We start from the raw sequence: 42,537 nt of genomic DNA, 5'->3' as shown, positions 1-42,537 counted from the left end.
GTACAGCAACATCGGAACAACCGCGCAAATCCTAAGCATGGGCGCACATAAAAATTGCACTGTCGTAAACCAAACAAACTACGACCCAAATATGACATATCCGAGGAACTAAACGCATGATTACTTATCTCAAAAAATCTGATGCGCGACCTCCGGCCGAAACCGCTAACGTCCGCGACACAGTGGCAATCATGCTCGCAAATATTGAACGCGGTGGTGAAGATGCGGCGCGTGATTACGCGGCAAAACTCGACCGGTGGGATGGCGCGATTGTTGTTACTGATGCAGATCGCGCAAAGGCAATCGCTTCGGTCCCTCAAGCGCTAAAAGCAGATATACAATTTGCCCATAACAACATTCGTCGGTTTGCCGAGGCGCAAAAAGCAACCATGGGCGAATGTGAAGTCGAACTGACGCCTGGACATTTTGCAGGGCAAAAACAGATCCCGGTTTCCGCGGCTGGATGTTATGTGCCCGGCGGGCGTTATAGCCATATCGCGAGCGCATTGATGACGATCACAACTGCGAAAGTTGCGGGTGTGCAGCATATTACAGCGGTTTCACCACCACGCCCAGGCGAGGGAATTCCAGCAGCGATTGTCTATGCGATGGATCTTTGCGGTGCCGATACAATTCTCAACTTAGGTGGGGTTCAGGGTGTCGCAGCCATGGCAAATGGTTTGTTTGGAACGCCCAAAGCAGATATTTTGGTTGGCCCGGGCAATAGTTATGTGGCTGAAGCCAAAAGAATGCTGTTCGGTGAAGTGGGGATTGATATGTTTGCGGGCCCAACGGACTCGTTAGTGATAGCCGATGACACCGCAGATCCGGAATTGGTTGCTTGGGATCTCGTTGGTCAGGCAGAGCATGGACCAGATAGCCCCGTATGGCTAATCGCGACGTCACGACCCTTGGCTGAAACCGTGATGGCGCGCGCGCCGCAGTTGATCGAAACACTGCCTGAACCCAATGCCGCAGCTGCACGCGTATCTTGGGCTGAGCGCGCAGAGGTCATTCTGTGCGACACGCGTGAAGAAATGGCGACGGTTTCTGACGAATATGCGCCTGAACATCTTCATGTTCAGGCTGCTGACCTTGAGTGGTGGTTGGGTCGGCTTAGTGCTTATGGCTCGCTTTTTCTGGGCGAAGAAACAACAGTTCCTTTCGGGGATAAAGCGTCTGGCCCAAACCATGTTCTGCCTACCTCAGCTGCTGCGCGGTACACGGGCGGACTTTCGGTTCATAAATTCACAAAAACGGTCACTTGGCAGAGATGCGATCAAAATGCCTCAAAGGCATTAGCGATCGCAACCGCACGGATCAGTCGTTTGGAAGGAATGGAAGGGCACGCGCGTTCAGCCGATATTCGTCTTGAGAAATTTTTCCCAAACGAAGAATTCGACGTGAGACCCTAGTAAACAGGAATACTCATACCAATCGAAATGAGTTACCTTTGTCTCATGACTTTTTAATCATGAGGCGGAGGTAACTTTGATTACAAACTCATTCGGTATTGAACGCATTATTGCGCCCACTAATGGGCGCAGCCTCGCATCTGTCTATGCCGGGCTTGTTTATGCTGTTGCATATGATCCGATGGCAGCGGATGGGATAAAGGCGCAAACATATAACGCCTTGGCTTTCTTAGACCAACGGCTTTCAGAACTAGGCAGTGAAAAGTCTGCTCTGCTACAAGTGACGATCTATTTGGACGATATGTCACTGAAAACCGAGATGGATGAGGTTTGGTGCGAATGGATTGGACCAAAAGAGAACTGGCCTCAAAGGGCCTGTGTGGGTGTTGATCTTGGGGATGAGGGTAAGACCCTTATCGAAATCGTTGTCACAGCGATTAAGTTGGGCCCATCAGAGGACGTCTAGCGATACTTTTACTGGATCCATTACCACTGAAGACGTGAAACGGCTGACGTTTGATTCATCAAAGAAATACATTTGAGTAAACTCTTCGTATTCTTTGATACCGCTGGTCACGACAATCAGAATGAAATCTGCTTCACCCGTTGCATAATAACATTGCTGAACTGCGGGTGCATTGCGCATGGATTGCTTGAATGCATCTAAATGCATGCGGCTTTCGCGTTCTAACACGACCTCGACAATCACGATCATTTCGCGGCCGAGCTTTGATGGGGAAAGAACGGCTATTTCATTTTCGATCACACCTGTTTCGCGCAGGCGCTTTACTCTTTTTTGGACAGCAGGAGAGGAAAGGCCAACCTGTGCGCTCATCGCATCGGCTGTCATCCGGGCGTTTTTTTGTAGTAGTTTTAGTATTTCAAGGTCTTTGTCATCCATGATCCGATTAAAATCAAATCCCAGCGGCAGAGCAACTATATTTGTTGAATAATCGAAAATTTTGACGAAAACGCTCTTATCTTTTCTATAGGCTTTCAATTCAACTCAGCGGGAAACTTGGCCTCTTTATCGAGAAACCAAGTGACATAGGCCAACCACTGCAAGGAGGGCAGTGATTGATCTACTTCGAACCGCCCGTGGGGTCACAGCTATGTGCGGGTGTTCCGCGCGACAATGTTACTATCGGCATGGAGGAGATTATGCCTATGAAACTGACCAAAACAATTGCTGCAGCCAGCTTTGTACTCGCGTCAAGCGCCATATCAGCTGTTGCTGGTCCGCTTATGGATCGTATCGAAGCAGGCGAACCAATTCGCATCGGTTTTTCGAATATCCCTATTTGGGGTTTCCCTGATGAAGACGGCAACGCCAAAGGCTTTGTGAACGAAATTGCGCTCGGTATTCTGGCTGAAATGGGTTACGATGACGTTGAAACCACAGTAACCGAATGGGGCGGTCTGATCCCCGGTCTTAAAGCAAACCGTTACGACCTGATCACTGGTGGTTTGTACATCTTGAACAGCCGTTGTGAGAATATCGCATTCTCCGAGCCGATCGGTTCTATGGGCGATGCATTTTTGGTTCCTGCAGGCAACCCAAGAAACATCAACAACTACGCTGACGTTCTTGCGCAAGACGACTCTGTTTTAGTCATGTATTCCGGCGCTAACACTGTAGAAGCATCCCGCAGAGAAGGCCTGGAAGACGGTCAAATGATGCAGGTTCCTGGACCAACAGAAACGATGGCTGCGATGCGTGCAGGCCGTGGCGATGCGGCTGCTTTGACATATTTTGAAGCTGTTTATCTGGCCGAAGAATCTGATGGTGCATTCGAAGTTACAGATCCAGCGGCGCTTCCTGAATGGACTAAAAACTGGGTGGGCATCGGCTTTCGCGACGAAGATGCAGACTTTATGGCTGAGTTTAACGCAGCACTGGCAAATTACGTTGGTACTGAAGCGATGCTAGAGTCCGTTGCTGAGTATGGCTACACGGCGTCTCACCTCCCTGGTGACAGAACCGCCGAATGGGTTTGCGGTAACCGTTAAGCATATGACGTGGCGGGTCCATTGGGCCCGCCAATTCCTCTCATTCTACTGACAGATGGGCCATGGATATCTTTGAATTTCTTGTACAATATTGGCCGCGCATACTCTCAGGTGTAGGCGTGACCGTTGCTCAATTTGTGCTCGCTGCAATTCTTGGAATTGCAGTTGCATTGACAATGGGGTTACTAAAACTTTCGACCAACAAAGTCTTAAAAGGCTTTGCTGTGACTTATATTGAGATCTTCCGCGGGACATCTCTTTTGGTACAGCTTTATTGGATTTTCTTTGTTTTACCATTGTTTGGCTTTTCCATCGATAAATTTACTGCGGGCTATGTTGCCGTGGGAATGAACATCGGAGCATATGGTGCTGAATTGGTGCGCGGTGGAATTCTGTCTGTGCCAAAAGGCCAATGGGAAGCCGCCCTCGCAATCAATATGAGCCCGGCCAAACGGATGTGGCGCATAATCTTGCCTCAGGCTCTGATTAATATGTTGCCGCCGTGGGGAAATCTCATGATCGAACTGCTCAAAGGTACGGCATTGATTTCATTGATCTCTGTTGCAGACCTGATGTTTGTCACGAAGCAAATCAATGCTTCTACTTTTCTCTCTGCGCAAGCCTTTGGAATCGCATTGATCATTTACTACATCTTAGCCCGCTTTTTGGTGACGCCGTTTATGCGCTGGCTTGAACGCTTTATGGCCCGCAAAATGGGGAGAGCATAAGTTATGTTTGACTGGAATTGGGAATTTGCGTGGGAAATTCTTCCGCGCTTGATCGTCGCCACAGGCAACACACTTATTGCGGCTGGTGCTGGATATGCAATTGCTTTGGTATTGGGGCTCGTCCTTGCCATCGCGCAGCGTACTCCTTACCGCGGCCTAACGTTTGTTGTGCGTGAATTTGTTGAATTTATCCGCTCAACGCCTTTGTTGTTGCAAATCTTTTTTGTCTTTTACGTTGGGCCGCAATTTGGCTTACGTCTAAGCCCTTGGGCCTCAGGTATGATTGCCATTGGCCTGCATTACTCGTGCTATCTGTCCGAAGTATATCGCGGCGGATTGGACAGTGTTCCACGCGGGCAATGGGAAGCGGCAACGGCTCTGAACATGACCATCGCCCAAAAATACCGTCGGATTATCATCCCTCAGGCAATTGTGCCTGCCCTTGCTGGGATGGGGAATTATCTCGTGGGTATTTTCAAAGATACGCCAATGCTATCGGTCATTGGAGTTGCAGAACTCATCCACACCGCCAATGCGATTGGGTCAGAACACTATCGCTTTCTTGAGCCGTTCACTTTGGTTGGTCTCATCTTTTTGGCAATTTCGTTGCCAGCCGCGGGCCTCATAAGGGGCTTTGAAAACTTCATCCGTCGTAAATTGGGATTGCAATAATGGAAGACATGTCCGGTTACCCGCACGAACTAACGGGTGAAAACACCCCAATGGTGAGTTTCAAAAACGTACGGAAATCCTACGGTTCATTGGTCGTTCTCGATGATCTTGACCTTGACGTTACCACTGGGGAAATGGTGTCTATTATCGGTCCATCTGGATCCGGTAAAACCACTGTTCTGCGTATGTTGATGACGCTCGAAAAAATCAATGGCGGATGCATATACGTCGACGGAAAACCATTGACACATATGCCGAAAAACGGCGGTTTGGTCCCGGCGAATGAACGTCACTTGCGCGAACGTCGTGCCGATATTGGTATGTGTTTCCAGCACTTCAACCTGTTTCCTCATATGACAGCGCTTGAAAATTGCATGGAAGGCCCAGTTCACGTCCTCGGAATTTCTAAGGCTGAAGCGCGCGATCGTTCCGAAGAATTGTTGGAGCTCGTGGGCATGATCAACAAAAAGGATGAACATCCTTCTCGTCTTTCAGGTGGTCAACAACAGCGTGTCGCAATCGCGCGTGCTTTGGCAATGCGTCCAAAGGTTATGCTATTCGACGAAGTTACGTCTGCGCTCGATCCTGAAGTCATCGGCGAAGTTACGAACGTTATTCGTGGTTTGGTGGATGAACACAATTTGACGATGTTAATGGTTACGCACCAAATGGGTTTTGCGCGTGACATTTCGGATCGAGTTTGTTTCTTCTACGGCGGAAAGATTGAGGAACAAGGTTCACCTGCTGAACTCTTTGGAAATCCACAGCGTGAACGTACTCAGCAATTTCTCAGCGCAGTGAGAGAAGCAGTTTAACGACTCCAATCGTGAAAATTTGTTATCCCAACGTCTTTGAGTAAATCTCTGGTGCGTTGGGATAGCGTACCACTTTTCCAAATAACATAATAGCTTCGGCCCGTTGGCAACATGTATCCTTCTAACGCCACAAGGCGCTCTGCTTCGATTTCATAGCTCAAGACGTCAGCACTTCCGAGCGCGATACCTTTCCCACGGATCGCTGCATCCAAAGAACTGCCATATGATCCTAAATTGACACGCGCAGTCTCTGAAAATTCTGGGTAACCTGTCAGCATCGAAAAATCTGACCAGTTGATCCATCTCAGTGCAAGTTTATCAAAATCAAGTAGCTTAAGACTTTCGATTGGGCGGCCTTGCGCAAGCAAACTTGGGGCCAAAAGAGGTTGCCATGTTTCTTCAAATAGCTCAACGCCATCCCAACCCACAGGAATAGTATCGCCGTAATACACGACGACGTCATTCTCTGCATTTAGAATGTCAGATTCCTTGTCAGAGGCTGTAACCGTGATAGGAACTGCGTCGGTGCTCAGTAAATATTCATTGATACGCGGTGTTAGCCAAAACTGAGAAATCGCAACATTCGATGCAAGCGACAGTTTTTCCCGTGTTTGATGACGCAATTGCGACATACTCAAACTCAAATAATCAAGGGCTTCGGATGTGTTTGAAGCTAACTTTCGGCCATTAGTCGATAGTTCAATCGCCCGCCCATTTCTATGGATAAGCGGTATATTCAACCACTCTTCCAATACCTTGATCCGCTTACTCACTGCGGCTTGGCTCACGTTTAATTCCTGTGCCGCCTTGGTGAAATTTTGATGGCGTGCGACGGCTTCAAAAAACAGAAGATAATCTAGAGGGGGTAGGGCGCTTCGATAATTTTTCATAACATGAAGTTATCACAAACTCATATGAGATGTCATTTTGAAAACATATATTCCGTCGATAAGCTGAAAAAAATCTTTGCCGAACCCGGCCACGTTATAGGGGAATGCCTGATGTTCACTGATAGAATGAAACGCTTACAGGCGAAAATGGATGCTGCGGGTATAGATGTTGCGTTGATCACTGATGACGACAACGTCTATTACCTAACCGGGTACTATGATTATCTGCATATGGAATTCGGCCGCCCCACGATTTTAGTCGTGTCCAGCGCTGGAAATAGCTTATTAATCACACCCACCATTGACCTGACCAAAGCCGAAGCCGAAGCGCGCGTTGATCGCATTGCGGCGTGGAACGATGGGGCAGGGAATGAGTGGCGCGAAGAATTGCCGGGGGCGATTAAATCTGCTTCAAAAATAGCAATTGAACCCGACCACATGCCGCCAATGGTGCGTAATTACGTCAATGGGATCGTAGAAACAGACAAACTGGGCAATGTTACGCCTTTGCTTGCTGAAATGCGCATGATCAAATCAGGCGAAGAGTTGCAGCTTGCGCGGCACGCAGGGCAGGTCGCAGATGCAATGATGGCTGCCGGGCGTTTGGCAATAGGAGATGGGGTTCCAGAATATGAAGTGGCGATTGCCACCTCGCAAGCCGGAACACGCAAAGCAGCGGAACTTTTGGATGCTCATTACAAAGATGCATCCATGTCCCCCAACACCCATTTCCTGCAGATTATGGCGTCTGGTGAAACTATTACTAAAACCCACCACCGCGCCAGCACCCGGATCATGAAAACTGGTGAACCTGTCTTTCTATGTTTCTGCGGCATGACCAATTTTCACCGCTTTAAACTAGGTTTTGATCGCACATTTTGGATAGGCGAACCCGCTGATCCAACGGAAAAAGATGTTTACGAAGTCGCCGTTGCTAGTCAAAAAGCGGCACTCGATGTTCTGCGCCCCGGCGTTACAGCTGAAAGCGTACACGCAGCCTATGCCGAAGTGATACAGGGCGCAGGCTATGAATACCCATTCCGTTGTGGCCGTGCGACTGGCTTTAGTTTTCTGGAAACACCACAGTTGGTAACCGGGGATACGACAATCATTCAACCTGGTATGGTATTGGCGGTGGATGGTTCAGTCACCGTAGACACCTTCCGGGCCCAAGTCGGCGATAGTTTCATTATCACAGACGACGGTTGGGAACCCGTCACGACATCCCCAAAATCGCTAGAAGAGGTGATCTTGTAAAATGTTTAAATCCGGCGACACAATTTCATCAAAACCTCGGACGCCAGAAATGGACAAGGGCCGTCACCATCGGGCCAAGCTCGGGTTTATTCTGATGTCCACTGACCCCTCTGCTGAAAGTGATTTCAAAGATATGGCCCCTGAAGGGGTGGCTGTTTATGTCACGCGTCTAAAAACAGATGATCATACAACAAATGAAACGTTGTCCCGCCATATCGAACATATGGCAGACGCGGCCTCGCGCATTCAGCCCGAAGCGGAGCCAGATGTGGTAAGCTACAGCTGTACCAGCGGATCTATTGTGATCGGCGAAGAACGCGTGATGTCAGAGATAAAAAAAGGGGCCCCTTGGGCACGCCCAATGTGTCTGGTCCAGGGAGTTCTTGATGCTCTAAACGAATTGGGCGCGAAAAAGCTCGTTGTGGGTACGCCTTATCTCGATGAAATTAATACAGCCGAAGCGGAGTTTCTGATCGAACGCGGTTTTGAGGTATTGGATATTCAAGGCTTAAACATTGCCAGTGGTTGGGACATGGGGCTTGTGACACCAGAGTATTGGAAAAAATTTGCGGTTGAAATTGATCAACCAGACGCAGATGTCATTTTCTTAAGTTGCGGCGGCATTCGCGCGCTGGAAGCCGCAGAAGAGATCGAAAAGGCTACCGGAAAACCCGTGATTACCAGTAACCAGGCCCAAATGTGGAGCTGCTTGCGGCGCGCTGGAATTACGGATCAGCTAGAGGGCTTTGGCCAAATTTTCTCGCACCCTGGCACCTCCTTGCTTCCGTCGGAATAAACCAAGTCCGACCCTCATAGATTGAAAAACCATGACTAGATTTTCCGCTTGGAATGTCTTCTGGAACGGTGTGACCGGCCAGAAGGGCTGGTCGCGTCAATGGCGTGACCCCGAACCAAAATCCCACTACGACGTGGTGCTGATCGGCGGTGGCCTGCATGGTCTCGCCACCGCGTATTATTTAGCTAAAAACCACAACATAAAGAATATTGCAGTGGTCGAAAAAGGTTGGATCGGTGGCGGGAATGCTGGACGCAATACTACCATTGTGCGTTCAAACTATGCACAACCGGGAAATCGTGAATTCTACGAAGACTCTCTGAAGCTTTGGGAGAACTTAAGTCACGAGTTGAACTACAACGTCATGTTCAGCCAAAGGTCTCATATTTCGCTTTTGCATAGTCCGGGCGCAATTGATGGCGCTGCGCGCAACTATAACGTTATGCGTCAAACGGGTACACCAGATGTTGAAATTTGGGGACTGGATCAACTTAAAACAGCAGTGCCCCATTTAAACTATGGTCCCAATGCTCGGTTTCCGATTATGGGCGCAGCAGTTCAACAGCGTGCGGGTACTGCCCGCCACGATGCTGTTGTTTGGGGGTATGCAAGGGCCGCAGATGCACTTGGCGTTGATATCATTCAGAATTGCGAAGTTACCGGAATAACGCGTAACACGAACCGAATAACCGCAATCGAAACATCCCGCGGTACGATTAAGACTCATAAAGTCGGCTTGGCAGTTGCTGGGAACACATCGCGGCTTTGGTCGATGGCTGGCATGGGTCAGCTCCCCATTGAATCCCACAAACTGCAGGCCTTTGTATCTGAACCACTTAAACCCCTACTTGATCAGGTTGTCGTTTTTGGCATGGGCGGCGCACACTTCTATATTTCACAATCGGACAAAGGTGGAATGGTCTTTGGCGGCGATCTAGATTGGTATAAATCCTATGCTCAAAAAGGCAATCTACCCATTGTCCAAGACGTCGCCGAAGCGGCAATGGCCGTTCTACCGTGTTTGGGCCGTGTTCGGCTGTTGCGCCATTGGTCGGGCGTCGTCGACATGTCGATGGATGGATCCCATTTCATCTGCAAAACGCCCGTTGATAACCTCTACCTGAATGCTGGCTGGAACTATGGGGGCTTCAAAGCAACCCCAGCTGCAGGAACCTATTTTGCAGATCTCATTGCAAATGACCGCCCCCATAAGGTGATCGCAAATCATGATCTAAAGCGGTTTGAACGCGGCCTTCAGATTGATGAACGCGGCGCCGGCGCTGATCCGAAACTTCACGGTTAAAGAGGTACACAATGATCAGAATTCCTTGCCCATTTTGTGGCGTCAGAGACCACAGCGAATTTAGTTATGGCGGTGATGGATCGGTGCAGTATCCGGCGTTAGAGGCATCCAGCCAAGATTGGCACGATGCTGTTTTTCAGCGTGACAATATTTGCGGAATGCAAACTGAAACATGGCAACATGTCAACGGATGCAGAATGTGGTTGTTGGTAGAACGCGATACGATGACGCATGAAATTCGATCCGTACGGCCTGCCCAAACTGGCTTAACCACAGCATTGGAAGCGATAAAATGACCGCTACTCGTTTGAACACAGGCGGGCGAATTGATCGATCTCGCAGAGTTACGTTTTCTTGGGATGGGAAAACAATTGAGGGTTTCGAGGGAGACACGCTTGCCTCTGCTTTGATGGCCAGCGGTCAACAGATTTTGGGGCGTAGCTTTAAATACCATCGCCCGCGTGGGGTCATGTCAGCGGGGGTCGAGGAATCTGGTGCAATTGTTACCCTAGGTGAGGGCGCATATTTAGATCCAAACGTTAAAGCAACGACTCAAGAAGTGTTTTCAGGCTTATCAGCAAAAGGTCAAAACGCTTGGCCCAACGTGCGTTGTGATGCTGGGGCAGTACTGGGTTTGTTTGGACGGTTCTTTTCTGCTGGGTTCTATTACAAGACATTTATGGGTCTGCCGCCCTTTGAATGGGGACGTGGCACCGGTATTTGGATGCAATACGAAAAGTTAATCCGCAAAGCGGCGGGCATGGGCGAAGCATCACGCGCTGCAGATCCTGACCACTACGATCATAGCCATGCTTATTGCGATGTGCTGGTGGTTGGATCTGGACCAGCCGGGTTGTCTGCGGCGCTGGCTGCGGCCAAGAAGGGCAAAGATGTCATTCTGATCGAACAGGACTTCGAACTCGGCGGAGACTATCTAAATCAATCTGACCCTGTTGTTGAGTTAAAGCGCGCGACATTAGTAGACGCGTTAAAGGCCGCAGGCGTTCGGATCATGACACGCACCACTGCATTTGGCCTGTATGACTTTGGCACAGCAGGGCTGTTGGAACGTGTCACCGACCACCTTTCGGTAAAACCATTGCACCAGCCTCGGCAACGGTTCTGGACCGTACGCGCAGAGTCGACCATTCTGGCAACCGGGGCGTTAGAGCGTTTGGTCGCCTTCACGAACAATGACCGCCCCGGTGTTATGACCGCCAATGCTGCGCGCAGTTATTTAAACCGGTTTGGCGTTCTACCCGGCCAAGACATCGTCATCACCACAAACAACGATTCCGTTTATCGGACAGCCGTTGATCTGGTAAAGGCCGGTGCGAAAGTTACCGTTGTAGATTTGCGGACAGAGTTATCCAATACGCTCCTGAACAAGATGTCGCAGGTTGGCGTTGTTGTTAAAACTGGACTGGCCCCATTAAAAGCACTTGGACGCAAGATTGTTTCTGGCGTTCAATTGGCCCGACCTAATGGCACCCAATGGATCGCTGATGACGTTCTATCCTGCGATTTGTTACTCGTGTCGGGCGGATGGTCCCCGGTTGTGAATCTCCAATCACATCGTGGGTCAAAACCAATTTGGAACGCTAAAGACGCCTGCTTTCTACCCGGTAAATGCAATGACAATGTCACCATGGCGGGATCGGCCGCCGGGTACTGGCAAAACGACGATTGCGAAGCCTCCGGCCTTGCGGCCGCCTCATTGGCTATGGGCGAAGATGTAAAACCACCTTCGGCTGTCGGATGGGAGCGTCCGCTAAAACCCCTTTATGAGGTGCGGATTGCGGGTCAAAAAACCAAAAGTTTTGTTGACCCGCAACACGATGTTACCGCCAGCGATGTACGATTGGCACATCAAGAAGGCTTTGTTTCAGTCGAACATCTCAAGCGTTACACAACATTAGGAATGGCCACAGACCAAGGCAAAATGGGCAATATCATCGGGCTCGCTTTAATGGCAGACGCTTTAGGTAAAGAAATTCCTGATGTCGGGACGACGCGATTTCGCCCACCATACACTCCAATTGCGATCGGCGCACTCGCGGGGCGAAACACAGGGGAGCACTTTAAACCCCTGCGCCGTACACCTATGCACGACTGGAACCTTAAGCATGGCGCGACCATGACTGAAGCAGGGCTATGGCATCGACCATGGTATTTTGCGAGGCCCGGTGAAACACTCAACGAGGCCTACATTCGCGAAGCCACCACAGTTCGCGAGACCTTAGGAATTTGTGATGTAAGTTCCTTAGGAAAGATTGCGGTGCAAGGCCCTGACGCATCGGAGTTTTTGAATCGCATCTACACAAATGCATTTGCTAAACTTCCCGTAGGCAAGGCCCGCTATGGGATCATGTTACGTGACGACGGAATGGTCATGGATGACGGCACCACTTGGCGCCTATCCGAAAACAGCTTCCTAATGACGACCACAACAACCAATGCTGGCAAAGTAATGGTATGGTTAGAGGAATTATTACAGCTGCGATGGCCAGAACTTCGGGTACATGTCAGCTCTGTTTCCGACCAATGGGGAGGGGTATCAATCGCCGGGCCCAAAGCCCGTACCGCAATTGCCAGTTGTTTAGAAGATGCAGGTGTGATCGCCGCTGAAAATTTACCATTTATGGGCGTCCGAAAGACCACCTTGAAAGGTGGGATAGATTGCCTCATCGCCCGGATCAGTTTCTCTGGTGAATTGGCCTATGAAATATATGTTTCCGCTGACCACGGCGAAGCGATGATGGATCTATTGTGGGATGCGGCCAAACCGATGGGTGGTTGCCTTTATGGACTAGAGGCACTTGGCACGTTGCGTATCGAAAAGGGCCATGTCACCGGTGCAGAGCTGGACGGCAGAGTAACCATTGACGACGCGGGTCTGGGGCAAATGGCATCAACCAAAAAGGCCTTTATCGGTAGTGCCCTACGCCAAAGACCTGAATTGACGAGATCGGATCGCGCGCAGCTGGTGGGGATATTTCCTAAGAACCGCAATCAAACATTTAACGGCGGTGCGCTGCTATGTGAAAAAGAAAACGTAAAAGGATTTGGCGAAGGTTGGGTCACCGCCGTAACCCATTCACCTGCATTGGGCCACTGGATTGGGCTCGGTTATGTGACGGGCGGACACGCGGCTTGGCAGAATCAGACCCTCATCGCGTCCGATCCAACACGAGCTGGCGAAATCGAAGTTGAAATCGTTTCACCCCACATGTTTGATCCAAAAGGGGAACGGATGCATGGTTAACACAGTGACATCTTTACAAAGCACTTTGACCTTAGGACGCCACGGTGATCAGGGTATCAGCAATGTCGTTCTGCAAGAAATCAAAGATTTCGACTTGTTCCAGTTTGCAGCTTGGGAAAACACCGTCGAAACAGTCGCCAATCATGCCGCACAATTGATCGGCAGCCAAACTGCAATAAATCCCAGAGCGGTTCAATCAAGTGGGGCAGGTGTCGTTTTTCGCGTTGAACCACTTAAATGGTGGCTCATTACGCCAACAGGTAAACTGCCCCTGGAGCCAACACTGGAAGTTGATCAGGGTGTCGCTTTGAACCTTCTTCATTCAAGATCGTGGATACAGGTTTCAGGTGAAAAATCTGCAACTCTCTTGAACCAGTTCCTACCAATCGATTTGCGCTTATCTGCATTTCCTGTCGGTACCGCTGCGACCACGGCGTTTCACCACGTGGGCGTAACGCTTTGGCGCGGAGCAGACGGGTTCAACTTACTTATACCGCGCAGTTTTGCTGCGTCTTTGTGCGAACTTCTATTTGAAAGCGCTCAACAATATGGACTCTCCGTTCAACAGCCAAAGAGTTTGTGAACCAATCTTTTAGCAAGGATAAATCATGAAACCACATATGCCCTTAGACGAACTGCTGGATGCTCTGCAACGCAATGCCGAACTCCCCGATGAATTGGCTGAGGCAACGCCCCCACAGGTATATACATCGCCAGAGTTCTTAGAACTCGAGCTAGACCAAATATTCAACCACGAATGGTTTTGTGTTGGCCGGATTGATGAATTCAGCAACCCGGGTGATTACCGCACTACAAAAATTGGTCGCGACCCAGTGATCGTTTTACGAGATCGCGACGGCGTTCTGCGGGCGATGTCGAATGTTTGCCGTCATCGTATGGCAACATTGGTAGAAGGCTCTGGAAACCTCAAAGGCCGTATTTCTTGCCCTTACCATGCATGGACTTATAACTTGGATGGTCAGCTCATTGGTGCGGCCCACATGCGCGATAACTTCGATAAGAAAGAAGTATGTCTCCCACAGTTTCAGGTCGAGGTTTGGGAAGGTTGGGTTTACGTATCACTTGACCCAGAAGCAAAGCCGTTAGCACCAAGGCTGCAACCTATTAGCGATGCTTACGCCAACTATCGGATGTCGGAATACACCACCCTGTTTCGTGCAGAAGAAATCTGGGACACCAACTGGAAAATTCTCGTTCAGAACTTTGTCGAAGGTTATCACCTCTTTGTAGCGCACGCCAAAACCATCGAGCCTGCAATGCCAACCAAATTGGCTAACGCGCTGCATGGTGGTGATGCCTATAGCCTGTATGAACAGGGTCGTGTACCGGGCAAAAGCTATGAACGCAGTTCTGATCTTCCGATGGCCAACACGCAATTGACGGAAGAGGAAAAGACAAAGGCGGTGCTTTTCGCAATTTTTCCTTGCCACGTGGTTTCTATTGTTGGAGAGCGTACATTCTGGCTTTCATTGCAGCCCTACGGAGTTGATAAGGTGAAAGTCTTCTGGGGATCTGATATTTTTCCCGGCACTCTTCCTGAAGGAAAAGAAGAACGCGATGCTTACGCGGCGGAACTGAAAGCAGGCTTTGACGCAATAAACGAAGAAGATAAGCCTATTATCGGTTCTATCGCTGAAAACGCTGGGGCCTTGGCCGCCGAACCTGGTCGGCTTTCGCCAAAAGAACGCACGGTTTGGTATTTTCAACAATACCTTGCGCGTCAATTACGCGATCATGACAAATAGAAAATGGCCTGTTCGTTTGTGCGAACAGGCCATTTTTCACGTTTTACAAAAGATGGATTGGTTAAATGATCGGCATCTCAGGTGCAGCGCGTGTGCTTAGCAGTTCTGCGCCATCAGCACGGATCACGATATTTTCTTCATGTACCATGATACGTTTCTCTCCGTAGCCAAGCGATGGTTCCAGTGTCAGCACCATGTTTTCCTGAAGTACAGTATTATCAAACGCTGCATGCGAAGGTTGCTCGGTCAATTGCATTCCTAGCCCGTGCCCCAAACGCCCAATATCACCGCCCTGATCATCCATTTCAGCGATAACAGACTGCATCGCTTGGAACAGTCCACGGCAAGTTTGCCCCGGTTTAGCTGCGGCAAGACCTGCTTCTGTCGCGCGAAACAATACATCATAAGCACGACGCGATTCATCGTCAGGCGTGCCAATTGCATAGTTACGATCGAAGTCACAAAAATACCCATCCCACGTGGCACCTGTGTCGAGCATCAGGATATCACCTTTTTGCAGCGGACGGCGTGATGGCGGAGCGATAACATCTTCATATCCTCCTAATCCTGCAGAACCCACAAGATAAGGAACATCATCGGCACCGTTTAACAATGCTTCGCGTCGGAATCCTCGGAAGACTTCTTCCAATGGCATCCCTTCGCTGATGATCTCAGGAATACGCGCAAAGGTGGACGAACCAATTGCACAGATATGTGCAAGCTTTTCAATCTCCGCCGGAGACTTCACCATACGCAAGCCTTGCACCAGCGCGGTCGCATCTGGCATTTCCAAACCCGGCAAGTTCGCGACAAGGCGCTCCCAATCTCCTAGCGGCATACGCAAAAGCGTTTCGTGACCCTTCATCACACCAAGACGGGCACCCTTAGCCGCCAATGGCGCTAAGAGGTCGGTCAATAAGCTGATGCCATCATCCTCTGGGGCAGGGGCGCTCCAAGTGCGAATATCCTCGAGCCATGATTGACGCATAAGTGCCGCGCCAATTTCCGGGATGATCGCAATTGGCTTTCCTGAAGCTGGCACGAACAGAAACCAAGGCCGTGTTGGGCTTTGCCAGAACAAAGTTTGAAAGCCGCTAAAATAACGCACTTCAGGTTCTGACAATAAAAGCAAACCATCTAGGTTTTGCTCTGCCATTCTTTTTTGCGCATTCAGAGTCCGAGTTTCAAATTCGCTTTGATCAAAACCGCGAACAGGAGCATTAAGCGGCATGTGCGCCCTCCATGATTTCAGCAAAGATTGCAGGATCAGTGACACCTTCGGAACCGATCAAAAGAACACGGGATGCACTATTCAGGCCAAGCTTGACCGATAGATCATCGTCCATTTGCACCGCGATCAACGCCGCTAGACCAGCAATTGCGCTTTCACCAGCTTCGATCACGGGATCACCATCCAACGGACGCGCCAACAGGCGAACAGTAGGCGCAACGATAGCTTCTGGAATGGTCAAGAAGTCAGACGCTTCTTCGGCCAATATCTCCCAGGCCATGCCAGATGGCTCGCCGCACGAAAGGCCTGCCATCAGAGTTTCCTCGGCAATTGCAAAATTTGTGGCTTTGCCATTGCGACCACTTTCAAACAAACACGCTGCGAGTTCAGGTTCAACAATCACAACACGCGGACCAGCAGCACCCCAATGTTGGCGCAAACCCGCGACAACCCCAGCAGCAAGACCGCCAACGCCGCCTTGCAAAAAGACATGGGTTGGTGCCTGATCCACGGCATCACAAATTTCTTGGGTCATTACGCCGTAGCCTGACATCACGTCGCGCGGCGGTTCAGAATAGCCCGGCCATGAAGTGTCCGAAACCACAAACCAATCGTTTGCTTCGGCTTCTTGTTTACACAGAATAACGGACTCGTCGTAGTCACCAGTGATCCGAACGACATCCGCCCCAAACTCACGCATTGCTTGGGCGCGGCCTTCGCTCACTTCAGCGTGAATATAGATACGGCACGGTGCCCCAAAGCGTTCACATCCCCACGCAAGCGAACGCCCGTGGTTGCCGTCTGTCGCAGATACCAGCGTGATCGACGCGCATTCCTCTTTGTAGCGACCTATGCGGATGTCTTCCAACGACACGTCTTTACCAATCTTTTTTGATACTTCGCGTTGCAACACACGTTGAGCGGCGTAGGATCCACCCAAAGCTTTAAAGCTACCCAGACCAAAACGCGGCCCTTCGTCTTTATAGAGAATTTCACCAACGCCAATTTTTGCGGACAATGCAGGCAGAGACACAAGAGGTGTCTCAGCATAACCTTCCCATTGCATGATTTCGGCACGTGAGGTTGCAAAATTTTGTTCGGATAGAACGCGTTGGGCCGCATCGCCCTGGCGCATTTGGGCTGCGATATGGCCAACTTTGGCTTCGGGAAGGAGATGTGTCATTCGGTTTCCTGTCGAGTTGGAAGACGATCGCGAACAAGTTCGGCCCAGAAATCTGATCCGATTGGCAGAAGGTCATCATTAAAATCATAATCAGCGGCATGCAGTGGCTGGCCATTTGGCCCCTGTTCCCCATTGCCAAGCAAAAGAAAACACCCGGATACTGCAGCGCTGAAATGTGCAAAATCCTCAGAAAAGCTCATGGGCGGACGGTCTGCTATGGTTTCCAACCCTTGGGCGCGTGCCACTCTTGCGACGGCATCCGTCGGCTCAGCGGCATTGATTGTTTCGATAAACTGCGTATCAAAGGTCATTTCAGCTGAAATGCCGTGCGCTGCTGCAATCCCATTTGTAATCTGACGCATGAAACGTTCCAACGCTTCGCGGTCCTCTGGAAGGCGTGCGCGCACGTCGCCTTTTAACGTGGCATTGCCCGGCAACACATTGCGCTGACCGTCGGTTAAAAATTCGGTGATCGAAACCACAGCGCCAGCACCCGGCGCAAGCTTTCGTGACACAATGGTCTGAAGCGCCAGCACCATTTCAGAACCAACTGTAATTGCATCCACACCGACCTGCGGCATCGAAGCATGCCCGCCTTGGCCTTTGATGGTGATCTCAAACAGGCTTTCGCTAGAACAAATCTGACCGGGGCGGGTGGAGATCTGTCCGACAGGTGCACCCGGTAAATTGTGAATGGCGTAGACTTCTTCGATTGGGAACTGCTCTAGCATTCCTTCTTCGATCATCGCTAATGAACCGAGGCCATGCTCTTCGTTCGGCTGGAAAATAAACACCACGGTGCCGTCAAAATCTCGGGTTTTTGACAATTTTTCAGCAGCGCCAAGCAACATGGTCGTATGACCGTCATGCCCACAGGCGTGCATCACACCCGGGTTATTTGAAACATAGTCATGTGCGCTTTGTTCATGAATTGGCAAAGCATCCATATCTGCGCGAATACCAATAGCGCGATTACCGGTGCCGGATTTCAAAACCCCAACCACGCCAACACCTTCATGCACCTCTATTCCAAGGTTTCGCAGCCGCTCTGCTACCTTGGCTTTGGTGCGTACTTCTTGAAACCCCAGTTCAGGATCGCGATGAAAATCATGGCGTATGGAGATCAGTTTCTTATGAATTTCGTCCATTTTTCGTCCTTTAGACCATTACAAAACATTACGACCATTGATCGAATAAAGGCGTCAAATATTGCCCCATCTGAGAGAAAATAAATCTTATCTACCTCAATCGGTGACTGATTTCAGAAAATGGACGAAATGATACGAAACTGCCGGTTTAAAACCCAAAATTTTCAACGCCCCTTACCGGGGTTTACGATCGCCTGTGCCGAAAACTCAGCCAGTTCCCCCCGCCAAATCTGACGGCCAAAGCAAAACGCCCGGCCAGCCGCATCAGAGATCACCTGTTCCAGCTCAATGCCCGCATTATAAGGAGCTGTCCCCAACTTTTCAGACTCTGGAAGAGTGAGTGCGCGCATCCGTATAAGGATATTTCCGGTATGAGCAGACGTATTGTATTTTTGCTCAAGCAGTTTGGTCGACGATTGCCTCAGATCGTTATCCAATAAATCAGGGAAATCGGTGGCAACGACATATTCGGTTTCGATAAATGTCGGATGCCCACCTATTCGAAACAACCGAGTATATTCCCAAAGTTCGGTCCCAACTGGAACAGATAGTACATTACCCAAATGTGAATCCGCTTTGGCAGCCCCTTTTGACAAAAGGTCAATTTCCAAATCCGCGTCGCTTGCCTGAAGGTCAGATGCAAAACTAACCATATTGCTGATATTATATCGCAATCGCTGTGGTGAAACAAATCGCCCTTTACGGCCTTCACTATATGCCAAGCCTTCGCTTTCAAGCGCTTCCAAGGCTCTCCGAGCGGTCATTCGACTGACGGAATACTCTTCTGCAACAATACGTTCCGATGGCAACGCGGCGTGTTTTTTTATAGAACCCTCTTCGATTTTTTGTCTCAGCTGATCAACGATTTGCCTAAATCGCGGCGGAGTGCCTGATGCAGGGGCCATTTTTATGCTCCAAAAATTTCTTTGTGTTGCAGCTTTCTTGGTATATACCAACTAAAAGCTTGCAAAGACAACTCAAGCTAATCCTTGTGGCGCAAAAGGTGAAACATGAAAGACTCGAACCAACCAAAAATTGTCAAACGTTTGGATTTTACTACGGATTCTGGCGTCGGTCATCGCGCCCGCATCGGATTATTAGTGCTCGAATCGGACCAGACAATGGAAACGGAATTTCGACAGTTAACCGATCTACCTGGTGTTGCTGTCTACCATGCCCGACTGGCCAATGATGTAACGGTGACCCCGGAAACATTAGCTAAGATGGAAAATGAGATCCCCATCGCTGCCAGTAAATTACCCGACTATATGGGGCTGAAATCCATCGGATATGGATGCACTTCTGCTTCCACAATTATTGGCGAAGACCGCGTTTCAGATATCATCGGCGAACATCACCCCGGCATCCCCGCGACCAATCCATTAACAGCAGCAAAGGCAGCCCTGCGTGCAATGGGTGTAAAACGCTTAGGTCTTTTGACCCCTTATTCCCCAGAAGTCACCGATGCGATGCAGCGAAAATTTGCAGACGCCGGCATTGAGATCGCTATTGTTGGCTCCTTCTACGAAGAAAGCGATCTGGTGGTAGGTAAAATCGACCCAGAGTCAATTCTGTCCGCCGCTATTTCAATCGGTAAATCATCGGATTGTGACGGTGTCTTTATCTCATGCACCAGCCTACGTGCAGCAGGCATCATCGACCAAGCGGAACGTAAGCTAGGCAAACCCGTCACCGCCAGCAATCACGCACTCGCATGGCATTTGCTGCGCTTGGCAGGCATCGACGATCATCTTGAAAACGCCGGGCAGCTTTTCAAATGCCCACTGCCTTACAGCAGCTAACTCGACATTTCTAACAGGACTACGACTATGCAAAAACAGCTTCCTTCCCACGCGCAGGTTGTCATCATTGGTGGCGGTATTCATGGATGTTCCGTTGCCTATCACTTGGCCAAAGAAGGTTGGACAGATGTTGTTCTATTAGAACGCAAGCAGCTGACCAGCGGTACCACTTGGCATGCCGCAGGGCTGGTGGGCCAATTGCAAGGCAGTCACGCCACGACCGCATTTGCCAAATATGGTATTGAATTACTTGAGGATATCGAAGCAGAAACAGGCCAAAACCCTGGGTATCGGCGTTCTGGTTCTATCTCAATTGCTGTCAATGATGAACGCATGGCCGAACTTAAACGCAAAGCTGATTTCGCGTCATTGTTTGATATCGAAGCGCATTACCTCAACACGGATGAGATCAAAGAGCGCTGGCCATTGATGAACCCAGATGGCGTTTTGGGCGGTATCTATATGCCAAGCGATGGTTCGGCCAACCCAATTGACCTCACCACTGCATTGGCCAAAGGTGCACGCCAACGCGGCGCGAAAATCATCGAACACATAAAAGTTGAGGAAGTACTGGTCAGCGACGGAAAAGCTAGCGGCGTTCGTACAGACCAAGGAACTATCACAGCGGACTTCGTGGTTAATTGCGCGGGTATGTGGGCACGAAGCCTTGGTCAGCAAAACAACGTTGGCGTACCGCTGCACGCGTGCGAACATTATTACCTCGTCACCGAAGCCATCAAAGATTTACCAAGCGATTTACCCGTTCTTCGGTCTTATTGCGATGGAACCTACTTCAAAGAAGATGCAGGAAAGCTTCTGTTTGGCTTTGCCCACAACTATGCAAAGCCATGGGGCATGAAAGGTATTTCAGAAGACTTCTGCTTTGACTCGCTCCCATTTGTCGAAGACGACGTAATGGATGTGCTGGAACTGGCCATGAACCGCGTTCCGCTTTTGCAGGAAACTGGTATCCGGACATTCTTCAATGGCCCAGAAAGCTATTCTTACGACGGGCGGTTTACTTTGGGCGAAGCACCGGATGTTAAAGGGTACTTTGTCCTGGCAGGTGTAAATTCGACGGGTATTCAATCCGGCTCTGGTGCGGGACGGGCTTTGGCCCAGTGGATCATGAAAGGCCATCCGCCGATGGACCTGAGCGAAATGGACCCAAGCCGTTGCGAAGAGTTCCAAGCACGCGACCCCTATTTGCAGGAGCGTTGTCCAGAAACTTTGGTTTTAACCTATGCAATGCATTGGCCAAACCGCCAACGTGAAACCGCACGCCATTTGCGAAAATCCCCATTCTATCATCCGATGAAAGCCAAGGGCGCGTTCTTTACAGAAACCCAAGGCTGGGAACGCCCCGGCTGGTTTGGGCCAGAGGGCACGACGCCAGAACTCGAATACAGTTTTGGGCGCCAAAACTGGTTTGACTACGCCCAAGCAGAACAAAAAGCAGCACGCGAAGATGTCGCGATGATCGACTACACCATGCTGGGCAAGCTGATGGTCGAAGGGCCTGATGCCGAAAGCTTCCTACAACGCATTTGCACCAACAACATGGCTATGCCTGTGGGGCGGGTTGCCTATACCCTAATGCTAAATGAAAGGGGCGGTATTGAAAGCGATGTAACGGTTGCCCGCCACGCCTCAGAGTCATTTATGGTGATGAGCTCAATTTCGCATACTCGGCGTGATTTCCTACATCTGCGGGATCATTTACAGCCAGATGAAGATGTACAACTACGCGATGCAACATCCTCCTTCGGTGTTTTGGGGATCATGGGACCGAAAAGCCGTGACCTTCTTGCAGCGGTCAGCGACATTGATGTGTCTCACGACGCGTTTCCATTCAACAGCTGGCAAGAATTTTACATTGGGCACGCACAAGTGAAGGCGCAAAGACTGTCTTATTCTGGAGAACTTGGTTGGGAAATCTTTGTCACGCCTGATTTCGCAGAACATGTCTTTGATATGTTGCACGAAGCCGGTCAAGAATTTGGTTTAAAGCTGATAGGCGGCGAAGCTTTAAACGCGCTTAGGATCGAAAAGGGATTTGTTCACTGGGGACACGATATGGCCTACACAGAAGCGCCACATCAAATGGGACTAGAGTTCGCATGTAAACCAAAAAAAGAAATCCCGTTTATCGGTCGCGATGCCTATGTTAGCCGCAAAGCAGAAGGAAAAGGCCCCTATCTGTGCGCTCTAAGATTACATGATAGCGCGCCACTGCTGCATCACAACGAACCAGTTCTACGAGATGGCAAAGTCGCAGGGTACGTCACCGCCGGGGCTTATGGTTATACAATCGGAAGCGCGGTTGGGCTTTGTCTTGTCTCTTTGCCCGATGGGTCCACCAGTAAAACCGATATTGAAACCGGCACCTACTCGGTTATGGTTGAAGGGCAAGAAATAGGCGCTGATGTCAGCCTGACCCCGTTTTACGATCCGAAAAGCACAAAAATGCTAAGCTAACCAGCAACAATGTGAACCGGTCCCACGATCGGTTCACATCTCTCGTTACTGTCATGCCATTCGCAAACCCACCGTAAATTTGGCTTTTACTTAAGTGGTTTGTATGCAGTCACGTCAATTTCAATTTTGGCATCAACCATTAATTGCGATCGCACAGTAGAACGCGCAGGGGCACCATCGGGAAAATAGCTGGCATAGACCTTGTTGAAGGTCCAAAAATCACGAGGATCGCCCAGCCATACATTTACTTTCGCAACGTCGTTCAATGTGCATTCGGCTTTTGCTAAAACTGCGATGACATTTTCCATCGTGCGTTTGGTCTGACCTTATCGAGGTCATCCTTAGGTTTGAAAAGAGCACTACCAACCCCAATTATATCAACTCCAACAGAAAGCCACGAAGACAAAGTTTCGGCATTGGTCCCACCTGTTGCAGCGATCTGCGCTGTCGTAGGTAAAAAAGCGCGCCACACAGAAATGGCAGCGGGGTCGTGTAAATCAGCAGGAAAATGCTTTAGAATATCCGCACCAGCATTGAGCGCCCCAAATGCTTGGGAAGGGGTAAACACCCCCGGACAGGACGGCATTCCAGCTGATTTTGTCGTAGAAACAACCGCGGGATCAAAGTTAGGTGATATAACAATCCGACCGCCAATTTCATGAAGCCGAAGAACATCAGCTGGTGCAAGAACCGTTCCAGCACCAATAAGCGCATCGGCATCAAATGCCCGATGGACATAAATGCATCTGGCGAATTGAGAGGGACTTCGATACGTCTGATGCTCGCTGAAATCAGGCACTCAGCGATGGGCAGAACTTCAGCAACACGAACACCTCTTAAGATGGCCAAAATAGGGATGCCGTGCAGGGTGTTTATATCAATTTCCATCAGTGCCTCATTTGTATAGGTCGCAACGCGCCAAACAAAGCATGCGTTGTGCATGTCGTTGCAGAAAGCTGAACCATTTCGATATTGAATTTAGAAAATGCCCTCGAATACAACTCTGCAAGCATTCCATCAGCGATTAATTTAACAGCATCACCCTTTGGGTTTGCCCTAACGATTTCACTGCCAATCAAACACCCCGACAAAAACCAAGTGCTTTGATGCGGGGTCAATGTTTCGGATAAAACGCGGCTACGTGTCTGAAACAATGCGTTTAACAGTAGCGTTTCTGGAGCCGTCTTAAGCCCAAGCTCAAATGCGTTCCGGGTAAACACATCAACCCAGAGTGCCCTAATGCAATCGCGCCACAAATTTGCGTTTCTTCACCACGCATAACATCTGGCACACCATCAGATGTGGATAACCCCGGCAAAACCCAAAGATCATTCTTTTTTGCGTCAATTGCTGATGCCTGAACAACTGGCGCTGCCGCAGGACACGTAATGTAGGGGAGGTGTACCCAACCATATATCGCACCATTCATACCGCAAGCTACGAACATTGTTTGCGGAGGAAGCTGCATCTGAGATTTCAACTGCTCAAATACGCCGTCAAACCCTTGCGAACGCGCGTCAGCCAGACCCAACTCTAGGTGAGACTTAGCAGCAATTTCTCCGTTAGGTTTAAACGCCCAAGCGCGAATATTGCTCGATCCCCAATCAACGCCAACACCCATAATTTCCGTCACCAAACCTGCCCCCGTGCAGCAACCTGTGTTAGGCCAACCGAAGCGTCAACTCGAACCAGTTCGACGTGATCAAGCATATTGGCAACAACGCACGCATGGTTTGGAACAATCCGTATGGCGCCACCACAATCGCTATTACAAAAAGCAACAGCCGACTGGCAGAGATCGCACGTTGCGCCGTCGCCTTAGATTTACCCGAAGACCCAGATGTCCATAAGCCTACCGCATCGCGATATGCATATCTTGTGATAATAGACGCTATTGCGATGGCTGTCGCCCAAACCAAATCTGAACAAACGACAGAAAATTTGCGCAGAATACGTGCGTCACTCACTGCGTATCATGGAAGAATGGGGCCTCAGCCACTCGGGGACTAATCTTTCTGATGACCATTGACCGAGTTCATAGCACTAAAATACGCATGCCCGCTACAAGGCCCATTCCCACCAACATGGACGTCGGCAAGTTTCGAGTCTTTGCCGCGACCAGAAGCACAACACCCCCCGCTATCCATTCAATTGTTCCACCCTTAATCATCATCAACACCACTAACGCCACAATCAAACAGCCCGGCAGCGCCTCCATACCGCGGGCCCACCCGCCTTCTTGGGGTAGCCGCAACGCCAACAGATACCCGCCAAGACGAATTGCATAGCTCGCAACCCCTAGACCCAAGATAGATAGCCAGATTTCAGTCGTCATGAGTTACTCCCGCAGTGATCGCGCCTATAATAGCCCCTAAAATCAACGCCCAACTGGCCTGCGATGGGAACATCCATGTAAACATCAAAACGACACCTGCCGCAGCACTCCACGGCAACAAATCGTTGCGCCCTCGCCAAAGGCCCGGCAGCAAAGCAACAAAAACAGCCACAATTGCAAAGTCTAAACCCAGACGGGCAGGGTCCGGAATACCCTGAGACATCAGCGCCCCTAGGCTGGTCGCCAAGATCCAGACCAACAACAGAAAAGCCCCACCACCACAAAGATACCAGTAGCTTGCCAATGCGCCTCGACTTTTGGCCGTTTGCATGAGCGCGACAGATGCATCGGTGGCCAGATAAACGCCCAAGGCAACTTGCCACCACGGACGATTGACCAGCGCAGCACGCATACTTGCGGTGATCAACAAAATACGCATGTTTAAAGCTGCCCCTGCCAAAATAGCTGCTGTTATCCCGGCACCTGCGGTCAGCTGATCAAGTGCAACCAACTGAGCTGATCCACCAAAAACCAGCGCACTCATACTTAGAGACTGCCCAAACGAAAACCCTGACTGCGAAGCCAACAATCCAAAAGCCGCACCATAAGTTGCAGCAGCAAGTGCCATCGGAAGCATATCCCTGGCCCCAAGAGAAATTTCAGACATTTTGGATATGGAAACTGCTGTCATAGTTGACCTTCTTTGCCGAACATCGTTCACTAAGTCGAACGTAAGCGCGTTCATTAAAAAATACAACCGTTCATTATGGCGAACAAATGACTCCAAATGACCTCATAGCCAACGCAATTCAGCGAGAACGGCTCCGCAAAGGCCTGAGCCTTTCTGCATTGGCTGCCAACGCAAACCTGGCTAAATCCACTTTGTCACAGCTTGAATCCGGAAAAGGCAACCCAAGTATTGAAACCCTTTGGGCCATCGCGGCAGCGTTAGAAGTGACCTTCTCGACGTTATTTGAAGTAAGCAAACCTGATGTTAGCCTTGTACGTGCGAACGAAGGCGATACAGTTGGATCAGATCACGCTACATATCAAACAACATTGTTGGCCAATTGTCCGCCCGGTACACGTCGCGATATTTATCGCGTAGACCTTGAGCCCGGAACCCCGCGCCGTTCGACCCCGCACCCTAATGGCACATATGAACATGCCATTCTTTGCACTGGTGTGGCCCGTGTAGGGCCGTTAGAAGCAGAAGAAACCCTGTCTCCCGGCGATTACTACCGTTACCCCGCCGACCGCCCACATGTTTACGAAGCGCTGGAACCCGGAACTCGAATGATCGTCATAATGGAGACAAAAGACTGAAAATTAGATGTCGCGTAGAGCATTCAACTGCGAGAATATCCAGTTCCCTTCTGCACGAACAACAAAGACCGGCACACAAGCATTAAGAACCCAAACTCCGCGTGTTGGTCGTAAACTGTGAACGATGAAAGCGATCGTCCCGAAGGTTTTCCATCAAAGACGAATGGGAAACGCCTTTAGCGTTTCCCTCTTTCTATATATCAATCTCCACTCGTCCCAATGGATTTGAGCAGCATGCAAGAATAAAGCCTGCATCAATGTCATCTTCCGAAATACCGCCATTGTGGACCATATGCACTTCGCCAGAAGTTTTCTTGACCTTGCATGTTCCGCAAACCCCAAAGGTACAACCAGACGCAATGTTAAGGCCCACAGAGCGCGCAGCGGCCAAAACCGTATCGGTTTCCGCCACTCGGGCTGTTACCCCAGACGTCGCGAATACGATCTCCGATTTGTTGTCGTCATCTGGCACGACATCATCTAAATCTGGTTGATCAGGCTCCGTAATCACTGGCGCGCCAAAACTTTCCTGATTGTAATGGCTCATATCAAAGCCCAACCCCGCTAATGCCTCTCTTACCGCGGTCATGAAAGGTTCGGGGCCGCAGCAATAGACTTCGCGTTCCAAATAATCCGGGGCCATCAGACCAAGCATCAACTGATTGAATTGGCCTTGATAGCCGATCCATGGGCTGTAGGTGTCTGGCCCTTCGACCACGAATTTCAGATCTAGTCCGGGGGTACGACTGGCCATGTGCTCTAGGCGCTCTCGAAAAATGATCTCAGATGGTCGTTTGGCGCAATTGATAAATACAATATCAAGCGCCCGCCCTTCGTCCCACATACAAGTGGTCATCGACATCATCGGCGTGATACCGGAACCCGCTGAGATAAAGAGATATTTACGCGCAGAACTAGCTGCATTGGTGAATAACCCTGCGGGGCCAATCGCTTTGATCCGCGTCCCCGGACGCAGATTATCAAGCAACCAGCGAGTACCAATACTGTCAAGCTGAGCTTTAGCCGTAATGGTGATAGATCGAGGTCGAGACGGCGAAGAGGAAATCGTATAGGTACGATGCACCACGCCACCCGGCTGATCGGGCGCCGGGATTTCCAGCGTCAAAAACTGTCCCGGAGCATAGGAGAATAGCGCCCCTGAAGGGGCGCGAAAGGTGAAGCTAGCGGTATTTGGCATCTCGGGGATCACCGATACACATTCCAATAGTTCGCTATCCTGCCAGGTTACAGGCTCTGGCATACGGTTTAGATCGTTCATCGTATCACTCCGCCGCAACTGCTGTTGGTGCCAACCGTTCGGCCAGCGTAGCGCAGTACCACTCTACAAATTGCAGGACACCACTTTCTTGAACAGGCGAATAAGGGCCAGGAACATAACCCGGGCTGTCGATGCCTTGCTGGTTGTCCTCGACAACTCGGCGGTCCTCGTCATTGGTGGCCACCCACACTTCGGTCAGACGCTTTAGATCATAATCCACGCCTTCCACCGCGTCCTTATGCACCAGCCATTTGGTGGTAACTTCGGTTTCGGTCGGGCTAACCGGGGTAACGCGAAACACGATGGAGTGATCGGACAGAAAATGATTCCAAGTTGTCGGATAGTGAAATTTAAGCATAGAGCCGGCATCAGCCATGGGCACTCGTCCCAGCCATTTACCTACTGCGGTCTTGCCATCCAACGTAAAGCTTTCTGCGCCTTCTTTAAGCGGCATGCGTGCTAAGCGAAATTGGCCGTCGCTATGTAGATAGAATTTCGCAGGTAAACCGGCAGCCTCACAACGATCAAAATGTGCGGTTAAATGAAGTGGAGTTACACCATCCGAAATGCCCGTAACAGTAGGATCATCGGGAAAAGTGCGGCATAACGAGGGATGGTTCCCGCCACAATGATAGCACTCGCGATTGTTTTCCCAGACAAGCTTCCAATTGCCGTTTTCAACGATGGTACTTTCAAAGGCAACCTTGGCGTTGTTCAATTCGTGGGGCTCGAGGTAGGGTGCTGCGATGTCGGCAAAGCTGTTAAAATCAGGGGCCTCATCGGCAAGGCAAATATAAACCAGCCCCGCAAGTTCCCGGCAATGCACCGATTTTAGCCCGTGCTGCTTAGGGTCAAAGTCCGCCCCCATATCACGCGCCCACAAAAGCGATCCATCTAACTCGTAGGTCCATTGGTGGTATGGACACACCAATTTGGGGGCATGCCCCTTGGAAGCCTTACAGATCACCGAACCGCGGTGACGGCAGGTGTTATGGAACGCACGAATTTGATTATCGACGCCACGCACGATGATTATTCGATATGCGCCAACCTTATGGGTGACATAGCTGCCCGGCTTTTCCAACTCGCACGCCGGGATCGCGAATAACCATTCACGGTAATGGATCATTTCAAGGTCGGTTTGGAAAACCGATGGGTCATTATAGAACGCCTGTTCCAATGCGTGTCCTGGCGTTCTGCGTGCTAATAGGGTTTGAATACTATTCACTTTTGGCTCTCCTGCCGCGCCCCGCGGCCTTGCTTTTGCAGATGACATGAGAGCCGTGTTCGGAGGCGTGCGAGGATCACGTCCGAAACCGTGCCCCCACCGCCACCCGCGGTTTGACATATCTGCAAGGCTGGTTTCCGGACTTAGAAGGGGCTTTCACCCGGTCGCGGCACCTTCCCGGGATCCTCGTCCCAGTGGTTGCTTACCACGCCTGACCTTCGTTACCGTTGCGGGGGCAGTGCTGGAGTTTCACCAGCTTCCCAATTCTCTGCTGCTTGAGAATCAAACAGCAGCACCTCACAGCTTCAGGATAGTTCAGATCTGCATTGGAGCTGAAAGACTTGCGACAATCGCGAGTCCAAAACAGACATGGCTCGGAATTGATATTTATCAAGTATAGCAAGCAGCCCCATGCCTTCGGGAGTTATCGGGTTTTCCATTGCGTAGTGACAATACCGCTACTCTTATACGCCAAATCTATTGCGAGAAGCTGATAGGCCAAACGCACCGTCCAATTTGAAAGCAGATCCAACGGCCTGCCATGGGTAGACCTCCGACAATCTTGCCAAATTAGCGTCGCGGTTCAGTGATCCTTCGCTCATCATCACCCATCTCATTTCTCGAGAAACTCATTTGAAAAGGCGATGAAGGCTTCTGGCTTACGTCAAAAGTAGGTCCCTGAACGAGAGTGCATATAATGTGGATTATGTTATGTTAAGCAATCCCCAATAAACACAACGCACTGTATTCATCCATAAATTTTCATCAAATTGCTTTGTCAGACTCTGCTTTTGATCCCCTTAAACCAACCTACATACACAAAACAACTAAGCCGACTTCTACGCAGCAATTCCCAAAGACACTGAATATGCACTCACGCACCATTGACAAAAATTAGGTGTTCATATTTTATGCATGCAACTGAACAGGTGTGAACAGGTATAGATAGTATGACCAATAGCATGATCAGCGCTACAAAATCCATGCGTATAGCCACGACGCTCGAAGGTGAAATTCGCTCTGGCGCAATTGGAAAAGGCACAGTTTTAGACAGCGAGAAATCTCTCGTTAAGCGGTTTTCCGTTAGTCGTAATACCGTCAGGAAGGGGTTAGAAATTCTCGCCTCCAAAGGGTTGATTACTACAAAAACCGGGATCGGATCGTTTGTGACATTTGATGGCGAAGTCATTGATGATCGCGCAGGTTGGTCAGTTGCTCTGTCATCCAATCAGGTCAAATTGCAAACCCGTTTGTTGCGCCTCACCCGAGCCTCCCTACAGAGCCCTTTTGCCTCAAGCGAACTTCAAGGGGCTGACTGTCTTATTGTTGATCGCCTACGCTACGAAGTTACAACTGGCAAAGGTGTATCACTCGAACGTAGCCATATGCCATGGCGCGAGGATTACTCAGGCATCGAAGAACGAGGGCTTCTTGACGGCTCTCTTAGTAGAACGCTCGAAGATCTCGGTCTCACAATTGCGAGCGGCGATGAATGGGCAAGTGTACTTACCGATCTACCTCACGAAGATGCCCAGACTATGGGCCGTGCTCCCGGAGAAGCGATGCTGCTATTGCGGCGGCTCACCCGCGCCGCTGACAGATCCGTTATTGAATATGTCGAAAGTATTCTAGCGCCTGACCTTTTTGGTCTTCACATGGAGTTCTAAACTGAACATGTCGCTTACATCTGACCCATTTGATCGCGCGTGTGGTGCCCTAACTGGCTTGGCTCTTGGGGACGCTTTGGGAATGCCGTCCCAAACTCTAGCCTGTGAGGAAATCAAAAAACACTACGGTATAATTCAAGACTTTGTGGCTCCTTTTGACGATCACCCTGTCTCCCACGGATTGTTAGCCGGGCAAATCACCGACGACACTGAGCAGTCCTTTTTGTTGGCACAGCGATTGATTGACGGAAATGGTCACATTGACGAAATTTTGTGGGCCAAAGATCTAATAGCATGGGAAGCCGATGTACGCGCAAGAGGTTTACGCGACTTGCTGGGCCCATCATCTAAAGCAGCGCTCGACGCGTTGTTGTCAGGCATGCCCGCTGCCGAGGCTGGCCGTAACGGTACAACCAATGGGGCATCAATGCGTATTTCCCCAGTTGGTATTTCAACACCTGCTGAGCCAATGGAGCGCCTGCTAGATCGCGTGGAACGCGCGTGTCGCATGACTCATAACACGGGTGAAGCTATCGCCGCAGCCGCAAGCGTTGCCATGGTAATCAGCCTCGGGATCGACGGGTATGAATTTGAGGCTTGTGTTGAGCCAGCTCTCAAAGCAGCAGCTGCGGGGCAAACGCGTGGTTATCCACTTGGCGAACCGAATATAGCGCTGCGTATTTCTGAAGCCCTTCAATTGGCTGATCAAAACGTATCTGTAGAAGAGTTTGCAGCCAAAATCGGCACATCCGTCGCTTCGCGGGATTCTATTCCTGCGGCGTTTGGCGTAGTGAAGCTGGCGCAAGGTGACCCGTGGAAAGCAGCGTTGATTGCCGCCAATATTGGTGATGACACTGACACGATTGGCGCAATTTCCTGTTCAATGGCTGGCGCCTGCAACGGCATGTCAGGTTTCCCAAACGATAAAGTTGCCACCTTACGGACGGCCAATGACCTACCTGTAGAAACAATTGCTACAGCCCTACTGGCGCTGCGCAACGACCACTTTCCGAGCACCTAAAAATGACCGCGCAGCTTCTTCAACTCTCTGGCGTGATTGCTGATATAATTTATGCCGTGAACGAAGTGCCTTCTTCAGGTGAGGAGGCTATTGTCACCGGTTTTGAAATCGCGCCGGGAGGCGGGTTTAACGCCATGGTCGCTGCTCGCCGTGCTGGCATAAATGTTGGCTATGCAGGTTCGGTTGGAACGGGTCCATTTGCGCAGATTGTCATAGACGGCCTATTAGCTGAAGACATTGCGATCCTGAGATCTCCTGAGCCCCAATGCGACCAAGGCTGTTGCACAGTCTTAATTGACACACATGGTGAGCGTACTTTCATCGCCAGTGGTGGCTCAGAAGAACATGTCTCAGAAGATGCGCTCATAGGAGTTGAAAATAAAGACTTCGGCTGGGCTTTGCTGTCGGGATACGCCCTGCATTACGCTGGATCGCGTGGTGCAATCGTCCATTGGCTTCAACACTCAGACAGCATTCCCAATCTAGTGTTCGACCCGTCCCCTATCGTTTCAGCGCTTAATCCAGAGATCTTAGAGTGTATTCTGCAACGCGCACAATGGATCAGTGCCAACGCTAAAGAAGCTTTTGTTCTTACGGGGCGTGAAAACCCTGCAGAAGCCGCAAAAATTCTGGCGCAATCGCGACCACATAACGGAGGGGTTGTGATCCGCGATGGTGAAAAGGGCTGCATTGTCGCCTGCAATGGAACACACCATGTGATCCCCGGTCACGAAGTTGATGCAATAGACACAAATGGGGCAGGCGATGCGCATATCGGCAGCTTCATAGCCATGTTAGCCCAATCTGAGAGCCCTCTTGTTGCCGCCCAATACGCAAATATTGCTGCAGCACTTTCAACCACACGATCAGGGCCAGCAACCGCACCCGATCGAAGCGATGTAGAGCACATCTTAAAAACGAAGAAGGCGGATCAACTGCCAGAAACCATCACCCCTGGAGGAAACGCATGAAACGTACGTTCACACTTACGACCGCAATAGCGGCACTTTTCGCAGCTTCAATTGCGAACGCAGACGAAATCCGTGTCCTGAATTGGCAAGGATACGGCACCGATGCAGATTGGGCCACTGACGCCTTTACCGAAGCGACAGGTCACACCGTTGTACATGAATACTTCAACTCAGAGCAAGAAATGCTGACGAAGTTGCGTACAAATCCCGGAGCCTACGACGTTGTTTTGATCAATGCTTCGTTCACTCCTCAGGCACAAGCCGAAGGGTTGATTACGTCGATTGATACAGCGATGATCGAGAACTTCGACGACGTCTCAGCCAATATGGCCGAAAATGATGACCTCAATGCAGGTGGCGCGTTGCATGGTGTACCTTGGACTTGGGGTCTGACATCCTTTGCGATCAATACAAACACCTTTGACGAGGCACCGACTTCGATCGAAGTATTCTGGGATCCGGACTATAACGGCCGCGTTTCTATTCGCGACGATGCGTTGGAAGCTGTGCAATTCGCTGCAATTGCGACAGGCCAAGACATCAACAACATAGAAGACCTTGACGCAATCCAAGTAAAACTCGCGGAACTCATGCCGCAGATCAAAACCTACTGGGGTTCTGAAAACGACTGGAACCAATTTATGGCAGCCGACGATCTCGACGTTGCCACGATCTGGTCCGGATCTGCCAGCCGCTCAATGGCGGCGGGGCTTCCAGTACAGTTTGTAGTACCTGAAGAAGGTGCAATCGGCTGGCTTGACGGGCTTTCCATCCCAACCTCTTCGACAAAACAAGAAGCTGCCCATCAATTCATCGACTGGATGATTGACCCTGAGTTTTACACTCGCTGGGCTGAGGACGGTGCGCCTGCTTCTGCCAACGCAGCCGCCGCTGCCGCATTGCCCGAAGATGCATTTAACCGTCAGGTTCTTGGCGATCCCGAGGTCGTCGCACGCGTGCAGTTTCAACGCCCCGTTTCAGACGAAACACGCGAAGCATATCTGACAATGTGGCAAGCGCTCAAAGCCGCGCAATAAACAAAAAGGGAGGGGGCACAATGTCCAATATGCTCGTCAAACAAGATCGATTGCGAATATTTGGCTTGCTGTCCCCAGCCTATCTTTGGCTGACAGTTGCAATCTTCTTACCACTGTCTGCCATGTTTTACTTTAGCTTTCTGTCCGAAGTTCCCTTTGGCGATGCTGAATGGAATTTTACGACCGACAATTACCGGGCATTTTTTGAAACACCCACTTACGCTATCCTACTTTGGAAATCGATCAAACTCGGCCTTATGGTTACCCTGACATCAGTTCTGATTGGCTTTCCTTGTGCATATGTACTAGCAAAAACGATCCAAGGCCGATCCCGCGAAGCACTGTTTTTATTGGTGATCCTTCCGTTTTGGTCCAATTCTCTCGTGCGTATTTTTTCATGGGCAATCGTCCTACGAGGTAATGGCGTCCTTGATCGAACTCTGAACGCCATTTTGCCCTTCGAACTAGATATAAACCTGATGTTCTCAACCCCGGCAATCGTGATTGGCCTGGTACATTCCTATCTGCCCTATGTTATTTTGACGGCTTATCTGGCGCTACAAGCTATCGACGACAGCCTCATTGACGCCGCGCGTTCTATGGGGGCGGGAAAGATCACCATACTGCGTCGGATTATATTACCACTGTCTTTGCCGGGTTTATTAGCAGGCGCAGTACTGATCTTTGTACCTGTTGTTGGATCATTCATGGAGCCGCGCATACTTGGGGGCCGTGTTGGAACCTATTATGGGACAGTAATTGAAGATCAATTTGTCGCGGTCTTTAACTGGCCGCTTGGAGCGGCATTGTCTTTCATTCTTCTCGCTGTTGTCCTCGTTATCCTTGCCCTCGCGAGCCCTATTCTCAGAAAGGCCCAAACATGAGCACTCTGATTTTAAAACGCCTTGGTAAGATCTGGTTAGCCCTGATCCTGTTTTTTCTCTACGCGCCTATCCTCGTCATGGCTTTTATGTCTTTTAACGACTCTCAGTACTATCAACTCCCCTTTGAGTTTTCGCTGCGGTGGTATCAAGATTTAGCCGGAAATTCCGAAATTATTGCTGCTGCGACACGATCCGTTCTGATAGCCCTGATCACGACAATTATCGCCACCACGTTAGGAACGGCAGCGTCAGTTGCGCTCTTTCGGTTCGAGTTTAAGGGAAAGCGCATTCTTCAGGTTTTGTTGTTTCCCCCGATTGCAATTCCTTGGCTGATTACTGGCACCGCGATGCTTATCTTCTTTTTTGGAATTGGCCTTGGACGCGGGACACCTTCCGTGATCATAGGTCATGTTGCACTTGCCCTGCCCTACGTAATCGTCGTTGTCACCGCTCGGCTTGCTACATTTGATGCCACTTTGGAAGAAGCTGCCCGTTCTTTGGGTGCAAATAGCTGGACTGTCACCCGCCGCGTCACGCTGCCCTGGATTACACCGGGCATTATTGCAGGGGCTCTGTTTGCCTTTGCGGTTAGCTTTGATCAGTTTGTCGTTTCTTATTTCTTATCAGAACCAGGCGACAGCACTTTGCCGGTATTGATTTACACGGCAATACGCAAAGGGTTCACGCCTGAAATCAATGCCATATCCACAATAATTATAACGATTTCGATGGCGGTTATGTTGATCGCTGCCCGCTTTTCAAATTTCGGAGGAGAACGCTAATGGCCGAAGTAGCCGTCGAAAATGTAACCAAAAGATTTGGTACGCTCAAAGCACTGGACAACGTGACCATAGATTTTCCTGATGGGGGATTTTTTGGCCTACTCGGCCCATCAGGCAGCGGAAAAACTACGTTGTTACGCACCATTGCTGGTTTCATATTTACCGATGATGGGACAATTCGCATTGGGTCAAAGTCCGTTGAACAGATCCCCGTAGAAAAACGCGAAATCGGGATGATGTTTCAAAACTACGCGCTTTTTCCCAATATGAGCGTCGCAGATAATGTTGGCTTTGGGTTGCGGGTGAGAAAAGTGAGCCTCGCAGAGGAACGCCGCCGTGTTGGCGAGGCCCTGGAACTTGTGCAGCTAGGTCAACATAGCAACCGCAAACCGCATCAACTGTCAGGAGGGCAAAGACAGCGCGTGGCTTTGGCTCGTGCAATTGTGACCAATCCTCGTGTTTTACTGCTCGATGAACCTCTCTCAGCCTTGGACAAATCACTACGTGTCGATATGCAAATTGAATTGAAACGTATTCAACGCGAAATTGGCATTACGACTATCTTTGTCACACATGACCAAGAAGAAGCTCTTACGTTGTCAGACAAAATTGGCATCTTACGCGCGGGACGCATGGTGCAGGCAGGCCCACCACGCGAAGTGTATAACAACCCCACCGACGTTTTCACGGCCAGCTTCTTGGGCGAAGCTAACATTCTGGAAGGCGCTGTTGACGGAAACAGTTTACGCCTGACCGATGGAGATGCAATCCCTATACCAAAGGGACTGAAAACAGGCGCTACATTTGCCGTACGCCCCGAAAACATCAGCATCACAACTGAAGAGCCCACAGAACGTGACACCCCAAAAATCCAAGCGCGGCTAAAGCAACGTGTTTTTGCCGGAGCAATGGCAACCTGCATTCTGGATCGCAACGGAAGTACATTTAAGGTCATTTCGCGCGACCGCGACTTGCCTCAACTGCCAGAGGGTGGGCCGGTATGGCTCAGTTGGGAACCAGAGCACACAATCACAATCCCGAATTGAGATTGCCATTGTACCGCTTTGCGGTTGGACTGCTGGTGGCCATCCACCGGCAGCCTTCGGCCATCAAATGAGAGTTACAGTAATCCGTCAACAATCAGAAAAATCCACACATTTGAAAAGTAACACCGGATCAACTAGACGATTTCGTTGGCGAAGAAATCTGGTTTCCTAGCGCTTTGCAGTGTCGGGTCTGTAGGGCACCAGCGCATCCATCAATAGCGCGACATCCACTTCGCCAATTCTTTGATTATTTTCTATGACTTCAAATCGTGCGCTCATATCACCTTGAGCCATTCCAATAACTTGTTCTAGGTTAGCCTCTGGATCAATTGTACCACTATATTCGTTGCCCAGATTAGAGTGTCGCATTATGGAGCGAACCCTCAAAACACGCGCGCGATTAATGTCAGCGATAAATTCCTCAATGTAAGGATCCGATGGATTTAACAATATGTGCTGCGGCTTACCCTGCTGTACAACAGCACCATCTTTGAGGATGACAAGATGATCCGCCAGCTTCAAGGCTTCGTCTAAATCATGCGTGATAAACACAATCGTCTTATGTAATTCGGTTTGAAGCTCCAACAAAAGATCCTGCATATCCGTGCGAATAAGCGGATCCAACGCTGAAAAAGCTTCATCCATTAATAAGATATCGGAATTGGATGTTAGGGCCCGAGCAATACCAACTCGTTGCTGCATACCACCAGATAGTTGGTTGGGGTATTGGCTTTCATGTCCCTTTAGTCCGACGCGCAAAAGCCATTTCCGACCTTCGTGTTCTCGAATTTCTTTTGTAACGCCCTGAACCTTTAAACCCATAGAAACATTCTGCAAAACCGTTCGGTGTGGGAGAAGTGCAAAATTTTGAAAGACCATCGACATAGATTTTTGTCGGGTCTGTAACAGGTCCGCCTGTGAGAACCTCATGATATCTTGGCCATCCAACAATATCTCACCGCTGGTTGGCTCAATAAGACGGTTGATATGGCGAATGAGCGTTGATTTCCCCGAACCTGACAATCCCATGATCACTGAAATCTCTCCAGCTTGCATGTCTATATTGATGTTATTCAAACCCAATGCATGCCCGTGAGATTCAAGCAGCTCAGATTTGCCCATACCGCTTAGCACATGAGGCAAATACTTTCCCGCCCGTGCCCCAAAGATTTTATAGAGATTGCGAATACGGATTTTCGGATCTGACATGCCTATCCTCATTGATTTGGTTTGTGAGCATGAAGACGTGACAGCGCCGCTTTTGAGCTTCGATCCAAAACCACCGCGAGCAACACAATCCCAAGCCCAGCAACAATTCCAACCCCCAGCTCCAAATTGCGAATGCCACGCAGGACCAAAACGCCAAGCCCCGGCGCCGAAACCAACGATGCAATCACAACCATCGCAAGGCTCATCATAATCGTTTGATTGACTCCAGCCATGATATTGGGAAGCGCCAGCGGCAATTCTACACCTAACAACTTCTGTCGCGCATTCATACCAAACGCATCGGCCGCTTCGATCACATCCCGATCCACAAGCCGGATACCAAGGTCCGTCAGGCGGATAATTGGAACAATCGCGTATAGAATTATCGCAATTCCATACAATTTGGATTCAGTAACGGAAAACAGAAAAATAAGCGGAATCAAATACACAAAGCTGGGCAACGTTTGTAACAGATCCAACACAGGTACCGTCAAACGTTGCATCCTATCTGATCGTGACATCATGATCCCGATAGGCACCCCCAACAATACCGATAACCCTGTGCAAACAAAAATGATCGCCAATGTTTGAAGAGCCACCTCTAGGTGGTCAATCACACCGAAAAATATGAACACGGCCGCTACGAAAATGGTAACGCCGCGCCGTCGTGTTACACACCAAGTCAGCAACACGAGAAGCGGGATCAAAATCCACCAAGGTACAGTTGTAAAAACATAAAGCGCCGAATCCAGCATCCAAGACAAAGGCTGGGTAAGCGGATCAAGGACGAGCTTTAGCCCATCCTTGATCGACAAAAAGCTATCTTCTACCCAAGCGGTTAAATCACGCGTTTGAGGGATCGATGAGCAAACTTCATGCAAAGTGTCGAGTGATGGAAAAGGTAATATCGGGTCTGAATTGTCCGGATTACCATTTCCGTTTCTCGCCAAAAACTGTGCCATAGACATCGGGGCATTTTCATCTGGTTCTGCACACCAATTGTCTAACCCAATTGCCTTAATCACGCTTTCATATGCTGCCATGATCACCCTCAATATCATAGATCAGGCTCCTTGCATTTGGAGCCTGATAGAAATTATTGCAATAAAGCTGCCAGATTTTCACGCGCCTGCTCATTCAACCAACCGCCCCAAATGTCAGGGTTATTGGTCAAAAAATACACCGCCCCTTCTTCGGCCGATGCGTTGTTATCTTCCATCCACGCCAAAATACCGTTCATTTGGGCATTGGTGAATGTGACCTGTGACATCATTTCTGCGATTGCGGGCTCACGTTCTTGAAAAGCTGTTGTGGCAGCTGTTTTGACAGCGGCACTTGGGTAATTTGATAAACCCGGAGAAGCACAATCCGTATCCCCGTTACAGGCGTGTATATCCGCGTCATATTCCGCCAGCTCTACCAAAACCATTGGGTATTTACCCAACACAGCAGTTGGCGCCCAGTAGAACCCAAACCATGGGGCCTCGTCTGCATAGGCTGATGCAATAGCCGTAGCTAGAGTTTCCCCCGACCCGTGATTGAAGATTTCAATCCCGTTCCCAGCCATATCGATAACCTGGTTCATATTGTCGTTCACAGTTCGGCATCCCCAACCATCTGGGCAGTTATGAAAACGATTGCCAACCAATTCCGGGTTTTCCAATATACCTTCAAGTGTTGAAGCTTCTGGGTGCGCATCAATGACGTATTGCGGAACCCACCAGCCTTCAACGCCCCCATCCGAAAGCACATCACCGAGTTCAACAATTTTGCCAGCATCTAGCAATTCGCGATACGCAGGTGCCGTGTTCACCCAAAGCTCCGTCAGTAAATCAGGTGTCCCGGTTTCAGCGACGGATGTCAGCGCTGTTGGAGTAGACGATGGAACAGCTGTCACAGAGCAACCATATCCTTGCTCCATCAAAAATGTTGAAACCGCTGTCACAACAGAAGCGGACGCCCAATCCATTTGGGTAATTGTCACATCCCCACATTCCGCATGAGCAACCGAAGCAGAAACCCCTATCGAACACAATGAAGTTAAAAGTAACCGTTTCATTTCTTTCTCCCAGCGATTGTCATGATTTAAGATTTTATGACCTCACGCTCACACGTTTCGTTATTTTTCATGATTCAGAAGTATCTATTTCGAAATATTGAGAGTATTATTATGAATATATGAAACACTTACCTTCGTATGAGGATCTATGTCTCGGCACATTGTACGAAATGAACTCAGCCTTAAGGGACTGGAATTATTCCAGATTTGCGCCCAAAAAGGGTCACTTCAAGCTGTTGCGACGGAAACAGGTTTATCTGTTAGCACTATTTCTCACCATTTACGAAATTTAGAAAAACACTTGGGCGTCGAGCTCTTTAACCATGCACGCAAACCGATGATACTTTCACCGAAAGGGCATGTTTTTCTACGCAACATCGATGGTGCGCTGCTGGCAATTCGCAAAGCCAAAGCAGAAGCCTCAGCCGGAAATATTTCCGAAGCGAGTTTCTTACGCGTTGGTGTCATCGAAGATTTCGACAGCGACATTACCCCTGAATTGGCCGTGTATCTGTCAAGGAATATGCCGAGTTGCGATTTTCTTTACCACACGGACTCAAGCCACACGATTGTGGAAATGCTGCGCAACAGACAATTGGATTTGGGCGTCACGACAACGCCACCTGATCGCTTAAACGGTTTGCAAGAACGCCCACTGTTGCGAGATCCTTTTGTTATCGTTCTCCCCCGTACTGACGAAGCATCCCTGAACGATATCGTGTCAGGTAAAACCAATTTACCTTTCTTGCGATTTTCCAGCAACCTCATCATTGCGCAGCAAATCGAAGCGCAACTGCGCAGATTGGGTGTCTCTTCCCCCAACAAGTTCGAGTGCGGCAATCACCAGACTTTGATGGCTATGGTCGCCGCAGGAGCAGGTTGGACAATTACCACACCACTTCTGTTCTCTCGGGCCAAACGGTTTCAGCCCAAACTTAGTATTCACCCATTTCCCGGTAAAAGCTTCTCACGCACGTTGACCATCATCACCACGCCAGATTGTTCTCGGTCAATCTTGGATTTGGTAGATCAAAAAATGCGAAGCTTAATCACCAAACATGCTATCACGCCGTTCCATTCTAAAACACCTTGGCTGAAGGAAAGTTTTGTTCTCGTAAACTAAAAACGCTTTTGCTGGTCTTTCAAAGTATATTGAACTTCGCTCGAATCTCACGATCTTGATCCTCGCTCAAATACGATGGATGATGTGTCTCTAAAATCTGCCGGGCCCGCGTCTGCGCAACCGACCATGCATCACGCCCACCTTTTTCTGCCCAAGTGCGCGGCTCATCCCGATCTGCCAAGGAAGGATAAAAGTAATCCCGCTCCATCGCAGCGTAGGTATGATGACCGCCTAAAAAATGCCCCTCGCCCAATACCGCATCAAACACCGCTTCATACCCTAGATTGTCATCAGTGACTTCAATTCCACGTAAAGCGCGATACGTGTGAGAATGCATTTCATCATCCAAAATGAATGCTTCAAAACTTACACCTAACAGCGAAGCCGTCATACCAGAGCTTTCGTAAATTAAATTACCTCCCGCTAAGGCTGCAGCGAGCGACGTCAAACCCTTTTCCATTCCATATTGCGCATCAATGGCTTTAGCATCCGTCATCGAACAGGCAACCCCAGACGGCAATCCTAACCAATTGGAAAGCTGCGCTGACGCCGCGTTTAAAACAGCGGTTTCACCACTTCCGCCTGAAAACGAACCTGTCCGCAAGTCAATCACCAAAGGCCAATTGGAAAACACCATAGGATATCCCGGCCGAATTGCATGTACCATCACCAGGCTCGCTAAGGTTTCCGCCAAAGACTGCGCCAAAAAACCTGCCAAAGTGGCGGGCGCTGTCGCCCCGGCTTGTGCGGCGGTAATACACGACATTGGAATATTATGTTTGATACATTCATAAACAACTTCAACCGCATCATCGCCATACCGCATCGGTGAAATGACGGGGCTTATATGAACTTTCATAAACGGTCGTTTGGAAAACTCTCCTTTGCCACCCGCCGCAATATCTAGCATTTCGACAATGGGCTCTACATGTTCCGCCAATGTAAACGATGTCGCTGTTGGTTTTGTTGTGTTTTTCAAAAGCGCATATACCGTATTCACATCCAGATCATAGTTGTCCGGAACATCCGTCGCGACGCAACAGCGCGTGTACCAACTGACATTGGCCAACGTATCTTGTAACCGTGTGAAGTTGTGTAAATCCTCCAACGTGGATGGACGATAGTTTCCATTATCCATATCCAACGTTTGCACCGCGGCTCCGCCGGTCCCAAAATGCACACGATTACCCCCGACCTCAATTGATCGCGCTTCATCGCGACCATGTAGCACAAAAGTCTTTGCAGCTTGATCGATTGCCCTCTCCACGAGTGACGGCGGAAACAACACTCTGTCACTACCGTTGTCCACGGCCCCCGCTTCAATGAGATCCCGGCGCAAACGGTCAGGCACTTCGCCCATCCCAAGATTTTCCAACAGCCGCAGCGCTGTGTCATAAATACGGCCGATTTCATCTTCTGTCAGAGGTTTGTAAACCCCACCAATCTGTCCGGGAGGACACGGATCAACCGCTGGCTTTGCCGCACGCTGTGTTAGGCGTTCTTTGCGGCCTCCCCTTTTTGCTGTCCGCGTTGTCATCTCCGATCCTCCACCAAACTCTTTTATCAAAGGAAAATAGCGTTGTGATCAAAGAGCAATCCCGACGATATATTTTCGAAATTATGATAAATAATATCCAAGAATTTCTAAAACATTCTCTTTCTCTTGCAGTGCCCCCCGACCTCCCGCCTGAATATGGAGAACATATTCGGGATTTTTGCGATGAAGAGTCGGACGCGTGTAGTTGTAATAGGTGGTGGTATAGCGGGGTGTTCTACGCTTTATCATTTGACGCAGGCGGGGTGGTCTGATG

The 42,537-nt window shown here is 49.8% G+C and carries 42 protein-coding genes, 1 pseudogene and 1 riboswitch; of the genes and pseudogenes, 25 read left to right on the top strand and 18 right to left on the bottom strand.

Going from position 1 to position 42,537, the window contains the following annotated elements; all coding sequences use genetic code 11:
• The first annotated feature begins 116 nt into the window (after positions 1 to 116).
• Both hisD and G9C99_RS18035 read left to right on the top strand, forming a co-directional pair.
• Positions 117 to 1,415, top strand: coding sequence for a histidinol dehydrogenase (hisD, locus tag G9C99_RS18040; protein ID WP_166418939.1), 1,299 nt, complete (start codon positions 117 to 119; stop codon positions 1,413 to 1,415).
• A 76-nt stretch (positions 1,416 to 1,491) separates the two neighbouring features.
• Entirely contained in the window at positions 1,492 to 1,881 is a 390-nt protein-coding gene (locus G9C99_RS18035) for a RidA family protein (RefSeq protein ID WP_166418938.1), read from the top strand.
• On the opposite strand, the gene G9C99_RS18030 is transcribed toward G9C99_RS18035, so the two are convergent.
• Complete coding sequence (locus G9C99_RS18030; RefSeq protein ID WP_166418937.1) at positions 1,867 to 2,316, bottom strand: Lrp/AsnC family transcriptional regulator; 450 nt, start codon at positions 2,314 to 2,316, stop codon at positions 1,867 to 1,869. The genes G9C99_RS18035 and G9C99_RS18030 overlap by 15 nt on opposite strands.
• A gap of 176 nt (positions 2,317 to 2,492) precedes the next feature.
• Between G9C99_RS18030 and G9C99_RS18025 the strand changes: the two genes are divergently transcribed.
• The 4 genes from G9C99_RS18025 (at position 2,493) to ehuA (ending at position 5,640) form a co-directional block, all read left to right on the top strand.
• Entirely contained in the window at positions 2,493 to 3,425 is a 933-nt protein-coding gene (locus G9C99_RS18025; RefSeq protein ID WP_231704137.1) for a transporter substrate-binding domain-containing protein, read from the top strand.
• 62 nt (positions 3,426 to 3,487) lie between these two features.
• Complete coding sequence (ehuC, locus tag G9C99_RS18020) at positions 3,488 to 4,153, top strand: ectoine/hydroxyectoine ABC transporter permease subunit EhuC (RefSeq protein WP_166418936.1); 666 nt, start codon at positions 3,488 to 3,490, stop codon at positions 4,151 to 4,153.
• A gap of 3 nt (positions 4,154 to 4,156) precedes the next feature.
• Positions 4,157 to 4,825 (top strand): ectoine/hydroxyectoine ABC transporter permease subunit EhuD, encoded by a 669-nt coding sequence (ehuD, locus tag G9C99_RS18015; protein ID WP_166418935.1) that lies wholly within the window; start codon positions 4,157 to 4,159, stop codon positions 4,823 to 4,825.
• Entirely contained in the window at positions 4,825 to 5,640 is an 816-nt protein-coding gene (gene ehuA / locus G9C99_RS18010) for an ectoine/hydroxyectoine ABC transporter ATP-binding protein EhuA (RefSeq protein ID WP_166418934.1), read from the top strand. Before ehuD ends, ehuA begins: the two co-directional genes overlap by 1 nt.
• Here ehuA and G9C99_RS18005 read toward each other — a convergent pair.
• Positions 5,637 to 6,530, bottom strand: a complete 894-nt coding sequence (locus G9C99_RS18005; RefSeq protein ID WP_166418933.1) for a LysR family transcriptional regulator — start codon at positions 6,528 to 6,530, stop codon at positions 5,637 to 5,639. The genes ehuA and G9C99_RS18005 overlap by 4 nt on opposite strands.
• Before the next feature lie 111 nt (positions 6,531 to 6,641).
• Between G9C99_RS18005 and G9C99_RS18000 the strand changes: the two genes are divergently transcribed.
• From G9C99_RS18000 to G9C99_RS17970, 7 genes are read left to right on the top strand one after another with little or no spacing between them, the layout of a single operon-like run.
• Positions 6,642 to 7,787 (top strand): M24 family metallopeptidase, encoded by a 1,146-nt coding sequence (locus G9C99_RS18000; RefSeq protein WP_166418932.1) that lies wholly within the window; start codon positions 6,642 to 6,644, stop codon positions 7,785 to 7,787.
• Between the two features lies 1 nt (position 7,788).
• Positions 7,789 to 8,583 (top strand): maleate cis-trans isomerase family protein, encoded by a 795-nt coding sequence (locus G9C99_RS17995; protein WP_166418931.1) that lies wholly within the window; start codon positions 7,789 to 7,791, stop codon positions 8,581 to 8,583.
• Positions 8,584 to 8,614: 31 nt separating this feature from the next.
• A complete protein-coding gene (locus tag G9C99_RS17990) occupies positions 8,615 to 9,886 on the top strand; it encodes a sarcosine oxidase subunit beta family protein (protein WP_166418930.1) in 1,272 nt (423 codons plus the stop codon).
• Positions 9,887 to 9,897: 11 nt separating this feature from the next.
• Positions 9,898 to 10,182 (top strand): sarcosine oxidase subunit delta, encoded by a 285-nt coding sequence (locus G9C99_RS17985; RefSeq protein WP_166418929.1) that lies wholly within the window; start codon positions 9,898 to 9,900, stop codon positions 10,180 to 10,182.
• Complete coding sequence (locus G9C99_RS17980) at positions 10,179 to 13,151, top strand: sarcosine oxidase subunit alpha family protein (protein WP_166418928.1); 2,973 nt, start codon at positions 10,179 to 10,181, stop codon at positions 13,149 to 13,151. Before G9C99_RS17985 ends, G9C99_RS17980 begins: the two co-directional genes overlap by 4 nt.
• Positions 13,144 to 13,734, top strand: a complete 591-nt coding sequence (locus G9C99_RS17975; protein ID WP_166418927.1) for a sarcosine oxidase subunit gamma — start codon at positions 13,144 to 13,146, stop codon at positions 13,732 to 13,734. The genes G9C99_RS17980 and G9C99_RS17975 overlap by 8 nt, the downstream gene beginning before the upstream one ends.
• A gap of 25 nt (positions 13,735 to 13,759) precedes the next feature.
• On the top strand, positions 13,760 to 14,917 hold the full coding sequence (locus G9C99_RS17970; protein WP_166418926.1) for an aromatic ring-hydroxylating oxygenase subunit alpha: 1,158 nt from the start codon (positions 13,760 to 13,762) through the stop codon (positions 14,915 to 14,917).
• Between the two features lie 61 nt (positions 14,918 to 14,978).
• Here G9C99_RS17970 and G9C99_RS17965 read toward each other — a convergent pair whose 3' ends face one another.
• The 4 genes from G9C99_RS17965 to G9C99_RS17950 all read right to left on the bottom strand — a co-directional run bounded on the left by G9C99_RS17965 (position 14,979) and on the right by G9C99_RS17950 (position 19,384).
• Positions 14,979 to 16,148 (bottom strand): M24 family metallopeptidase, encoded by a 1,170-nt coding sequence (locus G9C99_RS17965; RefSeq protein ID WP_166418925.1) that lies wholly within the window; start codon positions 16,146 to 16,148, stop codon positions 14,979 to 14,981.
• On the bottom strand, positions 16,138 to 17,331 hold the full coding sequence (locus tag G9C99_RS17960; protein ID WP_166418924.1) for a diaminopropionate ammonia-lyase: 1,194 nt from the start codon (positions 17,329 to 17,331) through the stop codon (positions 16,138 to 16,140). The genes G9C99_RS17965 and G9C99_RS17960 overlap by 11 nt, the downstream gene beginning before the upstream one ends.
• Positions 17,328 to 18,479 carry an amidohydrolase gene (locus tag G9C99_RS17955; protein WP_166418923.1) on the bottom strand — a complete coding sequence of 384 codons (1,152 nt, stop codon included), beginning with the start codon at positions 18,477 to 18,479 and terminating at the stop codon, positions 17,328 to 17,330. Before G9C99_RS17955 ends, G9C99_RS17960 begins: the two co-directional genes overlap by 4 nt.
• A gap of 164 nt (positions 18,480 to 18,643) precedes the next feature.
• Positions 18,644 to 19,384 carry a GntR family transcriptional regulator gene (locus tag G9C99_RS17950; protein ID WP_166418922.1) on the bottom strand — a complete coding sequence of 247 codons (741 nt, stop codon included), beginning with the start codon at positions 19,382 to 19,384 and terminating at the stop codon, positions 18,644 to 18,646.
• A gap of 216 nt (positions 19,385 to 19,600) precedes the next feature.
• Here G9C99_RS17950 and G9C99_RS17945 point away from each other — a divergent pair, with 216 nt between their 5' ends.
• Together G9C99_RS17945 and G9C99_RS17940 are read left to right on the top strand one after the other, a co-directional pair.
• Positions 19,601 to 20,281 carry a maleate cis-trans isomerase family protein gene (locus G9C99_RS17945; RefSeq protein WP_231704135.1) on the top strand — a complete coding sequence of 227 codons (681 nt, stop codon included), beginning with the start codon at positions 19,601 to 19,603 and terminating at the stop codon, positions 20,279 to 20,281.
• Positions 20,282 to 20,308: 27 nt separating this feature from the next.
• On the top strand, positions 20,309 to 22,759 hold the full coding sequence (locus G9C99_RS17940) for a GcvT family protein (protein ID WP_166418920.1): 2,451 nt from the start codon (positions 20,309 to 20,311) through the stop codon (positions 22,757 to 22,759).
• Between the two features lie 86 nt (positions 22,760 to 22,845).
• Here the strand turns inward: G9C99_RS17940 and G9C99_RS17935 are convergent, their stop codons facing one another.
• From G9C99_RS17935 to G9C99_RS17900, 6 genes and pseudogenes are all read right to left on the bottom strand, one after another.
• Complete coding sequence (locus G9C99_RS17935) at positions 22,846 to 23,067, bottom strand: RidA family protein (protein ID WP_231704134.1); 222 nt, start codon at positions 23,065 to 23,067, stop codon at positions 22,846 to 22,848.
• Positions 23,043 to 23,558 carry a beta/alpha barrel domain-containing protein gene (locus tag G9C99_RS18735; RefSeq protein WP_166418919.1) on the bottom strand — a complete coding sequence of 172 codons (516 nt, stop codon included), beginning with the start codon at positions 23,556 to 23,558 and terminating at the stop codon, positions 23,043 to 23,045. Before G9C99_RS18735 ends, G9C99_RS17935 begins: the two co-directional genes overlap by 25 nt.
• Positions 23,559 to 23,646: 88 nt before the next feature.
• Positions 23,647 to 24,380 (bottom strand): annotated as a pseudogene (locus G9C99_RS18730) (2-dehydro-3-deoxygalactonokinase).
• A 40-nt stretch (positions 24,381 to 24,420) separates the two neighbouring features.
• On the bottom strand, positions 24,421 to 24,726 hold the full coding sequence (locus G9C99_RS18355; protein ID WP_205859898.1) for a hypothetical protein: 306 nt from the start codon (positions 24,724 to 24,726) through the stop codon (positions 24,421 to 24,423).
• Between the two features lie 68 nt (positions 24,727 to 24,794).
• The gene (locus G9C99_RS17905) at positions 24,795 to 25,094 is read right to left on the bottom strand and encodes an AzlD family protein (protein ID WP_166418916.1); all 300 of its coding nucleotides are present in this window, start codon (positions 25,092 to 25,094) and stop codon (positions 24,795 to 24,797) included.
• On the bottom strand, positions 25,084 to 25,785 hold the full coding sequence (locus tag G9C99_RS17900) for an AzlC family ABC transporter permease (RefSeq protein ID WP_166418915.1): 702 nt from the start codon (positions 25,783 to 25,785) through the stop codon (positions 25,084 to 25,086). Before G9C99_RS17900 ends, G9C99_RS17905 begins: the two co-directional genes overlap by 11 nt.
• An 86-nt stretch (positions 25,786 to 25,871) precedes the next feature.
• On the opposite strand from G9C99_RS17900, the gene G9C99_RS17895 reads away from it, so the two are divergent.
• Positions 25,872 to 26,420 (top strand): helix-turn-helix domain-containing protein, encoded by a 549-nt coding sequence (locus G9C99_RS17895; RefSeq protein WP_166418914.1) that lies wholly within the window; start codon positions 25,872 to 25,874, stop codon positions 26,418 to 26,420.
• A gap of 193 nt (positions 26,421 to 26,613) precedes the next feature.
• Here the strand turns inward: G9C99_RS17895 and G9C99_RS17890 are convergent, their stop codons facing one another.
• Both G9C99_RS17890 and G9C99_RS17885 read right to left on the bottom strand, forming a co-directional pair.
• A complete protein-coding gene (locus G9C99_RS17890; protein WP_166418913.1) occupies positions 26,614 to 27,699 on the bottom strand; it encodes a hybrid-cluster NAD(P)-dependent oxidoreductase in 1,086 nt (361 codons plus the stop codon).
• Positions 27,700 to 27,703: 4 nt separating this feature from the next.
• Positions 27,704 to 28,975, bottom strand: coding sequence for an aromatic ring-hydroxylating oxygenase subunit alpha (locus tag G9C99_RS17885; RefSeq protein WP_166418912.1), 1,272 nt, complete (start codon positions 28,973 to 28,975; stop codon positions 27,704 to 27,706).
• Positions 28,976 to 29,038: 63 nt separating this feature from the next.
• Positions 29,039 to 29,242: riboswitch (cobalamin riboswitch) on the bottom strand.
• A gap of 635 nt (positions 29,243 to 29,877) precedes the next feature.
• Here G9C99_RS17885 and G9C99_RS17880 point away from each other — a divergent pair.
• The 7 genes from G9C99_RS17880 to G9C99_RS17850 are packed head-to-tail and all read left to right on the top strand — an operon-like array spanning position 29,878 to position 36,335.
• Complete coding sequence (locus G9C99_RS17880) at positions 29,878 to 30,594, top strand: GntR family transcriptional regulator (RefSeq protein ID WP_166418911.1); 717 nt, start codon at positions 29,878 to 29,880, stop codon at positions 30,592 to 30,594.
• A gap of 7 nt (positions 30,595 to 30,601) precedes the next feature.
• On the top strand, positions 30,602 to 31,615 hold the full coding sequence (locus G9C99_RS17875) for an ADP-ribosylglycohydrolase family protein (RefSeq protein ID WP_166418910.1): 1,014 nt from the start codon (positions 30,602 to 30,604) through the stop codon (positions 31,613 to 31,615).
• Between the two features lie 2 nt (positions 31,616 to 31,617).
• Positions 31,618 to 32,586, top strand: a complete 969-nt coding sequence (locus G9C99_RS17870) for a PfkB family carbohydrate kinase (protein ID WP_166418909.1) — start codon at positions 31,618 to 31,620, stop codon at positions 32,584 to 32,586.
• Positions 32,583 to 33,623, top strand: coding sequence for an ABC transporter substrate-binding protein (locus tag G9C99_RS17865; protein ID WP_166418908.1), 1,041 nt, complete (start codon positions 32,583 to 32,585; stop codon positions 33,621 to 33,623). Before G9C99_RS17870 ends, G9C99_RS17865 begins: the two co-directional genes overlap by 4 nt.
• 20 nt (positions 33,624 to 33,643) lie before the next feature.
• Positions 33,644 to 34,507, top strand: a complete 864-nt coding sequence (locus tag G9C99_RS17860) for an ABC transporter permease (RefSeq protein WP_166418907.1) — start codon at positions 33,644 to 33,646, stop codon at positions 34,505 to 34,507.
• Positions 34,504 to 35,289, top strand: a complete 786-nt coding sequence (locus G9C99_RS17855) for an ABC transporter permease (RefSeq protein ID WP_166418906.1) — start codon at positions 34,504 to 34,506, stop codon at positions 35,287 to 35,289. Before G9C99_RS17860 ends, G9C99_RS17855 begins: the two co-directional genes overlap by 4 nt.
• Positions 35,289 to 36,335 (top strand): ABC transporter ATP-binding protein, encoded by a 1,047-nt coding sequence (locus tag G9C99_RS17850; protein ID WP_166418905.1) that lies wholly within the window; start codon positions 35,289 to 35,291, stop codon positions 36,333 to 36,335. Before G9C99_RS17855 ends, G9C99_RS17850 begins: the two co-directional genes overlap by 1 nt.
• A gap of 168 nt (positions 36,336 to 36,503) precedes the next feature.
• Here G9C99_RS17850 and G9C99_RS17845 read toward each other — a convergent pair whose 3' ends face one another.
• The 3 genes from G9C99_RS17845 to G9C99_RS17835 are packed head-to-tail and all read right to left on the bottom strand — an operon-like array spanning position 36,504 to position 39,603.
• Positions 36,504 to 37,544, bottom strand: a complete 1,041-nt coding sequence (locus tag G9C99_RS17845; protein ID WP_166418904.1) for a quaternary amine ABC transporter ATP-binding protein — start codon at positions 37,542 to 37,544, stop codon at positions 36,504 to 36,506.
• 8 nt (positions 37,545 to 37,552) lie between these two features.
• Positions 37,553 to 38,587, bottom strand: a complete 1,035-nt coding sequence (locus G9C99_RS17840; protein ID WP_166418903.1) for an ABC transporter permease — start codon at positions 38,585 to 38,587, stop codon at positions 37,553 to 37,555.
• A gap of 53 nt (positions 38,588 to 38,640) precedes the next feature.
• Positions 38,641 to 39,603: an ABC transporter substrate-binding protein gene (locus tag G9C99_RS17835; RefSeq protein ID WP_166418902.1), complete on the bottom strand. Its 963-nt coding sequence runs from the start codon at positions 39,601 to 39,603 to the stop codon at positions 38,641 to 38,643.
• Positions 39,604 to 39,751: 148 nt separating this feature from the next.
• Between G9C99_RS17835 and G9C99_RS17830 the strand changes: the two genes are divergently transcribed.
• Entirely contained in the window at positions 39,752 to 40,726 is a 975-nt protein-coding gene (locus tag G9C99_RS17830) for a LysR family transcriptional regulator (RefSeq protein ID WP_166418901.1), read from the top strand.
• A 19-nt stretch (positions 40,727 to 40,745) separates the two neighbouring features.
• Here G9C99_RS17830 and G9C99_RS17825 read toward each other — a convergent pair whose 3' ends face one another.
• Entirely contained in the window at positions 40,746 to 42,263 is a 1,518-nt protein-coding gene (locus tag G9C99_RS17825; protein WP_166418900.1) for a trimethylamine methyltransferase family protein, read from the bottom strand.
• Positions 42,264 to 42,446: 183 nt separating this feature from the next.
• Here G9C99_RS17825 and G9C99_RS18725 point away from each other — a divergent pair.
• On the top strand, positions 42,447 to 42,537 hold a 91-nt coding region (locus G9C99_RS18725; protein WP_407926025.1), incomplete at its 3' end, for an FAD-dependent oxidoreductase.

Source organism: Cochlodiniinecator piscidefendens (assembly GCF_011326755.1).
In the GTDB taxonomy this organism is placed as follows: domain Bacteria; phylum Pseudomonadota; class Alphaproteobacteria; order Rhodobacterales; family Rhodobacteraceae; genus Cochlodiniinecator; species Cochlodiniinecator piscidefendens.
The sequence above is the reverse complement of the archived record's forward strand: the minus strand, read 5'-3'. Positions and strand labels throughout refer to the sequence as shown.

Bases quoted from the DNA above. Each gene is read 5' to 3' on its own strand.
- G9C99_RS17880 (WP_166418911.1), top strand. From the start codon at position 29,878: ATGACCAATAGCATGATCAGCGCTACAAAATCCATGCGTATAGCCACG.
- G9C99_RS17855 (WP_166418906.1), top strand. From the start codon at position 34,504: ATGAGCACTCTGATTTTAAAACGCCTTGGTAAGATCTGGTTAGCCCTG.
- G9C99_RS17885 (WP_166418912.1), bottom strand. From the start codon at position 28,975: ATGTCATCTGCAAAAGCAAGGCCGCGGGGCGCGGCAGGAGAGCCAAAA.
- G9C99_RS17875 (WP_166418910.1), top strand. From the start codon at position 30,602: ATGTCGCTTACATCTGACCCATTTGATCGCGCGTGTGGTGCCCTAACT.
- G9C99_RS17935 (WP_231704134.1), bottom strand. From the start codon at position 23,067: ATGGAAAATGTCATCGCAGTTTTAGCAAAAGCCGAATGCACATTGAAC.
- G9C99_RS17940 (WP_166418920.1), top strand. From the start codon at position 20,309: ATGCAAAAACAGCTTCCTTCCCACGCGCAGGTTGTCATCATTGGTGGC.
- ehuA (WP_166418934.1), top strand. From the start codon at position 4,825: ATGGAAGACATGTCCGGTTACCCGCACGAACTAACGGGTGAAAACACC.
- G9C99_RS17845 (WP_166418904.1), bottom strand. From the start codon at position 37,544: ATGTCAGATCCGAAAATCCGTATTCGCAATCTCTATAAAATCTTTGGG.
- G9C99_RS17865 (WP_166418908.1), top strand. From the start codon at position 32,583: ATGAAACGTACGTTCACACTTACGACCGCAATAGCGGCACTTTTCGCA.
- G9C99_RS17895 (WP_166418914.1), top strand. From the start codon at position 25,872: ATGACTCCAAATGACCTCATAGCCAACGCAATTCAGCGAGAACGGCTC.
- G9C99_RS17975 (WP_166418927.1), top strand. From the start codon at position 13,144: ATGGTTAACACAGTGACATCTTTACAAAGCACTTTGACCTTAGGACGC.
- G9C99_RS17835 (WP_166418902.1), bottom strand. From the start codon at position 39,603: ATGAAACGGTTACTTTTAACTTCATTGTGTTCGATAGGGGTTTCTGCT.
- G9C99_RS17905 (WP_166418916.1), bottom strand. From the start codon at position 25,094: ATGACGACTGAAATCTGGCTATCTATCTTGGGTCTAGGGGTTGCGAGC.
- G9C99_RS17990 (WP_166418930.1), top strand. From the start codon at position 8,615: ATGACTAGATTTTCCGCTTGGAATGTCTTCTGGAACGGTGTGACCGGC.
- G9C99_RS17980 (WP_166418928.1), top strand. From the start codon at position 10,179: ATGACCGCTACTCGTTTGAACACAGGCGGGCGAATTGATCGATCTCGC.
- G9C99_RS17860 (WP_166418907.1), top strand. From the start codon at position 33,644: ATGTCCAATATGCTCGTCAAACAAGATCGATTGCGAATATTTGGCTTG.
- G9C99_RS17870 (WP_166418909.1), top strand. From the start codon at position 31,618: ATGACCGCGCAGCTTCTTCAACTCTCTGGCGTGATTGCTGATATAATT.
- G9C99_RS17985 (WP_166418929.1), top strand. From the start codon at position 9,898: ATGATCAGAATTCCTTGCCCATTTTGTGGCGTCAGAGACCACAGCGAA.
- G9C99_RS17840 (WP_166418903.1), bottom strand. From the start codon at position 38,587: ATGGCAGCATATGAAAGCGTGATTAAGGCAATTGGGTTAGACAATTGG.
- G9C99_RS17960 (WP_166418924.1), bottom strand. From the start codon at position 17,331: ATGACACATCTCCTTCCCGAAGCCAAAGTTGGCCATATCGCAGCCCAA.
- G9C99_RS17945 (WP_231704135.1), top strand. From the start codon at position 19,601: ATGGAAACGGAATTTCGACAGTTAACCGATCTACCTGGTGTTGCTGTC.
- hisD (WP_166418939.1), top strand. From the start codon at position 117: ATGATTACTTATCTCAAAAAATCTGATGCGCGACCTCCGGCCGAAACC.
- G9C99_RS17995 (WP_166418931.1), top strand. From the start codon at position 7,789: ATGTTTAAATCCGGCGACACAATTTCATCAAAACCTCGGACGCCAGAA.
- G9C99_RS17825 (WP_166418900.1), bottom strand. From the start codon at position 42,263: ATGACAACGCGGACAGCAAAAAGGGGAGGCCGCAAAGAACGCCTAACA.
- G9C99_RS17900 (WP_166418915.1), bottom strand. From the start codon at position 25,785: ATGACAGCAGTTTCCATATCCAAAATGTCTGAAATTTCTCTTGGGGCC.
- ehuC (WP_166418936.1), top strand. From the start codon at position 3,488: ATGGATATCTTTGAATTTCTTGTACAATATTGGCCGCGCATACTCTCA.
- G9C99_RS17830 (WP_166418901.1), top strand. From the start codon at position 39,752: ATGTCTCGGCACATTGTACGAAATGAACTCAGCCTTAAGGGACTGGAA.
- G9C99_RS17890 (WP_166418913.1), bottom strand. From the start codon at position 27,699: ATGAACGATCTAAACCGTATGCCAGAGCCTGTAACCTGGCAGGATAGC.
- G9C99_RS17970 (WP_166418926.1), top strand. From the start codon at position 13,760: ATGAAACCACATATGCCCTTAGACGAACTGCTGGATGCTCTGCAACGC.
- G9C99_RS18030 (WP_166418937.1), bottom strand. From the start codon at position 2,316: ATGGATGACAAAGACCTTGAAATACTAAAACTACTACAAAAAAACGCC.
- G9C99_RS17955 (WP_166418923.1), bottom strand. From the start codon at position 18,479: ATGGACGAAATTCATAAGAAACTGATCTCCATACGCCATGATTTTCAT.
- G9C99_RS17965 (WP_166418925.1), bottom strand. From the start codon at position 16,148: ATGCCGCTTAATGCTCCTGTTCGCGGTTTTGATCAAAGCGAATTTGAA.
- ehuD (WP_166418935.1), top strand. From the start codon at position 4,157: ATGTTTGACTGGAATTGGGAATTTGCGTGGGAAATTCTTCCGCGCTTG.
- G9C99_RS18000 (WP_166418932.1), top strand. From the start codon at position 6,642: ATGTTCACTGATAGAATGAAACGCTTACAGGCGAAAATGGATGCTGCG.
- G9C99_RS18005 (WP_166418933.1), bottom strand. From the start codon at position 6,530: ATGAAAAATTATCGAAGCGCCCTACCCCCTCTAGATTATCTTCTGTTT.
- G9C99_RS17950 (WP_166418922.1), bottom strand. From the start codon at position 19,384: ATGGCCCCTGCATCAGGCACTCCGCCGCGATTTAGGCAAATCGTTGAT.
- G9C99_RS17850 (WP_166418905.1), top strand. From the start codon at position 35,289: ATGGCCGAAGTAGCCGTCGAAAATGTAACCAAAAGATTTGGTACGCTC.